The following is a 55005-nucleotide window of genomic DNA, read 5'->3' on the forward strand; positions in this document are numbered from 1 at the left end:
TCGCGACGAAGATCCAGAGCTTGATGTTGCGCGAGGTGAGGGCGATCCCGCCGAGCGCGAGGACGACGGTCGCCGCGAACAGCGAGCGCCCGAGCCGGCGGAACTCCTCCGCGCCCTGGCCGAGCACGGCCGGAGCCCACGAGCGGCTCACCGCCAGCGCCCCCAGCACCAGCAACTCGGTGCCGAACGCCAGGATCTTCCACTTCTCGTGCCAGTTGGCGGCGTCCCTGACCCCGAAGAAACCTCCGATGGCCGCCACCACGACCGCGGTCGCCACCGTGTCACTGATGATCACGATGCGGCGGTACCGCTGTTCCCAGTCGCTCGCGGGCCTGCGCAGTGCCCCGTTCACCGGACGCCCGCGGACCGGCGGGAACGGGCTGACTAATTCCCCCTGCTGTACAGCCCCGTCCGGGTCGCCAGCGGGTTCCACGTGCTCGCCCAACACGGTTACTCCCCCCTCGGGGGACCGCCGCCCCCCGTGCTGTTTCCCCTCCTCGGGAGGCCCCCCGCCCCCCGTACCGCGCTGCTCCTCCCCTTCGGGAGGCCCCCGCCTCCCGTGCGTGAATCACCGGCTGTTCAGCGCGGCGTGCGCGATCCGCTCAGTCGGTGGCGGACTTGACGCGCCGATCGGAACCCGAGGACCGAGTCGCCCGGAATCCCCGCGACCTCTCGGGCGCTCCCCGCGCCCAAGGTCCCCCTGTCGGGCACCACAAAACGATCACCCCCCGTTCGATTCCGGTGCGGCGGCGGTCGGTCGCACGCCACACCAGCCCCCATAGATCATCATTTGTTGCCCAGTGTCCTGGCATGTGAAGCACGGTCAATCTAGACCATTGAGGCCGCCCATAGAGAGGGATGTGTGGAATTTGTGGTCAAGGTTTGAAGTTGCCTGCACGATCAGCCATTCTCGGCGGGATTCCGCCCCTCCGCTCCGGGCGCGGCACCCGGACACGACGAAGCCCGCCCAGGTCACGTACCAGGGCGGGCTTCTGAGGGGTCGTCACATCTTGGGCGCCTGTGCGATGAAGGTGTCCAACACACCGTCGGCCACCTTGATCGGGCCCTGCGGCCGGGTGGTGCCGGGGATGGTGGTGATCGCGGAGGCCCGCTTCGCCAGGTCGGCCGCCTTCGCGAAGTCCGACTCCCCGCTGCCGGAGCCGAGTTGGGCGCGCAGCCCGTCCAGGGTGGCGTTCAGGGAGCCGCCCCACAGGTCGAGGGCGTCGAGCCAGGGCTTCGTCTGCGCGAGGAAGGCCGGATCCCGCACACCGGCGCGGATCTGCTCGGGCGCCCCGGCAAGGACCTCCGCATAGGCCGAAAGCTTGCGCAGTGCGGCCTGCCGCTCGGCGTCCGAGCCGCCGTCCCACGCCGCCCGGAACTCCCCGATCCGCGCGGCGAGTTCGGGCGCCTGCGGCTGCCAGTTCGTGTCGCCGAAGGTCGGCGCGAGGTGCTCGGTGTCGAAGAAGGCGAGCAGGGCCCGCGCGGTGTCCCGGTCGCCGCCGGCCAGGTAGTCGGCGGACGCGCGCCAGGTGCGGTCGGGATCGTAGTCCTCGTCGTTCCAGGCGAAGGAGGCGCCGCCGAAGAGCGCGACCTTGCTCGGCGCCGCCTGGTTCATCGGGTTGAGCACGATGCCGCTCAACTCCTTGTGCAGACCGGCTTCCCGCTTGTCGTACGGGGCCATCAGGAGGCGTCCGGTGGTCTGCCCGTAGTCGTTCACCGGATAGTTGTCCCAGAGGAACACCTTGCGGCCCCACACCGTGGACGCGGCCTTGGCGTCCTCGACGCTGATGGCGGGCGGCACGACGTCGGTGCCGGTCCACTGCACGACGACCTTCGGGTCCAGCTTCTCGCGCAGCACCGACTTGTACGCGGAGTCCGCCGTGTCGGAGTACTCGGTGGGCACGAACTGGAGCGGCTTGGCGCCTTCATGGGTGTCGATGAAGTCCTGCTGCACGGCGTTGAGCAGGTCGGTCTGCGCCTGCCCCGCGGCGGCCCGCCCCGGCGCACCGTACTTCGCCTGGTCGGCGTCGCAGTTCCACTTGGTGTAACTGATGTCGTCGAGCGCCACATAGAAGCTGCGCGCACCCTGCTCGTACAGCGAACCCAGCTTGTCCTTCAGCGCCTTGACATCGTCGGGGTCGCTGTAACAGACCGAAAGCCCCGGCGAGACGGCATACGTGAAGTCGACGTGATGGGAAGCGGCCTTCTCGATCAGCTCACGCAGATCGGCCAGCTTGTCCGCGGGGTACGGGGTGCGCCACTTCTCCCGCAGGTACGTGTCGTCCTTCGGCGTGTAGATGTACGTGTTGGCCTTGACGTCGCCGTAGAAGGCGAGTTGGTCGACGCGGTCGCTGTGCGACCAGGGCGCGCCGTAGAAACCCTCGATGCTGCCGCGCAGCGGCATGCTCGGGTGGTCGGTGATCGACACGGCGGCGATGGTGTGCGCGCCGGTCACCAGCTGACGCAGCGTCTGGGCGGCGTAGTAGACGCCGTCGCCGTCGTTTCCGGCCAGGACAACGATGTCACCGCCGGCGGAGCCACGGGAGGCGAGGGAGTAGCCCTCCGGGTTCAGGGTGCCTGGCACGGTGCCGCCCGCGCCCTTGAGGGCGTCCGCGACCGCGCCGTCCTTGATGGAACCGGCCACGACGGTCAACACACCTGGCGCCGCGGCCGTCCTGGCGGCGTCGGTGGCCTTGACGGTGGCGACCGACCGGGCCCCGGCCGCGGCCAGCGCCCGCTTGATGACCTCGACGCTCGACGCGTCGACGCCGTCGCCGAGCACGAGCCGCACCCGGCTGGGCACCCTCAGGTCGGCGCCGGCCGATCTCATGTCCTGCGGAGTGGGCGTGACGACGGGCAACTTCGCCGCCGAGTCCGCCCCGGCGGCGCCCGGCGCACCGTCGACCGCCTGGGCGGGCACGGCGACCGCCCCCAGCGTCAGCAGGAGCGCGGCACCGGCGAGCGCGGGGCGGGAGACACGGGGGAGACAGGACGGATGACGTTCAGGCATACGGAACACTGCACCTCCACGGAAGCGGACCCTCACCTTCGGGCGAGGGCACGTGGTCTAAACCACCACCCATCCACGGCGGTGTCAAGATCCCGTGCCCGAGGAGGAGTTGAGCCGTCAGGGCTCCTCGGGCCCGTCCTCGTCCAGTTCGAACCACACCGTCTTGCCCTCGGGCTCCGGGCGGAGGTTCCAGCGGTGGGCCAGGAGGTCGAGGAGGACGAGACCGCGGCCGGAGGAGGAGAGTTCGCCGGGGGCGCGACGGGCGGGGACCTCGTCGCTGCGGTCGGAGACCTCCACGCGCAGCCGGCGGCGGCCCTCGGTGCCACTGATGTCGGCGCGCAGGACGGCGGCCTGCTCGGTGTGGATGAGTACGTTGCCGAGGAGTTCGGAGACGAGCAGGAGGGCGGTATCCACCTGCTCGGGGCGGGCCCAGTCGTGCAGCAGGCCCTGGAACTCGATGCGGGCGTCGGCGATGCCCTGGGCCTGGTCCTGTTCGAGGGTGAACCGCAGGTTGCGCCCGGAGCCGTCCGCGTGGTCGTCGCGGGGGTCGCGGCGCAGGAGCAGCAGGGCGATGTCGTCCTCGGTGAAGGAGGTGACGGGCCGGTCGCCGGGCTGCGTGGTCTGCGGGGCGACGACCGCGTTCAGGAGCCGGTCGGCCATGCCGCCGATGTCGTCGGGGCCGCCCGGGGTCAGCGCGCCGCGCACCCGGAGCCAGCCGGAGTACATGTCGTGGCCGCCGGACTCGATCAGTCCGTCCGTGCAGAGCATGAGGATCTCGTTCTCACGCAGCGTGACGACGCTGACCGGGTAGTCGTCCTCTCCGAGTTCGAGTCCCAGCGGCAGACCGCCGCGCACGTGCTTGAGCAGGCAGGTGCCGTCCGGCAGCCGCAGCACCGGGTGCGGGTGCCCGGCCCGGGCGATGCGGAGCATTCCGGTCGCCGGGTCGGCCTCCAGGTAGATGCAGGTGGCGAAGCGGCCCTCACCCAGTGAGGCCAGGAAGTGGGAGGCGCGGACGAGGACGGCGTCGGGGCCGTGCCCCTCGGCGGCGTAGGCGTGAATGGCGGTGCGCAGTTGCGACATCAGCCCGGCGGCCTGCACGTCGTGCCCCTGCACGTCGCCGATCACCAGGCCGAGGCGCCCGTTGGGCAGGGTGATGCTGTCGAACCAGTCGCCGCCGACCATGAGCCCGCCGCCGGTCGGTACGTAACGCGCGGTGACGGTGAGCCCTTCGGGGCCCGGGCCGATGCGGCCCATGCTGCTGCGCAGGCTCTGCGACAGGGCGTGGTCCGCCTCGCCGTCGTAGGTCTGCTCGATGCACTGGCCGAGCAGCCGGGCGAGGGTCACCAGGAAGGTGCCGATGCCGCCGGTCATCTCCACCGGGGCGTCGAACGCCGCCATCCACACGCCGGTGAGCTGTCCGTACGTGGTGATCGGCAGGAACGCCCACGCCTCGTAGCGCGCGGGTTCCGCGTACCCGCTCGCGGAGGGGAACCGGTCCCGGTACTCCTGCGGCGAGGTCAGCACCACGGGCCGCCCGGTGCGCGCCACCTGCGCGGCGGGGTGGGCGCTGCGCAGCGGCAGCCGGAAGGCCTCGGCCTCGCCGTCGCTCAGGCCGAACTGCCCGACGCAGTGCAGCACTTCGCGATCGGCGCGGAAGACGGCCTGGCCGCGCAGCGGGAAGGTGGCGTCGCCCAGCTGGGAGATCAGGGTGAGGGCCTCCCCCAGTGACGTGATTCCGGCCAGCGCGTGTCCGGTGACGAGCACATCGGTGTCCCGGTGGCTGGTCCGTTCCGGTGCCCGCTCCGAGTCGGCGCCGGGGCCTCCGGAGGCCGGGCCCGCCAGCCGGTTGAGCACGTCGACCTGGCGCACCTCGGCGTCGTACACCTCGGGTTCCCTGTGCTCCCTGTGTCCCTCTTGCCCCTCGGGGTCCTCGGGGTCCTCCTCGGGGATTCCGCGCTTGCGCCCGCCACCCACCTGCGGCACTCCCCTCGGCTCGACGCACTCCGGCTCTCCCCCATGGTCCGACGATCGTCGTCGCCCCGCCTGCTCTCGGGCGCCATGCGGGCGACCACCCGGCCGACCGGGGCCTGTCGTCGGGATCAAGCCCGACCCGAACGACAGGCCCTGGAGGCGGCTACGTCACCAGGAGGACTTGGTGACCCCCGGCAGGTGTCCGGCGTGCGCCTCCTCCCGCAGCCGGACACGGGACAGGCCGAACTTGCGCAGATGCCCGCGCGGCCTGCCGTCCACGCTGTCGCGGTTGCGGACCCGCGTCGCGCTGGCGTCGCGCGGCTGGCGGCGCAGTTCGGCCAGGGCGTCGGCGCGCTCCGGCTCCGGGGTGCCGGGGCGGCGGACGATCTCCTTCAGCTCCGCGCGCCGGGCGGCGTACCGCTCGACGACGGCCTTCCGCTTCTCGTTCTTCGCGATCTTGCTCTTCTTCGCCATCAGACCTTGCCCCCTCGCGCACGGATCCGCGCGACCGCGGCCTCGATGCCGATGACGTCGACCGTCTTGACTCCCCTGGCGCTCAGCGTCAGCCGAACGTTGCGGCCCTCGCTCGGCAGCCAGTAGCGCTTGCGCTGGATGTTCGGGTCGAAGCGGCGGGAGGTGCGCCGGTGCGAGTGCGAGATGTTGTTGCCGAAGCGCGGTGCGGCGCCGGTCAGTTGGCAGTGGGCGGACATAGGGGACCTCTCTGTCGTCAGCTGTCGTCGTCTTTCGTGCCGGCCAGTGGCCGTCATGAACATGGCCCCGTTATTGAACATGGAAACCATTGCCATATAGTAGCGGCATGGCACGCAACGAACTGCGCCCGATCCTCAAACTCCGCTCGACGGCAGGGACGGGCTACACCTACGTCACCCGCAAGAACCGCAGGAACAACCCGGACCGCCTGGTCCTGCGCAAGTACGACCCCGTGATCGGCCGGCACGTCGACTTCCGCGAAGAACGCTGAGCCCCTGCCGCACCACCGCCCGAACCACCCGAACCACCCGAAACACCTGGAGTCCGCCATGAAGCCCGGCATCCACCCGGCCTACCGGCCCGTTGTCTTCCGTGACAAGGCCGCCGGATTCGCCTTCCTGACCCGTTCCACGCTCACCACGGACCGCACGGTCGAGTGGGAGGACGGCAACACCTATCCCGTGTACGACGTCGAGGTCTCCTCGGCGAGCCACCCCTTCTACACCGGCACCGCCCGCGTCATGGACACCGCGGGCCGCGTCGAGCGCTTCGAGCGCCGCTTCGGCCGTCGAGGGGCGCGGTGATGGGGGGCCGCGACCGACTGCCCGTCGTGATCGTCGGCGGGCTGCACAGCGAGGCGCGCCGGGAGGTGGTGCGCGGGCTGCTCGACGCGGTGCCGTCCAGCGTGGCCCTGCACCACGACCTCGCCACCGCCAAGTCCGGCACCGTGACCCGCACGATCCGGGACGCGTCCGGTGAACTGGGGCGCGGCGAGGCGCCGTTGGTCAACGACTGCGCCTGCTGCGCCCTGCGCGAGGACCTCGTGCCGGAGCTCGAACGCCTCGCCTCCGACGGGCTGACCCGCCTTGCCGTCGTGGAGCTGTGGGACTCCGTGGAACCGCAGGCCATGGCGGACGTAGTGGCGGCGCACGGCGATCCGGCCCTGCAACTGACCGGGGTGATCACGGCCGTCGACCCCGCGCTCGTCCTCCCGTACCTGGGCAATGGGGACGACCTCGCCGAGGCCGGGCTCGCGGCGGCCGCCAGTGATCAGCGGACGGTCGCGGACACCTGGGCCCGGCAGCTGGAGTACGCCTCCGTCATCGCCGTCACCGAGAGTCCGGAGGCCGACGAGGAGGACCGGGCGCTGCTCGCCCAGCTGCACCCGACGGGGCGGCAGGTGCCGGCCCGGTCGACCGAGCTGGCACGCCTCGCCCTGGCCGGATTCGACGTCGAGGCGGCCCGCACCGCCCAGCACCCGGCCAGCGCCCGGCTGCCGCAGGAGGCGGAGGAGGCAGGGGTCGGCACCCTCGTGTGGCGCCGGCACCGGCCGTTCCATCCGCAGCGGCTGTTCGACGCCCTGGAGGATCTGTGCTGCGCCGCGGCCCGCAGCCGGGGGCGTTTCTGGCTCGCGGACCGGCCCGACACCCTGCTGTCCTGGGACGCAGCGGGCGGCGCCCTGGGCGTCGACGACTGCGGTCCCTGGCTGCACTCACTGCCCGACGCGGCCTGGGAGTTGGTGCCGCCCGAGCGGCGCGCCGCGGCGGCCATGGACTGGCACCCGGAGCACGGCGACCGCTGCCAGCACCTCGTGTTCACCTCCCCCGCGCTCGACCGCGAGGGCCTTGCCGCCCTGCTCGACTCCTGCCTGCTCACCGACGACGAGTACCGCGCCGGTCCGGCCGGGTGGAGCCGGCTGCCCGCCGCCTTCGACCCGCTCCTCGACCCCGCGCGCTGACCCACCGAAAGGAACCGACATGCCCCGTTCCCGCGCCCCGCGCAAGCCCGCCAAGCCGCGCCCGAACCCGCTCGACGCGGCCGGCATCACCTACGTCGACTACAAGGACACCGATCTGCTCCGCCAGTTCATCTCCGACCGCGGCAAGATCCGCAGCCGTCGTGTCACCCGCCTGACGGTCCGCCAGCAACGCCAGGTGACAGCAGCCATCAAGAACGCCCGGGAGATGGCGCTGCTGCCGTACGGGAACAGGTGAGGGTGGGCGGCTGCGGGCGTGTCCGGCACACGTCCGCAGCCGCCCGTGCGCTCAGTCCTTGTAGTCCGGCGCGATCCGCTCGACGAGACGCAGCAGCGCGCCCCAGGCCAGGTCGTACGCGATGTCGTCCTCGACGTCCGAGGAGGCCTCGCCCTCGCCGGTGAGCTGCTGGGCCGTGTACTCGCAGACCTGTTCGGAGGGGATGATCAGGCCGCCGCCGGCCTGGGCGGTGACCTGGATCTCGCAGGCCTTCTCCAGGTAGTACATGCGCAGGAACGCCTGCTTGGCGCTCTCGCCGACGGTCAGCAGGCCGTGGTTGCGCAGGATCAGCGCCGGGTGCGTGCCGAGGTCGTCGACGAGGCGCTCCTGCTCGTCGAAGTTGAGGGCGACACCTTCGTAGTCGTGGTAGCCGACGCGGTTGTGGAACTCCATCGACATCTGGTTGACGGGGAGCAGCCCGCCCTGCTGCGCGGCGACGGCGCAGCCGGCCTTGGTGTGGGTGTGCAGCACGCAGTGGGCATCGGGGCGGGCCTTGTGGATCGCGCTGTGGATCATGAAGCCGGCCGGGTTGACGGGGTGCGGGCTCGGCTCCACCGCGTTGCCGTCGAGGTCGATCTTGACGAGGTTCGAGGCGGTGATCTCCTCGAAGAGCAGGCCGTAGGGGTTGATCAGGAAGTGGTTGTCCGGACCCGGGAGGCGCTGCGAGATGTGCGTGAAGATCAGGTCGGTCATGCGGAAGTGCGCGACCAGGCGGTAGACGGCGGCCAGTTCGCGGCGCAGGCGCAGCTCTTCCTGGGCGGCGTCCTCGGCCGTGACGGGGGCGCTGAGGGTGTCGGTCACGCGAGGGCTCCTTGGGTCTGGGTCGTGGGGTCCACCACGGGGGTGTTCGGGCGCCCGGTGGTCCACCAGGCGATGACGTTGCGCGCGGGCTCGGTGACGTAGGCACGCAGCGAGGCGTCGGAGAGGAAGGCGCTGTGCGGGGAGAGCAGCAGGCGGGGGTGGCTGCGCAGGCGGTCGTCCGCGGCCGGGGGCTCGACCGGGAAGACGTCGAGGGCCGCGCCCGCGAGCCGGCCGTCGTCGAGGGCGGCGAGCAGGGCGTCCGGGTTCACGAGGTCGCCGCGCGAGACGTTGACGAGGACGCTTCCGGGCCGCATCCGGGACAGGAGGCCGGCGTCGACCATGCCCCGCGTCTGCGGCGTGGACGGGACGTGCAGGGACAGGACGTCGGCCTGCTCCACGAGCGCGTCCAGGTCGAGGCGTTCGACGCCATCGGGCCAGTTCGTGGCGCGCGGGTCGTACGCGGCGATCCGGCCGAAGAGGGGCCCGGCGATCCGGGCGAGGGTGCGGGCGATGCGGCCCATGCCGACCAGGCCGAGCGTCAACTCGCTCGTCCGGCGCGGCACTTCACGCAGGTCGGTGCTCCAGCCGCCGGAGCGGACCACGGCGTCGGCCTGCGGGAGGCGGCGGGCCAGCGCGAGCGACTGCGCGAGGGCGTGCACGGCGACGTCCTCGGTCGCGGCGCCCGGCAGGTTCGCCACCCACAGGCCGCGCCGCTCCGCCTCCGCGATGTCGATCATGTCGTAGCCCGCGGACATGGTGGCGAGCAGCCGCACCTCGGGCAGGCGGTCGAGCAGGGCCGCGTCCACGCGCGCGTACCCGACGATCAGCGCGTCGGCGTCGTGCGCGACGGCGGCGATCGCCTCCGGGTCCCGGCTTCCGGCGATCCGCACCTCCCAGCCGGCATCGGCGAGGAGACGGACACCCGGCGCGGGGTCCAGTTCCTCGGTGTCGGTGATCACGACGACGGGTCGCGGCACACCATCCTCCAGGGCCATTGAAAATGATTCGATTGACTTACGGGAGTCGAACTTACGTTTCGACTGCCATGCTTGTCCAGACCGAACGAGACGGTCGCCCTTCCGGTGCCCGACAATGAGCGGGCGCCCGGCCGGGCGCCCACCGGACCACCAAGGGGAACAGCACGTGGATCTCGACGAGACCGACCTGGGCATCGTGCGCGAGCTGCAGAGCGACGGCCGCCTCACATACGAGACGCTCGCGCAGCGCGTGGGCCTGTCCCGGCCCGCGGCGCGGATGCGCGTGCAGCGGCTCCAGGAGTCGGGCGCCGTACGGGTCGTGGCGATCGTGCACCCGGCCGTGCGCGACCTGTCGGCCTCCGCGCATCTGGCGATCGACACCGAAGGGCCGGCGGGCCCGGCGGCCCGCGCGATCGCCGCGCTGCCCGAGGCGCCCTTCGTGACGCTGACGAGCGGGCGGCGCGCGATCATGACGGAGCTGCGCACCGCGGGCTTCGGCGCGCTCGACCGGACCATCGAGCAGATCCGGGCGCTGCCGGGGGTGCGCGCGGTGGACGCGCTCGTCGCGACCCGACATGTGAAGGACCCCTATCTCCTCACCCGGGAGCCGACCGTGACCGCGCTCGACGCGGTGGACGAGCGGATCCTCGCCGAGCTGGAGAACGACGGCCGCCTCGCCTTCGCCGAGCTCGCCGCCCGCGTCGGTCTGTCGGCGGGCGCCACCCGCGCGCGCACGCTGCGCCTGCTGGAGGGCGGGGTCGCCAAGGTGGTGGCGCTCGTCCGCCCCGACGTGCTCGGCATGGGCTATCTGTGCGGGTTCAGCCTGCGGGTGGACGGCGCGGCGGCGGACGTCGCCGAGCGGGTGGCCGCCTTCGACCGCGTGACGTTCCTGTCGACGTGCCTGGGCGGCGCGGAGCTGGTCGGCACCATCACCGCCGAATCGTTCGCGGCGGTGCGCACCACGCTCGAGGACATGCGCGGGCTGCCCGCCGTACGCGAGGTGGAGAGCTGGCTGCACCTGGAACTCGTCAAGGAGAGGTACGACTTGGGGCCGCGCACGGACTGACCGGCCGCACCACACGGGGGTGCACAGTCGATACGGAACCAGACCGGCGATTCGACTTTACAAACATTCTTCGCCCAACCCTCTGGTCAACCAGTCGTTCGCTATCTATGGTTCAGCGAGCCGAATCGTCTGTCGGCGCACCCCCGTACGTTCCCGGTCGAAAGCAGGCCTGCCATGCCCCGCTCCCCCGAGCACACGCTTCTCGTCACCGGCGCCGCCGTAGCGGCCGCCGGGACCACCGTCCGGGCCGAGGCCCTCGCCGTGCGCGGCGAGCGCATCGTGCACGTCGGCACCGTCGAGGAGGCCCGCGCCGCGCTCGGCGGCCGGGTCGACGAGGAGCTGCGCCTCGACGGCGGCCTCGTCCACCCCGGCTTCGTGGACGCCCACTGCCACCCGGTGATGTACGGGCAGGCGCTCGCCTGGGTCGACCTGCGGCCCGAGCGCGTTCCGGACATCGACACGATAGTGGAGGTGCTGCGGGAGGCCGCCCGCGAGCTGCCGGGTGGTGTCCCGGTGCGCGGCTTCGGCTACGAGCACCGGCGGCTCGCCGAGGGTCGCCACCCCAGCTGCCACGACCTGGACCGCGTCGCCGACGACCGCGAGGTCTACGTCATGAACGCCTCCGGGCACGGCGGCGTCGTCAACTCCCACACCCTGCGCACCTGCGGCATCGACGCGACCACTCCCTCGCCCGAGGGCGGCACCATCGGCCACTTCGCCGACGGAGAGCCCGACGGGCAGCTGTGGGACGGTGCCTGCGATCTGCTGACCGGGCCGGCCGGCGTGAAGATCGGCAACCACGGCCCGAACTTCCACCTGTCCGAGCCCGACGAGATCATGGCTGACCATCTGCTGCGCGCCCAGGAGGTGTTCCTCGCCGCCGGTGTCACCACGATCGGCGACGCGCAGGTCTCGCGCCGCGAGATGGAGACGTACCTGCGGGCGCGGGCCGACGGTTCGCTGCGCATGCGCGTCTCCGCCTATCTGACCTCCGCGCTGCTCGACACCGCGCTCGAACTGGGCGCGGTGCGCGGCTTCGGCGACGACCAGTTCCGCGTCCAGGGCGTGAAGTTCTACGCCGACGGCACGCTCGGCGGCTGGACCGCGTACTTCCCCGAGGGGTACGCCGCCGACTGCTGCCACCACGGGCAGCTGTACCACTCCGTCGAGGAGTACGCCGAGATCGTGCGGCGCGCCCACGCTGCGGGGCTCCAGACCGCGACGCACGCCCAGTCGCCGTACGCCATCGGCATGGTGCTCGACGCCATCGAGAAGGCGCAGGCCGACCGGGAACGGCCCGACATGAGGCACCGCATCGAGCACTCCGGGCTGCCGACGGACGAGCAGATCGACCGGATGGGCGCGCTCGGCGTCGTCCCCGTCATGCAGCCGCAGCACCATCTGCGCACCGGGGACGGCACGTTGACCGCGATCGGCGACATGGGCCACCGGTACAACCCGGCGGGGCGCTGCCCCGAGGCCGGGGTGCCGGTCGTGTTCTCCTCGGACGCGCCGGTGGCTCCGCCGGCGCCGTTGGAGGCGGTGTCCGCGGCGGCGACGCGGCGGACCGTGCTCGGCACGGTTCTGGGGGACGAGTCGTTGCGGTTGCCGGTCGAGGCGGGGCTGCATGCGCATACCGCTGCGGCGGCGAGCGCGCTGCACCGTGAGGATGCGGTCGGCGTGCTGGCGCCCGGCATGCTCGCCGATTTCTGCGTTCTCGATGCCGATCCGTTGACCGTGTCCGCCGAGGAGTTGGCCGGGATTCGCGTCCGGGAGACGTGGATCGGCGGCGCCCGAGCGTGGGCGCGCAGCGCGTAGCGGGTGGCGTCCTTTTGGCCGAGTCGTGGTGTGGCCGTGCCGGATGGCGCGCCACGCCGTGGCTGGGCTTGCGCAGTTCCCCGCGCCCCTGAATGACACGCCGCACCGTGGTTGCGGTTGCGCAGTTCCCCGCGCCCCTGAAAGCCCCCCGCCTGAACAGCCCCCCACTCCCCGTCCCCGACCGCACTCATCCCGCCGGAGGTCCCCTTGTCGGACCGCACCACGTCAGCCCGTTCGCCACAGAGCCCGTTCAGGACCGCGTTCGCCGCGCTCTCCGGGACTTCCATCGAGTGGTACGACTTTTACGCCTTCGCCACCGCCGCGGCGATCGTGTTCAACGACGTCTTCTTCCCCGCCGACATGCCGACGGCCCTGAAGACGATCTCGTCCTTCGCGACGTTCGCCGTCGGCTTCCTGCTGCGTCCGCTCGGCGGCATCGTCTTCGGGCACATCGGTGACCGCGTCGGCCGCAAGAAGACGCTCGTCATCACGCTGCTGATGATGGGTATCGCCTCGTTCGCGATCGGTCTGCTGCCGACGTACGACCAGGTCGGCGTCCTGTCCCCGATCCTGCTGATCACGCTGCGCCTCATCCAGGGCATCGCGATCGGCGGCGAGTGGGGCGGCGCCGTGCTCATCGCCGTCGAGAACGCGCCCAAGGGCAAGGCCACGTTCTTCGGCTCGTTCGCCCAACTCGGCTCGTCCGTGGGCGCGTTGCTGTCGACCGGCATGTTCAGCCTCATGAACCTGTTCGGCGAGTCCGCGTTCAACAGTTGGGGCTGGCGCGTGCCGTTCCTCGCCTCCGCGGTCCTCGTCGTCATCGGTCTGGTGGTGCGCGCCAAGCTGGAGGACTCGCCGGTGATGGAGGACATCCACGCCGCCGCGGCCGAGAAGGAGACACCGAGCCGGCTGCCCGTCGCCGAGGTGCTGCACAAGGACTGGAGGACGGTCCTGACCGGGGTCTTCGCGCTGGCCACCGCGACCGGCGGCTACTACGTGGTGACCAGCTATCTGCTCTCGTACGGCACCGAGTCGCTGCACCTGTCGGAGTCGATGCTGCTCAACGGCCTCTCGCTGGCGGCGTTCCTGGAGTTGGTGGTCACCCCGCTGCTCGCGCTGCTCGGTGACAAGGTGGGCGCGCACAAGGTCGTCGTGGCGGGTCTCGCCGGTGTCGTGCTGCTGTCCATCCCGCAGTTCATGGTGCTCGGCGGCGGCAGCGTCGTGCTGATCTATCTGATGATGCTGGCGATGCGCCTGGTGATGTCGGCGCTGTACGGGCCGATGGCGGCGATCCTGGCCGACGGCTTCGCCCCGCATGTGCGCTACACCGGCATCTCGCTCTCCTACCAGGTCTGCAACATGATCTTCGCGGGCTTCGCGCCGGTCACCGCGGTGTGGCTGTCGTCCCTGGCCGGCGGCGCGTACTGGCCGCCGGCCGCCGCTCTGATGGTGATCTCGGTGATCGGCATCTGGTGCACGCTGCGGCTGCGCGTCCACTTCGAGCGCCGGGTCGCGGCCGAGTCCACGGCCGCGACCCAGGAGACGGTGCCCGCCTAGTAGCGCTGGGCCTTGGCCACACTCGCCTTGAGATGCGGCTCGGGGGGCTTGGTGCTGATCGCCAGCGGTTGCGCCCTGTCCCCCGCCTTCAGGTCCTCGGCTCCGACGACCTTGGACTCGACGACCTCGCCGTCGGAGTCGCTGAAGTCGACCTGCACCGCGTACGAGGCGGTCTTGTCGGTGGTGTTGGTGATGTGGACGACGACGGCGCGCACGCCCTTCGTGTCCGCGAGGCGCTTGCCGGTCAGTTCGACGTCGCGCACCGCGTTGCCCTGCCCGTCGGCCTTGTCCAGCTGCTTGGTGAACTCCTGGCGCTTGCGCTCCAGGTTCGCCGAGACGGACGCCTCGAACTTCTCGGCCCGCTCCGAGGCCGACTCGGCGGCCTCCGAGGCGGAGGCCTTGATCGACTCCTTCTTCGACTCCAGCGCCGAGGGCGGCGTACCGGAGAACCTCGACGCGTCCGGGGAGCTGGCCGAGGCGCTGGCACTCGCTCCCGTGTCCTTCTCGCTGTCCGAGCCGCACGCCGCGAGCGCCAGCACACCCGCCAGCGCGCAGGCGAGCGGCGCGACCGTCCTCCGCGCGCCCATCAGAACCTCAGCACCGCGGCGATGCGCCCGGCGTCCGCGAGGGTGTCGTCGGGGACGAACACCACCTCGGCTCCGGTCTCCAGGGCGGATTCGACGACCTCGTCGACGATGTCGTGCACGGCGTCGAGATCGTCATCGGCGGCCGGTTCCAGATGCCCTTCGCCGGCCCGCACGGTGATCCGGTAGTTCTCCTCGACGACAAGCCGGCGGATCCGCCCGTCCTGGGCCTCCTGCCACACCTCGTCCACGCCCGCCGCGTACTTCTTCTCTCCGCGCGCCTGCTCCAGCTGGTCCAGCGCCTCGGCCACGGCGAGCCGCGCCGCCTCGTCCCGGGCCGGGGCCACCGCCTGCGCCACCTCCTCGGGGGTGCCCTGCGCGAGGCCGCCGACCGGCACCTCGATCGCCCCCTGCGCGGCGCTGCCGACCTCCGTCAACAGCGTCAGCGCGGCAGATTCCCCGGTGACGTAGAGCGGCCTCGGTTCCTCGCCGAGCACATCGCTCAGCTCCGTGTCCGCGTCCCGGAAGAACTGGCGGGCCTGCTCGTCGCGGAAGGTGCTCGGCACGTCGCCGATGCGCTCCTTGCGTTCGGCGTCCGGGTCCTCGAGGCTGCGGGTCAACGGGAAGCCGTGCTCCGTGTTCTCGGTGACGCGCTCGCCACGGCCGTCCCACAGGGTGATCCGGTCGGCGGCCAGGGCCAGCACCCAGTAGGGGCGCCGCGCGGCGTCGGCTGCGACCAGGTTGCGGGTCAGGAAAGTGTCGGCGACCACGACCCGCTCGGGGACGCCGCGGTCGACGGCCCAGGCCTGGTGTTCGCCCGGCGCGGCGAAGACGACGAGGCCGTCGCGCGCATGGGCGAGGTCGATCTCCTGGACCGCCTCCCGCAACTGCGCGAGGACGTCCTCCTGCCGTTCCTTGGTCACCGCGGGGTCGGCCGCCAACTGGCGTTCCGCCTCGCTGACGAGGTTGCCGAGGCGGACCGGGTCCTGGCTGTTCTCCGGTCGACGCCGGTGAGTGGGCATCGCCAGGGACACGGCGGGATAGGTGCGCGGCTCGCGCAGCTCGCGAAGGATCACCGGGGTCAATGAGGAGTGCATGGCTGCTTGTCCTTCTTCTGAGACGGCTCGCACCATGCTGCCCACAACTCACACAATCTGCCATTTGGGATGGACAGCCCGTGACACCTCAAGGCGCCGAAAAGGTGCAGCCATCAACGTATTGGTAGAAAACTGTTCTCCGAGCGTCCCAGCTCCCCCGCACCGCAACCGAAGGGGACGTGATGGAGCAGCAAGGCTCTACGGACTCCCAGACCTCCCCACCGCCCGCGAAGCTGGCCCTGTTCACCCTCACCACCATGGTCATCGGCTCCATGGTCGGCGCCGGGGTGTTCTCCCTCCCCGCGCGCTTCGCCGAGCAGACCGGGGTGGCCGGAGCACTCATCTCCTGGGCGATCGCCGGTACGGGCATGCTCATGCTCGCCTTCGTGTTCCAGTCCCTCGCCGTGCGCAGACCCGACCTGGACGCGGGCGTCTACGCCTACGCGAAGGCCGGCTTCGGCGAGTACGTGGGATTCTTCTCCGCCTTCGGCTACTGGGCCAGCTCCTGCGTCGGCAACGTGACGTACTGGGTGCTGATCATGTCGACGGTCGGCACGATCTGGTCGAGTCTCGGCGAGGGCGACACCGCGCTCGCCGTGATCCTCTCCTCGGTCGGCCTGTGGGCGTTCTTCCTGATGATCCGCCGCGGCGTGAAGGAGGCCGCGGCGATCAACAAGATCGTGACCGTGGCGAAGGTCGTGCCGATCGTCATCTTCGTGATCCTGGCGCTGGTCTTCTTCGACCCGGGCGTGTTCGCCGAGAACTGGGGCGGCGCCGACTACGCGGGCTCCCTGTTCAGCCAGGTCAAGGGCACGATGCTGGCCACGGTCTTCGTCTTCCTCGGCGTCGAGGGCGCCAGCGTCTACTCGCGGCACGCCAAGCGCCGCGAGGACGTCGGCAGGGCCACGATCCTCGGCTTCCTCAGCGTCTTCGCCATCTTCGCCTCCGTCGTGATCGTCTCCTACGGGATCATGCCGATGAGCGAGATCGCCGAGCTGCGCCAGCCGTCGATGGCGGGCGTTCTGGAGGACGCGGTCGGCACCTGGGGCAAGGTCTTCATCAGCGTCGGCCTGATCGTGTCGGTGCTCGGCGCCTACCTGGCGTGGACGCTGATGGCCGCGGAGGTGCTGTTCGTCGCCGCGAAGGACGACGACATGCCGCGCTTCCTGCGCAGCGCCAACGCCGCGGACGTGCCGGTGCCCGCCCTGCTCATGACCACGATCCTGACCCAGGTCGTGCTCGTGATCACCGCGTTCTCCGACGACGCCTTCAACTTCGCGCTCGACCTGACCAGCGCGCTCTCCCTGATCCCGTATCTGCTCGCGGCCGGGTTCGCCGCGAAGATCGGCATGCGTCCCGATCCGCTCACCACCGGCGGCCGCACCTCCAGCCGCGAACTGACCATCGCGTGGGTGGCCGTGATCTACACGGCGTTCCTGCTGTACGCGGCGGGGCTGAAGTTCGTGCTCGTCTCGCTGATCTTCTACGCCCCCGCCACCATCCTGTTCGTGATGGCGCGGCGCGAGCAGGGCCGCCGCCTGTTCTCCCCGCGTGAGTTCGTCATCCTCGCGGTCTCCGTCATTGGCGCGGTGCTCGGCATCGTCGCCCTGGCCGCCGGCTGGATCAGCCTGTGACCGCCCCGTCCCATCCTCTCCCCGGGAGGCACCCCGTGACCGAGCCCGACCGCCCCGCTCCCGCCCCGTACGGCGTCCACTCCGAGGTGGGCCGGCTGCGCAAGGTCCTGGTCTGCGCGCCGGGGCTCGCGCACCGCAGGCTGACCCCGACCAACGCGGACGATCTGCTCTTCGACGACGTGATGTGGGTGGAGAACGCCCAGCGCGACCACGCCGACTTCGTCAACAAGCTGCGCGGGCGCGGCGTCGAGGTCGTCGAGCTGCACGAGCTGCTCGCGGAGACGATGGCGGTCCCCGGGGCCAGGTCCTGGCTCCTGGACCGGAAGATCGTCGCCAACCAGGTGGGACTCGGCCTGATCGACGACACCCGCGCGTTCCTGGAGGGCCTCGATCACCGGCAGCTCGCCGAATACCTCATCGGCGGTCTCGCCACCACCGACCTGCCCGACGACTACCGCTCCCCGTACGTCTCCCTGGCCCGCGAAACCGCGGGCGTGCGCGAGTACCTGATGCCGCCGCTGCCCAACACGCTCTACACCCGCGACACCACGTGCTGGCTCTACGGCGGTCTCACCCTCAATCCGCTGTACTGGCCCGCGCGGCACGACGAGACGCTGCTGATGAAGGCGGTCTACGAGTTCCACCCGGACTTCGCGGGCTCGACCGTGTGGTGGGGCGATCCCGAACAGGACTGGGGGCAGGCGAGCTTCGAGGGCGGCGACATCATGCCCGTCGGCAAGGGCGTCGTCCTGATGGGCATGAGCGAGCGCACCTCGCGGCAGGCCATCACGCAGGTCGCGGCCTCCCTGTTCGAGAACGGGGCCGCCGAACGCGTCATCGTCGCCGGGATGCCGAAGCTGCGCTCCGCAATGCACCTGGACACCGTCTTCACCTTCGCCGACCGCGACATCGTGACGCTGTATCCGAAGATCATGGACGCGGTGCACACGTTCTCGCTGCGCCCGAGCGACAAGGCGCCGGGCCTGGACATCACCGACGAGGGCTCGGCCGCGTTCACCGACGTCGTCGCGAAGGCCCTCGGCATCGGCGACCTCCAGGTCATCGAGACGGGCGGCGACGTGTACGCCTCCGAGCGCCAGCAGTGGGACAGCGGGAACAACGCGGTCGCCCTGGAGCCCGGCGTCGTCTTCACCTACGACCGCAACACCCAGACGAACACGCTGCTGCGCAAGGCGGGCGTCGAGGTCATCACCATCGTCGGCGCCGAACTCGGCCGCGGGCGCGGCGGCGGCCATTGCATGACCTGCCCCATCAGCAGGGACCCGCTCGACTATTGAGGCGGCCCCCGGACCGGTACCGTCGACGGCATGGAGAAGGTCGCGCTCCATCCGCTGCTCCGCGCGGTGGCCCTCGTCGTGGCCGCGCTCGCCACGCTGACCGTGTGCGTCACGGCCACCGTCCGCGGCACGCTGCTCGACCCCGGCTTCCACGCCGCCGTCCTCGACGAACAGCACGCCTACGACCGGCTCTACAACGAGGTCCTGGTCGACCCGAAGGCGTCCCCGGTCACCCGCGACCTGCTGGCCGGGCTCGCCGTGCCGGAGGCCCAGATCACCTCCAACCTCAAACTGGTCCTGCCGCCGGACACGCTGCGCGACCTGACCCGGCAGCAGATCGACGCGACGGTCGGCTATCTCAACGGCGACCGTGACGAACTGGGCCTCGTCGTCGATCTGCGCCCGGTCATCGCGGGCCTCGGCGACCTCGCGCACACCTACTTCGGCGATCTCGTCGCGGGCGTCCAGAACCGCTCCGAGCCGGACTTCGACCGGTTCCGGGAGACCCTCGCGGACGAGGCCCGCGAACTCGCCGCCGGGCGCGCGCCCGAGAACCTGCCGCGGCTGCCGCTGACACCGGACCAGGCGGACCGCGTCGCCGACGCGCTGCTCGCCCTCGTACCGGCGAAGGCGCGCGCGGAGCTGCGCCCGGAGATCGAGACGGCGCTCGCGGACGGCGACGTCGGCACCGCGCTCGCAGCCGTCGCCCCTGCCACCGTCACGGACCGCGTCCAGAGCGCGGCGACCCAGCTCCGGGGGCTCGCCGACGGCGGCACCTGGGACCTGACCGACACCCTCAAGGCATCCGGCAACGACCTGTCGGGGCTGCACGAGGCGCGCCCGTACACGGCGGTCGGACTCGGGGTGCTCGAAGTCGTCGCGGCGGTGCTGCTGTTGCTGTCCCTGGCCGCGCTGTGGCTGCTCGGTCCGCCGCAGCCGGGGCACCGGCTCGTCCTGCTCGGCATCCCGCTCGCGGCGGGCGGGGTGCTCACCGCGCTGGCCGCCTGGGTGACACGCCTGGTCACCGACGGGCGGCTCGTCGCGCCTCCCGACTCGTGGCCGCCGAGCCTGACCCGCCTCGTCGACGACGTGCAGCGCGCCGCCGTGGGCCACCTCACCGGCACCGCACTGTGGGCCGCGCTCGTCCCCGTACTCGCGGGCGCTCTGCTCGCCGGTGTCGGCCTGCTCATGAGGAGCGGGCTCGCGGGACGGGCGCCGCGGGTGGCGCGCGAGCGGCTCGGGTCGCCGCGACGCGCGGTCGGCCTGGGGTTCGGGTCCGCGTGCGTGGCGGTCACGGGAATGGTGCTGATGCCGCTGGCCGCTTCCCCGGCGGCGGCCCGCGAGTGCCAGGGCAGCACCGAGCTGTGCGACCGCCGCTACGACGAGGTCGCGTATCTGACCATGCACAACGCGATGTCGACGACCGCCGACCACTTCATCGGGCCGCTCCAGGACCCGCACATCAGCACGCAGTTGGACCACGGGGCGCGCGCCCTGCAACTGGACACCTACCGCTGGGAGACACCCGAGGAGATTGCCGGGCGTCTCGACGGCTCCGAGTTCACCGCCGAGCAGCAGGCGCTGGTGCGGTCCGCGGTCAACCGGGTCAACCCGCCGCGCAAGGGCCTGTGGCTGTGCCACTCGGTGTGCAGGGCGGGGGCGATCCCGCTGGTGCCGACGCTGCGCGAGCTCGGCGACTGGATGAAGGACCACCCCAATGAAGTGATCACCCTGATCGTCCAGGACGCGATCTCCGCCGAGGACACCCGCAAGGCCTTCAGGCAGGCCGGGCTGGACAAGCTGGTCCACCGGCCGGACGCCGACCCGGGCAAGCCGTGGCCGACGCTCGGCGAGATGATCGACAGCGGCCGGCGCCTGGTGGTCTTCGCCGAGCAGGCGGACGACGTGGGCTCCTGGTACCGCAACTTCTACCGGTACGGCATGGAGACACCCTTCACCTTCCGCTCCCCCGACCAGATGAGCTGCGTCCCGCACCGCGGCGGCGACGACAAACGGCTGTTCCTCCTCAACCACTTCATCACCAACAACGGCGGCAGCCGCATCGACGCGGGCGAGGTCAACGCCCGCCGCTACGTCCTCGACCGGGCCCACCGCTGCGAACGCGAACGCGGCAGGCCGGTCAACTTCATCGCCGTGGACTACGCGACGATCGGGGACGCGCAGGGGGCGGTGGACGCGCTCAACGAGGGTCGCTGACCCGCTCAGACTCCGACTCGGGCACCGGTTCCGGATCTTCGACGAGCGACGTCTTCGAGGTCTCGGGCATCAGCGCGTACGTGATCAGCGAGATCAGGGCGCAGCCGGATACGTAGAGGAAGAACCAGTTCTCGTGGCCGCCGTCGGCGAAGGCCAGCGCGACGTAGGAGGCGGTGCCGCCGAAGAGGGCCTGGGCGAGGTTGTAGGGGACGGCGACGCCCACGGTGCGCACCTCGGTGGTGAACAGTTCCGCCTTCACCACCGCGTTCACGGACGAGTAGCCGGCGACGATCGTCAGCGCCAGGACCGAGAGCGCGAGGGCGGCGCCCCAGGTCGGCCACGCCTTCATGCCGCTGAGGATCGGATAGGTGCCGAGCGTCGTCCCGACGCCGAAGAAGATCAGCACCGGACGGCGGCCGACCCGGTCCGAGATGTAGCCGCCCAGCGGCAGCAGCACCAGGAAGACGCAGAGCGCCGCGAAACTCACCCAGGACGCCTGCTCCTTGGGTAGACCGACGCTGTTGACCAGGTAGCTGTTGAGGTAGGTGGTGTACGTGTAGTAGGCGACGGAGCCGCCGAGCGTGAGGGCGAACACCAGCACGGCCGCGCGGCGCTGGCGCCACACCTCGCGCATCGTGCCGCGCCGCTCCTGTACGTCCGCGGCCTCCGCCTTCACGTACGCCTCGGTCTCGTGCATGCCGCGGCGCAGATAGAAGACGGCGACGGCGCCGAGCGCGCCGATCACGAAGGGGATCCGCCAGCCCCACTCGGTCAGTTGGTCCTCGCTGAGCAGGGTCTGGAGCACGATCAGGATCACCAGGCCTGCCAGCTGGCCCAGCGTCACGGACACGTACTGGAAGCTGCCGCCGAGGCCGCGCCGGTGTCCTGCCGAGACCTCGGTCAGGTAGGAGGCGCTGGCCGCGTACTCGCCGCCGACACTGAGTCCTTGCAGCAGGCGGGCCACGACAAGGACGACGGCGCCGGTGTAGCCGGCCGTCGCGTGGTCGGGGGCGAGCGCGATCATCAGGGCACTGGCCGACATCAGTCCGACGGTGACGGTGAGCCCGGTCTTGCGGCCCTTGCGGTCCGCGAGCCTGCCCAGCAGCCAGCCGCCGACCGGCCGGGCGAGGAAACCGACGGCGAAGACCGCCGCGGAGTTCAGCAGGGAGGCGGTGGGATCGTCCGCCGGGAAGAACCGGCCGGAGAAGTAGACGGCGAAGGTGGCGTAGACGAACCAGTCGAACCACTCGATCATGTTGCCGATCGAGCCGACCAGGATGTTCCGGACGTAGGTGCGCTTGTGCGCGGCCGTGCTGGATACCGCTCTTGGGTTGACCGGGCGACTCATCGTCGAGCCTCTCTGGGGAAGTGGGGAGCGGGGACGGGCGGGGACAGGGGTGGAGGTCAGCGCGGCGTGGGGGCGGTGAGGACGTCCCAGAGGCCGGGCTCGCCGGCCTCGACGGCGAGGCGGCCGAGGGCGGCGGCCTCGGTGTGCTGCGGGGTGGGGGTGTCGCGCCAGGCCCAGAGGCGGCGCGTGTACCGGTGCAGCGGGTACTCGGCGGTGATGCCGAGCGCGCCGTGCAACTGGTGGGCGGTGCGGGCCACTTCGGTGGCGGTGGTCGCGGCGGTGATCCGTACGGTGGCGGCCGCCGCGGTCAGCCGGGCGGCGTCCTCGTCGACGCTCCCCTTCGCGCGGTACGTGTCGCGGGCGTGGTGCAGCGCGGCCTCGGCCTGGAGGAGGTGTACGCGCATGGTCGCGAGGTGGCCTGCGACGGCCGGGATCTTCAGGAGCGGCGCGCCGAACTGCTCGCGCTCGGTCACATGCGCGGCGGTCAGTTCGTAGGCGCCCTCGGCCGCGCCGAGCAGGGCGGCCGAGCGGAGCAGGGCGAGGCGGGCGCGGAGGTGTACGGGGGACGGCGCGCCGGGCGGCAGCGCGTTGACGGGCGCGGAGGCAAGGTCGACGGCCGCGTACGGGGTGTCGCACAGGGCGGGGCGGGAGGGGTGGCGGGTGACGCCGGGACCCGTGAGATCGACGGTCCACGGTCCCGCTTGGGCGGCTCCGGCCGCGGGGATCAGCAGCAGGGTGTGCGCGTCGGACGCCCAGGGGACGGCGGGCAGTCGCGCGGTGACGGTGCCGTCGGCGCCCGGTCCGGTGCTGCCTTCGGGCAGGAGGGCGAGGGTGGTCGTCCCGGTGGGGAGGGCGGTGCCGGAAGCCAGGCACCAGTCGGCGGTGGCGGACTCGGCGAGCGGGGTGGTGACGGCATGCCGGGCGAGCGCGTGGGCCAGGGCGAGCAGATCATCGAAGGAGCCGCCCGAGCCGCCCGCCGACTCGGGGATGTCCAGGCGTGTCATGCCGAGTTCGGCGAGGCGCTCCCACAATGCGGGGCCGTTCGCCTCTCCTCCGTCGGCCTCCGCGTCCGCCGTGAGTCCCCGTACGACCTCGCGGAGTTCGTCGGCGTACTCGCTGGTGATGGTGGGCTCGCGGCGCCGGGGCCTGGTGGGCGTGGTCATGCGCGGGTCTCCTCTCGGGCGATCAGGGACAGCAGGACGTCGGACGCGCCGCCGCGCAGGCCGAACGCCGGGGCGGCGAGCAGTGCCTGGCCGAAGTCGCTGTCGGCGGTGGGCGGCAGGCCTGCGGAGGCCTCGCGGAACGCCTCGACGACGTCGTTCTCGAAGGCGTTGCCCAAGTACTTCAGGGCGGCGGCCGCGCGGACCGGGGTCTCCCCGCGGTCCATGGCGGAGGCGACGTCCCAGCACAGCCGGCGCAGGACGGTGAGCCGGGCGGTGAGGGAGCCGATGGACGCGGAGAGAGAGTCAGGGATGCCGTGTCCGGTCCCGGCGGCCTCGGCGAGCAGGGCGACGAGGACGGGGTAGCTGGACAGGACGCGTTCGGCGCCGCCGCGTTCGAAGGAGAGCTGGCCGACAACTTGGCGCCAGCCCTCCCCCTCGGTGCCGATGAGGCGGCCTTCGGGGACGAACACGTCCTCGAACCGCACCTCGTTGAAGTGGTGTTCGCCCGCCAGGTCGGGGATGGCGCCCGTACTGACCCCGTCGGCGTCCATGTCGACGACGAACTCGCTCAGCCCCTGGTGCTTGCGGTCCACGTCCTCGCGCGGGGTCGTGCGGGCCAGCACATAGGCGTGGGTGGCGTGGTGGGCGTGGCTGGTCCAGATCTTGTGGCCGCCGATCCGCCAGCCGCCTTTCACGCGGCGTGCGGTGGTGCGGACCGAGGCCAGGTCGGAGCCGGCCTCCGGCTCGCTCATGCCGAGGCAGAAGACCGCGTCGGTGGCGGCGATCCGCGGCAGGATCTCCTCCTTGAGGGCGGGGCTGCCGTGCCGCAGGATCGCGGGCCCGATCTGCCGGTCCCCGATCCAGTGCGCGGCGACGGGCGCGCCCGCGCGGAGCAGTTCCTCGGTGACGGCGAGCCGGTCGACGTTGCGCAGGGCGTGGCCGCCGTACTCCACCGGCCAGGTCATGGCGGTCATGCCGCGGGCGGCCAGTTCGCGGCTGAAGTCGCGGTCGAAGGAGCGGAGCCAGGCGTCGCTGCGAGGGGTGTAGCGGGCGGTCGTCCGCCACTCGGCGGTCAGGGAGCGGGCGGCGGACCGGAGGTCGGTGTGTGGGTCGGTCGGGGACATGCGGTGGTGTCTCCTGAAGTCGAGGGGTCGGTGCGGTCACCCGGCGATCGGTCTCGGGGCTCCGCCCCGGACCCCGCGCCTCAATCGCCGGCGGGGCTTGAAGGGTCAGGAACCCGTGTACGTGCCGTCGCGCTTCTCACGGAACGCGTCGTAGGCCTCGCGGGAGTCGTCCATCGACGTCACCACGGCCATGTGGGAGGAGATCAGGTCGAGCGCGGTGCGCAGGTCGTGGTTCGCGCCCTGCCGGACGGCGCGCTTGATCATCGCCAGCGCGGCGGGCGGCTTGGCGACGAGGCGGGCGGCGAACGCGTACACCTCGTCGAGGAGGTCGGCGTCGTCGAAGACGTCTTCTACGATGCCGAGCCGCTCGGCCTCGGCCGCGTCGACGAAGTCGCCCGTCCACAGCAGCCGAAGCGCGGCCGCCTGGCCGACGACGCGGGGCAGCAGCCAGCAGCCGCCGTCGCCGGGGACCAGGCCGACCTTGATGTAGCCCTCGCAGAAGCGGGCGGAGCGTCCCGCGAAGCGCAGGTCGCACAGCAGGGCCATGTCCATGCCCGCGCCGACGGCGGGCCCCGCGACGGCGGCGAGGACCGGCTTGTCGAGGTCGTCGAGGGCCCGTGCGACCTGGTGCACCCGCTCGGTGAGCAGCCGCTTCTCCTGGATCGGGGTGCGCTGTTCGCCCTTGAAGTCGGCGAGGTCGACGCCGGAGCAGAAGGCGTCGCCGGCGCCGGTGACGACGATGACGCGGACGTCCGGGTCGGCGTCGGCGCGGCGCAGGGCCTCGGCCCAGGCGTCGGCCATGGGGAGGGTGAAGGCGTTCTTACGGTGCGGGCGGTTGAGCGTGATGGTGGCGATGTGGTCGCGGGTGGAATAGAGGAGGTCTTCGGCCGCGGACATGGCGGTTCCTTCCGTTCCGTCGGTGTGTGTTCTCAGGCGGCGGTCGCGGGGCTCGGCTCGCGCGCCACGCCGGTGTCGAAGAGGGCGGTGGCATCCGCGCCCGGCAGGCCCAGTTCGGCGAGGACCTCGCGGGTGTGTTCGCCGAGGTGCGGGGCGGGGCGCAGCGGGCCCTCGTCCTCGGGCGGGGAGGCGCCCGCGTCGGGTTCGGTCATCCTCACCGGCGGCCGGCCGAGCAACAGCGGGCCCTCCGTGGGGTGTTCGGTGCGCTCGAAGAAGCCGGTGGCGCTCAGGTGCGGGTCGGTGAAGAGGTCGTCGAGGGTGTTCACGCGGGTCGCCGGGATGTCGCGGGCGTCGAACTCGGCCTGCCACTCGGCCGTGGTGCGCAGCAACAGCTCGGCGTTGACCATCGAGTAGAGGGTGTCGATGTGCTCGGTGCGCTCCGTGATGGTGCGAAAGCGCGGGTCGTCGGCGAGCGCCGGGCGGCCGATCGCGGCGAAGAAGGCCCGCCACTGGGCATCGGTGTAGATCATGACGGCGAGGTGGCCGTCCTTGGTGCGGCACGGGCGCCGGTGCGGGGAGCTGGTGCGGGCGTAGCCGGTGGGGCCCGTGGGCGGGTCGAAGACGCGGCCGCCCTGCTGTTCGAGCAGGGTGAACGAGGCCATGGTCTCCAGCATCGGGACCTCGACGGCGCGGCCTCGGCCCGTGGCCTGGCGGCCGTGCAGCGCGGCGAGGACGGCCGCGGCCCCGTAGATGCCGACGGTCTTGTCGGCCGCCGCCTGCCGCACGTACTCGGCGCCGCCTTCACCGCCCTGGAGTGCGGCGACTCCCCCGGCGGCCTGGATGACGTCGTCGTAGGCGGGCCGGTCGGAGTCGGGGCCACCGGCGGCGAAGCCGCGGAACGCGCAGTGGACGAGGCGCGGGTTGCGCTCCAGGGCGGACTCGGCCGTGAGCCCGAGCCGGCGGGCGGCCGCGGGACGCAGGTTGTGCACGAGGACGTCGGCCGAGTCGACCAGGGCGGCGAGGACGGGCGCCGCGCCGGGGGCCTTGAGATCGAGGGCGACGCTGCGCTTTCCGCGGTTGGTGTTGAGGAAGGCGGGACCCATGCCGTTGCCCCGGGTGTCACCGATGTAGCGGACGACGTCGCCCGCGGGCGGCTCGACCTTGATGACGTCAGCGCCCCACTGGGCGAGCAGCAGGGTGCAGTACGGGCCCATCAGTGTCGAGGTGATGTCGACGACGCGGACGCCGTCGAGCGGCCGGTCCGCGGGGAACCCACCGCCGCCCACTGCCACCGCGTCCTGCAAATTGTCTACCGATTCTGCCGGTACCTTCGGCGTCATCGCCGAATCCTCCTCCGAAATCGGCCCCTGATGGCGCCCCTTGGGCCCGTCAGCGGGTTTCATTTCGGGTGTTTGCCGGTGAAACGGACAACCACCCGAGCAAGATTGGATGCAATCTGACTCACGGTTCGGCATGATGTCAATGCCCCTGCGCTTTCAGGGGAGTTAGAGTCGACAACCTCGACGGGAAGGCAGGCGCCAGTGACGGCTCAGACGGGGGCGGACCGGCTGGACGCGGTGTCCGGCGCGGTGGCCCAGGTGGTGGAGGAGCTGCGGGCGATGCTGTTCGCACGCGATCTGACGCCCGGCAGCCCGGTGCGGCAGGAGGCACTGGCGGCGCGTCTCGGGGTCAGCCGGGCCCCGGTCCGCGAGGCGCTGCGGGTGCTGGCCAGCGAAGGCGTCCTCGACCACGTCCGCAACGTCGGGTACCGGGTGAAGGTGCTGACGGCGGCCGAGTTCGAGCAGACCTATCTGATGCGGCGGGTCCTCGAGGCGGAGGTGCTGCGCAGGCTGCCGCCCTTCTCGGCCTCCGCCTTGGAGGGACTGCGCACCGCGAACGAGCAGATCGCGGAGGCGTCGGCCCGTGGCGACCTCACCGCCATGGCGCGTCTCAACTCCGACTTCCACTTCCGCATGTTCACCGCGTCGGGCCTGGACCTGGTCGTCGCCGAACTGCGCCGCGTCTGGCAGCTCAGCGACGGCTACCGGGCCTACCTGCTGCACGACCCGCTGTCGCAGAAGCGGATCGTCGACGAGCACGCCGAGATGGTCGAGGCGCTGCGCGTCCGGGACCACGAACGCCTCGTCTCGCTCATGGACCACCACCGGGACGGCACCCGCCCCCAGCTGGAGGCGGTCTTCACACCGCCCTCCCCGTAGCGGACACCCGGCGTGATAGTTTCGCCGAGCCAGTCGTACCTTTGTGTGTTTTTATGCGCACACGGGTCAGGGAATCCGGTGCGAACCCGGAACTGACGCGCAGCGGTGAGGGTGACGGGCGGAGCCACTGCCACTGGGCCGGCACATCGGCCTGGGAAGGCGCTTCGCGCGGACGACCCCGAGTCCGAAGACCTGCTGGCGGCCTCCAGCGCCGCGTGGCGTGGGGGCGGACCGTAGGCCGGCTCCGCGTATGAGCCCTGGACGCGAAGGAACCTCCGTGCTGTTCGCACGTCAACTCCGCCGATGCGCCCCGCTGTTGGCGCTCACCCTGCTGCTGACCGGGTGCGGTACGACCGCCGCCACCGAGGACGACGCCGCCGGTGGTCGTGGTGTCACGCTCGACAACTGCGGCGAGAAGGTGCGGGTCGAGCACACCCCGCGTCGCGCCGTCGCCCTCGACCAGGGCTCCGCCGAGATCATGCTCTCGCTCGGCCTGGAGGACCGGATGGCCGGCACCGGCACCTGGACCGACCCGGTGCTGAAGAACCTGGCGAAGGCCAACGCGAAGGTGCCGCGCCTGGCCGACCGCTACCCGTCGTTCGAGAAGGTCCTCGGCACCGAACCGGACTTCGCCGCGGCCTCGTTCACGTACACCCTCGGCAAGGGCGGTGTGGCGCCGCGCGCGGAGTTCGAGGAGCTCGGCGTGCCCACGTACCTCTCCCCCAGCGACTGCGCGGGCAAGGACAACGGCGGCGACGGGGACGGGGTGCGGACCAAGGCCCTGGGGCTCGACGTCGTGTACGGCGAGATCCGCGATCTGGCGCGCGTCTTCGACGTGGAGGAGCGCGGCGAGAAGCTGATCGGGCAGCTCAAGTCGCGGGTCAGCAGAGCCACTTCGGGTGTCGATGCGCACGGCGTCGACGTCCTGTACTGGTTCGCCAACTCCGACTCGCCCTACATGGCGGGCTGTTGCGGGGCGCCCGGCGTCGTCACGAAGGAGCTCGGGGCGCGCAATGTCTTCGACGACACGCGCGCGGAGTGGCCGCAGGTCAACTGGGAGACGGTCGCGGACCGCGATCCCGATGTCCTGGTCATCGGCGATCTGACGCGCCGCTCACAGTCCGCGGAGTCGGCCGCGCAGAAGATCAAGTTCCTGGAGTCGAATCCAGTCACCAAGCACATGACCGCCGTGAAGAAGAAGCGGTACGTGCGCCTCAGCGGGCAGGCCATGAACCCGACGATCCGGACGGTCGACGGCGTGGAGCGGGTGGCCGCGGGGCTGCGCCAGTTCGGGCTCGCCCGGTGACGGCCCGTTCGGTCACTGCTCGCACGGTTGCGGCTCCTCCGGCGACGGCCGCGCATCCTGCGCCCTCGCCCCGGTTCACCCTGCGCGCCGCGCTCGCCTGGGCGGCGGCCGTGGCCGCACTGTGCGCCTCCGTGGCCTTCGCGATCACGATCGGTCCCGCGCAGATCCGGGTCGGCGACGTGTGGGCTGCGGTCGGCGACCGGATCGGCCTGGCGACCTCGGACCTCTCGCCGATCCGGGACGGCATCGTATGGAATCTGCGGCTGCCCCGGACGCTGCTCGCGGCGGTGTGCGGGGCCGGGCTCGCGGTGTGCGGCACGGTGCTCCAGGCGCTGCTGCGCAACCCCCTGGCCGATCCGTTCGTGCTCGGTGTCTCGTCGGGCGCGTCGACCGGGGCCGTGCTCGTCGTCGTGCTCGGCCTCGGCGGGGGCGCCGTCTCGGTGTCCGGCGGCGCGTTCGCGGGCGCCGTCTGTTCGTTCGCCCTGGTGCTGGTGCTGAGTCACACGCTGGGCGGCAGCACGGACCGGGTGGTGCTGTGCGGCGTCGCGGCGATGCAGCTGTTCTCGGCGCTGACCTCGTTCGTCGTGCTGACCTCCGCCGACGCGGAGACGACGCGCGGCGTGCTGTTCTGGCTGCTCGGCTCGCTCAGCGGCGTCGGCTGGACCGAGGTGTGGCTGTGTCTGGCCGTGCTCGCCGTGGCACTCGTGGTGTGTCTGGCGTACGGGCGCACCCTCGACGCGTTCGCGTTCGGCGCGGAGGCGGCGGCCGCGCTCGGCGTCCGGGTGGGCCGTACCCGGATCGTGCTGCTGTGCGTGACGGCGCTGCTCACGGCGGCGCTGGTGAGCGCGGCGGGGGCGATCGGCTTCGTCGGCCTGGTGCTTCCGCACGCGGCGCGCGCCCTGGTGGGTCCGGGGCACACCCGGCTGCTGCCGGTGACGGCGCTCGCGGGTGCGGTGTTCCTGGTGTGGGTGGACACGGTGGCGCGGACGGTGCTCGAACCGCAGGAGGTTCCGGTGGGTGTGGTGACATCGCTGATCGGTGTGCCGGCGTTCGTGCTGGTGCTCTACCGGCAGCGGGGTGTGCGATGAGCCCTTCCCAGCAGGGGCTGCGCGCGGAGCGTGTGTCGTGGTCGCCGGGCGGCGCGCTGGTGCTCGACGGGGTGTCCGTGACACCGGAGCCCGGCACCGTCACCGGCGTCCTCGGCCCCAACGGCTCGGGCAAGTCGACGCTGCTGCGCCTGCTCGCCGGGGTGCTGGCCCCGTCCGCGGGCCTCGTCACGCTCGACGGCGACCCGCTCGCCTCGGTGGGCCGCAGGCAGGCCGCGCGGCGCATCGCCATGGTGCAGCAACAGGCCGACGCCCAGGTCGAGTTGACCGTCGCGGACGTCGTGCGCCTGGGCCGGGTTCCGCACCGCCGCGCCTGGCAGCCCGCGTCGGCGGCGGACGAGGCGGCCGTGCGCGAGGCCCTGGAGCGCAGCGGACTGGCCGACCGGGCGCACCGCCTGTGGCACACCCTGTCCGGCGGCGAACGCCAGCGCGTCCAGATCGCGCGAGCCCTCGCGCAGGAGCCGCGCGAGCTGCTGCTCGACGAGCCGACGAACCACCTCGACATCCAGCACCAGCTCGAACTCCTCGACCTGATCGGCACGCTGGGCATCACGTCCGTCGTCGCCCTGCACGACCTGAACCTCGCCGCCACGTACTGCGCGCGGGTCGTCGTGCTGCGCGAGGGCCGGGTGGTGGCGGCGGGAGAGCCGGGCGAGGTCCTGACCGAGGAGCTGATCGCCGACGTGTACGGGGTGCGCGCCGAGGTCACCCGCCCCGGCGCCCGCCCGCACATCCGCTATCTCGGGACGACGACGTCGCGCTGATCTACTCGAAGCGCTCGGCGTCCCCGGCCCCGCGCCGCACGATCTCGGCCTCGCCGCCGGAGAAGTCGATGACCGTGGTGGGCACCGTGCCGCAGTCGCCGGAGTCCACGACGGCGTCGACCTGGTGGTCGAGCAGCTCCTTGATCTCCCAGCCCTGTGTCAGCGGCTCCTCCTCGCCGGGCAGCAGCAGCGTGCTGGACAGCAGCGGCTCGCCGAGCTCGGCGAGCAGCGCCTGCGTCACCACGTGGTCGGGGATGCGCACACCCACGGTCTTCTTCTTCGGGTGCTGGAGCTGCCGCGGCACCTCGCGGGTCGCGGGCAGGATGAAGGTGTAACTGCCGGGCGTGGCCGCCTTGATGGCACGGAACACGTCGTTGTCGATCTGGACGAACTTGCCCAGCTGGGCGAAGTCCTGGCAGACCAGCGTGAAGTGGTGCCGGTCGTCGAGCTGCCGGATCGAACGGATCCGGTCGACCCCCGCCCGGTTGCCGAGGCGGCAGCCGAGCGCGTAGCAGGAGTCCGTGGGGTAGGCGACGAGCGCGCTGTCGCGGATGCCGTCGGCGATCGCGGAGATCAGGCGCGCTTGCGGGTTTGCTGGGTGCACGTCGTAGTACCTGGCCATTCGGCGAGCGTACGGGATCGGACGCGCCACGCCGGGGTACACGGAGGGCGAATCGGGCGCACACGCGCGACAATCCCGACACCGGCCCACCCTGCCCTGGCCACGGCGCGTCCTCGGACCCATACTGGTCGCGCCCCGATCACTCACAGAACGACTCCATGGCGAAGAAGAACTCAACCCCGACACCCGTCCCCGACACCGTGTGGCTCGGACGCGGACGCCACCTCGGGCCCGAACCCGAGCGCGACGTCCGGCGCAACCTGATCGCCCTCAAGGCGGCGGGTGTGCTCGACGACTTCCTCGACCTCGATCCCGAGGACGCGGCGCGCTCCACGGTGCTGCATCCGCGCGAGCCGGAGGCCGGTCCCGGCCCCGGCGCCCGCCGGGTATTCGAGGCGCGCTGGCGCGTCGCCGACAACGTCACGGTGCGCGGCCAGCTCACGACGTACGACCCGGATGCCCGCGCCAAGGGCTCCGAGGGCGTCACCTGGATCCTCGCCGCGGAGGCGGAGCGGCCCTGGGAGCTGTCCTGGCCCTCGCCCGCGCCGATGTTCTGGCCGGACAGCGAGCGGGTGCCGTGGGACCACGACACGGTGGCGGGGCTGCGCCTGCGGGTGCCGAACCATCTCCCCAAGGACGACGACGCGCTGCGCCGCCTCCTCAAGGACTGCTCGCGCTCCAGCTGGTACCTGCATGTCGTCGTCCACGAGGCGATGACACCGGACGCCCAGGGGCAGCGCTCCCTCACCCGGTTCCTGCCGCCGAGCCTGCAGCACCGCGTGATCGAGCACCGGGCGACGCCCGAGCAGGCGCAGATCGTGGACTTCGGGCTGCGCAAGGACTTCAAGGCGGGGATGCCGCGCGGCGGCGCCGTCGTGCTGCCGACCACGCCGCCGCACCCGGACTATGTGGCGGACCGTTTCACCGTGCGCAGCGTCTTCCTCGACGGCAGCGAGCCGACGGAACTGCTCGACCGGATCCGGGAGTTCACCGCGTTCCCGCGGCCGCTGACCGACGAGGCGGAGCAGGCCCTCACCCGGCTGCGCGACGGCTGGCATCTGCTCACGTCCGACGAGGAGCTGACGCACGCGCAGGACATGGTCACGAAGTACGCCGAGGCACTGGACGCCATGACCCGCTCCCGGGACAGCTACCGGGAGGCGGCCGAAGCGGCGCGGGCCGCGCTGGCGGAGGCGCCGCGCGCGGAGAGCCCTTCGCACGCCCCGGCGGACGCGGACGCCAAGGACGCCTCGCCGTTCGGCACGCTCGGCAAGGCGTTCGGACGGTTCCGGGGTCCGAACAAGTAGGTTTCACGGACTCACTGGTTCAGGACCGGTGGCTCCGGGCGCCCGCCGTACCAGCGGGCGCCCGGAGGCCTTCACTCCTCCTCCGCGTCCTCCTGTGCTCCCGGGTCGGACATCCGCAGCGCGATCTCCTGCAGCAGCTCGCTGGAGTTGACGTCCATGCGGCCCTCGTCGTGGATCTTGGCGAGCTGCGTGAAGAGGAACGCGAACGCCTCCACGAGCGACACGCTCGCCGGCATCAGCGCGGCGATGGTCAGTTCGGCCGCCTCCTCCGCAGTCGCCCCCGATGGGATCTCGATGGTCGGGAACACCTCCGACACGAGCCGCCCCAGCTGCGTCAGGTCGGTGTCGAGTGCCTCGCCGTCGCTGAGCCTGCGCACCATTTCGTGCGTCTCGGTGAGCACGCCGATGGCCCGCAGAATGATCTCCCTCTGTTCCATGTGCGGAGCTTATGCCGGGGCCCGCGTCGCGCGTGCAACGTGGTCGCAACGTCCCACCCCTTTGACTGTCCGGCATGACCGACGTACCCCGCGTGGAGCTGACGGACGCGGCCGCCGAGCTGGTGCGGCGGCTGCGCGAGGCCCACGGCCCGCTGATGTTCCACCAGTCCGGCGGCTGCTGCGACGGCAGCGCCCCGATGTGCTACCTGGCGGGCGAGTTCCGCACGGGCGCCTCCGACGTGCTGCTCGCCGATCTCGCGGTGGAGGGGGTGGCGGAGCCTGTGTCGTTCTGGATGTCCAAGAGCCAGTACGAGGTGTGGAGCCATACGCGCCTGATCGTCGACGTCGTCGAGGGCCGTGGCAGCGGCTTCTCGCTTGAAGCACCCGAGGGCGTACGTTTCCTCATCCGTTCCCGACTTGTCGGCACGTAGCCATCGACGCGCGACCCCGCGTCTGCTGAACTCCCCGCATGCAGACGAGAGTTGGCAAGAGAGGCAGAAGAGTCCTTGCGGCCCTCGGGGTCGCGTCGATGCTGGCCGGTGCCGCACTGTCGGGTGCGGTGCCGGCCGGCGCCACTTCGGGCGAGCGGGTCGCCCCCGGCGTCACGTACACGGAGTTCGACGTCCCCGCCGCCAAGGGCACCGCGCACGCCCATGTCCTCACCGTCGATCTGACCGACCCGCGCGTGCGGGTCGACCTCCTGCACCCCGGCGTGGTCGGGGCCCGCGCCACCGTCTCCTCGATGTCCGACACGGCCGGCGCCGTCGGCGGGGTCAACGGGGACTTCTTCAACATCACGGAGAGCCAGCATCCGGGCGTCGCGGTCACCGGCGCCTCCGTCGGGCCCGCCATCGCGAGCGGGCACACCCTCAAGGCGGCCGTGCCGAACGGGCAGCGCTTCGGCCCGGCCCTGCCGCCGGGCACCTCCACCCGGGACGTCCTCGGCGTCGGTGTCGACCGGCGGGCCCGCCTGGACACCCTGGACCTCGACGGCTCGGTGCGCACCCCGGACGACCGGCTGCCGCTGGGCGGGCTCAACCAGTACGCCCTGCCGGTCGGCTCGGTGGGGGCGTTCACGTCCGACTGGGGCAGCGTGTCGCGGGTGCGGGCGACCTGCGGCACCGACACCCAGCGGGCGGCTCCGTGCAGCACGGACACGTACGAGGTGACGGTGCGGCGCGGGCGTGTCGTGTCCTCGGCCGACACACCCGGCAGCGGGTCCATCGCGGCCGGCTCCACGGTCCTGGTCGGCAGGGAGGCCGGGGCGCAGTGGCTGCGCAAGCTGTCGCCGGGCGACCCGGTCTCGGTCCGCCACCGGCTCGTCGCCGCGCGCTCGGACGTCCCGTACCGCTTCGCGGTGGGCGGCTATCCGGTGCTGCGCGACGGCGCGCCGCTGCCGGGTCTGGACGGGGCGACGTCGGCGGTGCGCACGGCGGCGGGCATCGGGGACGGTGGCCGGAAGCTGATCCTGATGGCGCTGGACGGCGCCCCCGCCTACCGCACCGGCATGTCGATGACCGAAGTGGCCGCCACGATGCGGTCATTGGGCTCGGCCGACGCGTTCAGCCTCGACGGCGGCGGTTCGTCGACCCTTGTGGCGCGCGCACCGGGCGCGCCTTCGGTGTCGGTCCGCAACCACCCCAGCGATCCGCCGGAGCGGGTGGTCGCGAACGGGATAGGGGTGTTCTCGGCCGCGAATTGACGTGCACCCTCTCCCTGAAGGGAGAGGATTCTGGCCTTCCGGTCCGGTGCCCCGCTGCTATGCGGCGCGGGCTCCGGCATGGATTCCTTGGCTTCCTGCTTCTTCACGCCTCGCCATGGCGCTGGGCCATGATCTTGCAAGCTCTCCACAGGTATCCCCCGCTCGTCCAGCGGCGTCCTTCACGTTCACTGCGGCGTTCACGTCCCGGTCCAGGTGTGCGCCGCAGGCGGGGCAGTCCCACTTTCTGACGTGGAGTGGTTTGGGTCCGTCGACGTGTCCGCAGGCGGAGCAGCGGCGGGTGGTCGGTTCGAACCGGCCGATCTTCACGAATGCCCGGCCGTATCGCTCGCACTTGTACTGGAGCATGTTGATGAAGGTGGACCAGCCCGCGTCGTGCACGCTCTTGGCCAGCCGGGTGCGCGCCATTGCGGACACCGCCAGGTCCTCCACGGCGACCGCTTGGTTCTCACGGACGATCCGGGTGGACAGCTGGTGCTGGAACTCACGCCGCGCGTCGGCAACCTTCACATGAGCGGCTGCAACCTTGAGGCGCGCCTTGGCCCGGTTATTCGATCCCTTCTGCTTACGGGACAGTTCACGCTGTGCCTTCTTGAGCTTCTTCTCCGCCCGCCGCAGAAACCTGGGTGAGGTGATCTTCGTGCCGTCCGAGAGGACGGCGAAGTACTTGAGGCCGAGGTCGATTCCGACCATCGGCAGGCCGTCGCTGTCCGGGGCGGCTGCCAGGTCGGTGTCCGGGTCGGTGACGATGACGAAGCTGGCGAAGTACCTCCCGCTCGCGTCCTTGACCACCGTGACAGAGGAAGGCACGGAGGGTAGCGTGCGCGACCAGCGCACCGGCACCTCGCCCACACCCGGCAGGGACAGGCGCCCCTTGTCGGTGATCTTCCACCGGGCGTTCCGGGTGAATCGGATGGACTGCCGCTGGTCCTTACGGGACTTGAAGACCGGCGGCCCGACCTTACGGCCCTTGCGCTCGCCTTTCAGACTCGCGAAGTACGCGCCATAGGCCGCGCCGAGGTCCCGCAGGGACTGCTGGAGCACCACCGCGGAGACCCGGCCCAGCCAGGCCCGATCCGGCGTCCGCTTCGCCTGTGTGATCAACGTTGCCGACAGCTCGGCCATCGACGGGGCTTTGCGGCCCTCGGCCCGGGCCGCCTCACGCGCGGCGATCGCGTCGTTGTACACCACCCGGGCACACCCGAACGCCCGCGCCAGCGCGGTGCGCTGGCCCGGCGTGGGGGTGAGTCGGAAGGAGTACCGAAGCTGCATAAAAGCCACCGTAGATATCTGGGTCATGGCTGAGATGCAGCAGGTGAGAACTGGCAGGCACTGTGCGTCCGTGATGCATGTCCACCTGGCATTGTGGCCGCTCCGTCACAAGGCGTTCTCAGATGCCCATCTCGTACGGGTGGAGGAGATCATGCGGTCGGTATGCGCGGACTTCGAATGCGAGCTGATCGAGTTCAACGGCGAGGACAATCACGTCCGCCTCTCGGTGAACTTCCCGCCCAAGGTGGCCGCCACCAAGCTGGTCAACTCGCTCAAGGCGGTCTCCTCGCACCGTTTGCGCCCAGAAGTTCCCTGATCTGGTGCACCACTACTGGCGGGCCAACAGACCCTGGTCAGGCTCCTACTTCGCTGGGACCTTGGGCGGCGCCCCGCTCAGCGTGGTGAAGCAGGACATCGAGCAGCAGAACCGCCCGGTGTGAGCGCCCTCCCGTGTTCGCCAGGAACGAGCTGTCACAGCGCTCAGCACCATGTGAGGTGCCCCGCGCGATGTCCAGCTTCGCCGCATGAACCTCTGCGACGCTCCGCGTCGCCACCACCCGATCGCTTCACCACCACTGCGAATGAATCCCGGTAGCGCCACTGGAACGCCGGTCGCCCGGACGCACCACTCAGGCTCGTCCGGGCGACCGATGGCTCACGGCACATGACACCGCCGTGTCCGTGTCCGTCAGTCGTAATAGTGGACGCGCAGCATCTCGGAGTCGTTGTCCGAGGCGATGTAGAACTCGGCCCGGTTGTTGCCCCCGTCGACGTAGTCGTCGAGGTTGCTGAACGTCCAGCAGCCCGCACCGGTCACCGACTTGACCAGCTTCGGGTTGTAGACCTGCGCGTCCTCCTCATAGAGGTGGTAGGTCTCCTTGTGACTGTTGGAGGTGGTGATGCACGCCTTGAAGGAACCACCGCCGGAGTTCACCGTCTTGGTGCGGTAGTGGCTCTGGTAGTAGACGCCCTTGCTCCCGAGGTCGGACCACCCCGAGGCCGCCGGTGCCGCGCTGACGGTCTGCGCGAGGCACATGGAGAGCGCGGCGGTCAGTACCGCGACTCCGGTGGCCCTGCGCGGATCGAGCTTGAACATACTTCTCCCCGTGATACGAACACATTTACGTGCCGGATCACCGTCTCAAAGCGGTCCGCGCGCTGTCCAGGATCGTCAATTCCGCGCCGTGCTGTGCGGGTTGCCTCAGGGGCTGAGGCTGCTGACCAGCCCCGCCGTGGACGTGATGCCGTCGTGGATGGTCGGGGCCGCGTCGGTGCCCGCGAGCAGGAAGCCCAGCAGGACGCACACGAGCGCGTGCGAGAACTTCATTGCCCCGTTGCGCAGGAACAGCACCGCGACGATGAGCAGCAACAGCACGACGGAAATGGACAGAGACATCGCCGAACCTCCTCCGCCACGTCAACACCGTGGCTATCGGCCGCAAGTGTGACGCAGCGGAGGGCGCCGACCGGGGCATGACCTGTCCCCCGAACGGGTGTTAACCCGGGGTCACCGGCCCGGACTCTTGTCGTGGGCCTCCAGGAACGCCCGAAGGCCGGCGAGGTCGTCGGTGTTGAGGTGGTCGACGTCGGCGGCGATCAATTCGGTCCAGACGGCGTCCCGTTCGGGGCCGGCGACATCGGGTGTCGCCCAGAAGCGGACGCGCTGGCCGCGCGCGTGGGCGGCGCCGACGATCCCGCGCAGCTTGTCGCGCTCGGCGGCGGGGATGGGGCCGCTGCCCAGCCAGGTGAAGTTGTTGGCCCAGTTGTCGCTGATGAGCGGGACGAACGAGGCGGGCGCCGTGGTGCCGAGGTCGGTGAGGCGGCCGTCGTAGAAGGCGCTGCGCCTGGCCTGCGCCTCCATCGGCGGGCGGGCTGCCCGGTCCCCTGAGACGACGACGGTGACGGCCCCGGTGTGCACGCGCCCGCGGTCGTACGTGGTGAAGAGGCGGCCGTGGCGGCGCAATTGGCGGTCGAGTTCCTGGTACGTCGCCGCGCCGTCGGTCTTGATGTCGACGAGGAGCTGCAACGGCGTGCGCCAACCCCGGTACACGGATCCGTGGTTGGCCTTCACGCGGGCCGCGAGCGGGTCAAGGTAGAGGGAGGCCAGGGTGCGGGTGGGGTCGAGGTCGACGGGGTCGTGGGCGACGAGGAGGTCGCCGTTGACGAGGTAGATGTCGGCCTCGACGCTGTTGAACCGCTGGTCGAGCGCGTCGAGCAGGGGTCTCGGGTGCTCGTAGTCGTTGTGGGCGTGGGCGCGCCGCAGCGGCGCGGGGCCGCGTTTGGGCCCGGCGGCCTGGGCCGTGCCGGTTGTGGTGACACCTACGGCGAGCGCGGCAGCGAGGGTGCCGAGGGCTCTGCGGCGGGTGGTCGGGGCCATGCGTGCCTCCCGTGGTGGGCCGGTGGGACACGGCGAGTATGCGGGGCCCGGGTGGGCAACCGGCAGAGGTGGGAAGGGAGTTGGCGCGACTGGCACCCCCGGTTCACCGTGGGGCCACCACAACGCACTGGTCACGGGCGTGCATGATGGCGGGTACGGGCGAGGGATCGACGGAAAGCGAAGACGGAAAGCGAAGGGAGTCGGCCGTGCGCCAGGCGGAGTGTGTGGTGGAGGTGCTGCGCGAGGTACTCGGTCCTGACCTGGTGGCCGCGTACCTGTACGGCTCGGCGGTCTCCGGCGGCCTGCGCCCGCACAGCGATGTGGACGTGTTCGCGGTGACCGGCGCCGCCACGACCCACGGTCAGCGCGCACACCTCGTCGGCCGGCTGCTCGACCTGTCCGGGGCAGGTGCGGCGCACGGCCAGGAGCGCCCGGTGGAGCTGACGCTCGTACGGCTCGCGGAGGTGCGGCCCTGGCGGTTCCCGCCGGTGCGGGAGTTCCAGTACGGCGAGTGGCTGCGGGACGCGTACGAGCGCGGGCTGACACCGGAGCCGGAGGTGGACGAGGACCTGGCTGTGCTGGTCACGATGGTGCGGCAGCGCGGCGTCGCCCTGCTCGGACCGCCCGCCGCTGAGCTGCTCGATGCGGTGCCCGCGGCCGATGTGCGGCGCGCGATGACGGCCGGGATTCCGGCGCTGCTCGACGAGTTGGAGACGGACACCCGCAATGTGATCCTGACCCTGGCCCGCGTCTGGGCCACCCTCGCGACGGGCGAGATCCTCTCCAAGGACGCGGCGGCGGACTGGGCGCTCGCCCGGCTCCCGGAGCAGGAGCGTGCGGTGCTCGCGCATGCCCGCGCCGTGTATCTGGGAGAGGCGGAGGAGGCGTGGGAGCGGCTGGGCTCCCGGCTGCGGCACGAGGCGGAGGCGCTGGTGGCGGAGATCGAACGGGTCGCGTGAGTGCCAGCCCCGAACGCGTCCTGGTTGGTCCAGGGCCGGAACTTCCTTGCGACGGGAAGTAGTTGGTCACCGTCCTTGAACCCCGGCTAACTTTACGTCCGTCGTAAGTTTGCTCCGCGACCCCACAGAGGAGAACTGTCTTGCGGATCACCGCGTCCACCGTCTCGCTCACCGTCGCCGACGTCACCGCGTCCCAGCGGTTCTTCACCACCCACCTCGGCTACGCCGTGCAGGCCGCGGCCGACGGCTTCGCCTCACTGACGCGCGACGACGCGGCCCTGGACATCGTCCTGCTGGCCCGCGGCACCGAGGTGCTCCCCGCCGACCAGCGCGACCAGCACGCCTCGGGCCTGATCGTCGCGTTCACCGGCACCGGCATCGAGAAGGAGGAGCAGCGGCTGCGCGCCGAGGGCGTCGAGATCACGATGCCGCTGCGCGAGGAGCCCTGGGGCGAGCGGCTGTTCCAGGTCACGGACCCGAACGGGGTGGTCGTGCAGTTCGTGGAGTGGGCCACCCCTGCAGAAGGAGCGGCCGTGGAGGCCTGATCCCGTCCCCTACGCCCCCGCCAGCTCCGCCCACTCCACGGTCCGCCCGCACCACCGTTCGAGCAGCACCCGGTCGTGGCCCACGGCAAGGAGCCCCGCCCCGGTCTCCCGCCGGTAGTCCTCGACCACGCCCACCAGCGCGGCCGTGGTCGACGCGTCGAGCATCGCGGTCATCTCGTCGCAGATCAGCCAGCGGGGGCGCAGGGTGAGGGCGCGGGCGAGGCAGGCGCGCTGGAGCTGCCCGTCGCTGACCTCGTGGGGGCGGCGGGCCAGCAGGTCGGTGGACAGGCCCACCGTGGACGCCAACTCCCCCACGCGGCCCGCGTGCTCGGCGCCGTTCGCCCGCAGGGGTTCCGCGATCAGGTCCGTGAGGCGCAGGCGCGGGTCGGCGGACAGGCGGGGCTGCTGGAAGACGACGCCGAACGCGGTGCGCTGGGCGCGTGGGGCACGGTGGCGCCAGCCGCGGGCCTCCTCGCCGTCGATGACCACGCGGCCCTCGTCCGGGGCGTGCAGCAGCGCCGCGACACGTGCGAGGGTCGACTTGCCGCAGCCGCTGGGGCCGAGGAGGCCGACGCTCTCGCCGGGGTGGACGGTCAACGTCGCGTCCCGGACGACCGGGGCGCGGCGGTCGTAGCCCGCGGTGATGGAGCGCAGTTCAAGCACGGGTGGCCTCCTGGTGGGCCGGTACGGGGTGGTGGCAGGCCACGCCGTCCGTGAGCGCGGGCAGCGCCGCGCACCGGTCGTCGGCGCCCGGGCAGCGCGGCGCGAACGCACAGCCCTCCCCCAGCGCGCTCAGTTCCGGCGGCATCCCGGGGATCGGGGTGAACTCGCGGTCGGGCAGGGCGTTCAGGAGCCCGCGGGCGTAGGGGTGGCGCGGGCCCGGCGCGCCGAAGAAGGCCTCCGCGTCGGCGAGTTCGACGATGCGGCTCGCGTACATGACCGCCACCCGGTCCGCGATGCGTTCCGCCGCCGCGAGGTCGTGCGTGATCAGCAGGAGCGCCCGGTCGCCGCCGATGTGGCGGCGCAGTTCGTCCACCGTGCGCTCGACGAGATCGCGGTCGAGGCCGGTGGTCGGCTCGTCCGCGAGAAGCAGCGGCGCGTCCCCCACGAGGGCGAGCGCGGTCGCGGCGCGCTGCGCGAGTCCGCCGGAGAGTTCGTGGGGGTGGCGGTCGAGGTGGTCGAGCGGGAAGACGGCCCGCCCGGCCGCCGCCGCGACGGCCTCCTCCAGGCGCGGGCCCCTGCGCGGCGCGCCCGTCAACTGCCTCAGAGTCTCGGCCAGTTGGGAGCGGACCGTGCGGACCGGCGTGAGGTGTGCGGCCGGGCTCTGCGGCACCAGGCCGATCCGGCGGCCGCGCACCGTGCGGGCGAGGGTCGCCTCGTCGGCCGCCATCAGGTCCAGGTCGCCGAGGCGCGCCGACCCGGCCGTCTCGGCGTTCTGCGGGAGCAGGCCGAGGAGCGCGGAGGCCAGCACCGACTTGCCGCAGCCGCTCTCGCCGACGAGGGCCAGGCACTCCCCCGCCCCGAGGTCGAAGCTGGCGTCGCTGACGGCCCGTACGTACGCGCCGTCGCGCATCCGGAACCGTACGGACAGGCCGTCCACCGAAAGCACCGTGGTCACAGGGTCAGCTCCGATCGGCGGCGGGGGTTGAGGCGTTCGCGCCAGGCGCCCGCGAGCCCGGCGATGGCCAGCGTCGGCACGATGATGAACAGGCCGGGGAAGAGGGTCGGCCACCAGTCGCCCGCGAGGAGCGAGCCGCGCGCCGTCTGCACGAGCGTGCCGAGGCTCGCCTGGTGGGTGGGCAGGCCCAACCCCAGGAAGGAGAGAGCGGATTCGTGCCAGATGGCGTGCGGGACCATCAACACCGCCGCGAGCGCCGCCTGCGGCAGAACGCCGGGCAGCAGGTGGCGCGCCGTCACCCGCCACCGTGAGGCTCCGCCGGAGATCGCCGCGTCCACGTAGGGGCGCGAGCGCAGTGACAGGACCTCGGCGCGCACGATCCGGGCGGTCGAGAGCCAGTGCGTCAGGCCCACCGAGATCACGACCGGCCATACGCCCGGCCGGGACATCGCCACGATGAAGATGCCGAGCAGCAGGTGCGGCACGGACGAGAAGGTGTCCACCACGCGCATCACGCCGCGGTCCACCCAGCCGCCGAGCGCGCCCGCGAGCGCCCCGACGGCGGTGCCGATGACGGTCGCCACGACGGCGGCGACCACACCGACGAGCAGCGAGACCCGCAGCCCGTACACACAGCGCAGCAGCAGATCACGGCCGACGTCGTCGGTGCCGAACGGGTGCGCCCAGGACGGCGGCTGGAGTTTCGCGGCGAGGTCGACGGCCTGCTGGTCGAGGTCGGTGAGCGGCGGCACGAGCAGCACGGCGAGCACCACGACGCCCACGGTCACGGCGGAGGAACGCACCCGCCACGCGCGCGTGGAGCGGCGCCGCACCCCGTGTGTGCGCCAGGGAAGGGTCAGGTCAGCCATCGAAGCCCACCCTCGGATCGGCGATGCCGTACAAGAGGTCGGCCGCCCAGTTCCCGGCGAGCACGGCCAGCGTCGCGAGGACCGTGACGGCCGCGAGCAGCGGGAAGTCGACGGACGTGGCCGCCTGCACGGTCGCGGCGGCAATGCCCGGCCAGCTGAACACGGTCTCCACGAGCAGCGCCCCGGTGATGAGTTCGGGCACGCGGGAGCCGATGAGTGTGAGGACGGGCAGCGTGCCGGAGCGCAGCGCGTGCCCGAACAGGACGGTGCGGGGCGCGATGCCGCGCGCCCTGGCCCCGCGCACGGGGTCCTCCTCGAGCGCGTCGCCGACGCCCTGACGGACGTACAAGACGAACCACGGAAGCTGCGAGACGGCCAGCACGCCCGCGGGCAAGGCGAGATGGGACAGCACCTGCCCGGCGGTGATCGTCGATGAGCCGGTATCGGTGAGGCCTCCGGCCGGCAGCACGCCGAGCTTCAGCGCGAACAGCCATACGGCGAGCAGGCCGAGCCAGAACGGGGGCGCGGCCTCCAGCGTGTACGCGAGCGAGGTGATCGCGCGGTCGAGCCAGCCGCCCTGGCGGCGCGCGGCCAGCACGCCGAGGAGCGTGCCGAGGACGACCGCGACGAGGAACGCGGTGGCGGCGAGGAGCACGGACCAGCCGAGCCGTTCGCCGATGACCTGTGCGACCGGCTGCCTCATGACGGCCGAGTCGCCGAGGTCGCCGCTGAGCGCGGCCGTCAGCCAGTCCCACCAGCGGGCGAACAGGGGCTGGTCGACGCCGAGGTTGACCCGCAGCTGGTCGAGGTTCTCCTGTGACGCGGTGAGCCCGGCCGTGCCCGCGTAGGCCTTGACCGGGTCGAAGGGGGACGCCGCGGCGATCGCGAAGACGCCGAGGGTGACGGCGGCCAGGACGGGCACGGCGAACACGATCCGCCGGCCCGTCAGGCGCGCCATCGGCCCCCAGGGGAGCCGCCTGCTCATGCCTTCCAGTCCTCCACGTTCCACCAGGGCCCGGAGGCGAGCCCGTGGTCGTGCGGCTCGACCTGCGTGGTCAGTTCGCCGAACTTCTTGTCGACCACGTACAGGTGGTCGATGTGGGTGAGGAAGGTGTAGCCCGGGTCCTTCGCCAGTTCCCGCTGAACCGTGTCGTAGGCGGCCTGCCGCTTCGCCTTGTCGTCGGTGCGGCGGGCGTCCTCCAGGGCGGCGTCGACCTTCTTGTTGTCGTAGTGCGCCATGTTGTTGAAGCCGTCGCCCGCGAGCGAGGACTTGAGCATCATGTACTGGTCGAAGTCGGGGTCGGCGGGCGCGCCGCCGCCCGCGAGGACGGCGTCCTTGGGCATGCGGGGCATGATGACCTCCCAGGTGCCGCTCTCGACCTTGACGTCGATGCCGAGCTTCTTGGCGTCGGAGGCGTAGGCGAGGGCGTGGTCCTGGCGGAGCTTGTCGCCGGTGAGGTACCAGAGCGGGAAGGCGGCGCGGACGCCGTCCTTCTTACGGATGCCGTCGGCACCCTTCTTCCAGCCGGCCTCGTCGAGCAGCTTCTTCGCCTTGCCGAGGTCGTGCGCGCGCTCGGTGCCCTTGGTGAACCAGGGGCTGTCGGTGGGCACGGGCCCGTAGGCCTCCTTGCCGGCGCCCTCCAGGATCTGTTCGACCATGGCCTTGCGGTCCACACCGATGTCGAGGGCGCGGCGGATGTCGTTGTCGCCGGTCACCTTGTTGCCGGTGGGCAGGGTGACGACGCGGTAGTCGAAGGAGTTCGCCGCGTAGGTCTTCTTGGCGGTGTCGGCCTTGAAGGTCTTGGCGAGGTTGGGCGGGAGGATCGCGCCGTCGAGGTCGCCGGAGCGCAGCCGGGTGGCGCGCACGTCGTCGTCCTTGATGATCGCCATGGTGAAGTTCTTGATCTTCGGTGCGCCGCCCCAGTAGTCGGGGTTGGCCTTGAAGACGAGCTTCTCGCCCTTGGACCACTTCACCAGCTCGTACGGTCCGGTGCCGATGGGCTTGGTGGTGAACCGGCCGTTGTTCACGTTCTGCGCGCCCGCGACGTGCTCGGGGGCGATGGGCAGGACGGTGCGCTCGGCGAACGGCGCGTAGGGGTACTTGAGGTGGAAGACGACGGTGTCGTCGCCCTTCGCCTCGACGTCCTCGACGGCGTCCAGTTCGGCCTTGGAGGCGTTGTTGGTCTTCTTGTCGAGGATGGACTCGTACGTGAAGACGACGTCCTTCGAGGTGAACGGCTTGCCGTCGCTGAACTTCACGCCGTCGCGCAGCTTGTACGTGTACGTGCGGCCGTCGTCGGTGACCTTCGGCAGCTCGGCCGCGAGCGCGGGCTTGAGCTTCATGTCGGCGTCGTGCGTGAGCAGCCCGTCGAAGATCTTCGAGTTGCCGTCCTTGCCGTAGCCGAGAAGCGGGCTGAGGCTGTCGGGCTCGTAGGCGATCCCGACGACGGCGCTGTCACCGCCGCCGCTCTTGGCGTCGTCGTTCGGCGCCGCGCAGGCGGCAGCGGTCACCGCCAGTGCGGTGACCGCTGCCCCTGCTATTGCGCTCCGTGCCGGCCTGGCCACGCCACCCACCCCTATTCAAGATCTACTGTTATTGCGAACAGCTCGCAATAATGTCATCTCGTCAAGGAGAGGTAAAACCCGGCTATGAAGTTGTCGTACGCGCCGGACCCGCTCAGGGAGCGCGCAGGTCGACCAGTTCGGCCAGCTCCTCCCGGTGCCGCCCCGCCGTACCGAGCGCGATGGAGTCCGCCTTGGCGCGCTTGAGGTACAGGTGGATCGGGTGCTCCCACGTCATGCCGATGCCGCCGTGCAGCTGCAGCGCCTCCTCGGCGGCGTGCACCGCGACGGGCGCCGCGTACGCCTGGGCGACGGCGACCGCGATGTCCGCGTCCTCGCTACCGGTCGCGAGCGCGTCGGCCGCGTTGCGGGCGGCGGCACGCGTATTGACCGTCTCCAGCCACAGCTGGGCGAGGCGGTGCTTGAGCGACTGGAACGAGCCGACGGGCCGGTTGAACTGATTGCGCTCCTTCGTGTAGCGCACGGTTTCCGTCAACAGCCAGTCGGCGAGGCCCAGTTGCTCGGACACCAGCAGCCCGGCACCGGCCCGCAGCGCACGCCGCACGGGCGTCGCCGCACTGTCGCCCAGCTTCCGCCCGGCGGCCCCCGCGAAGGACACGACCGCCAGCGGGCGCGTGCGGTCCAGCGAGACCTGCGGCTCGACCGTGACACCTTCGGCGCCCGAGTCGACCGCGAACAGGCCGCTCGCGGTGGGCACCAGGAACACATCGGCGGCGACCGCGTCCGCGACGCCGGTGACACGCCCTGCCAGGGCCCCGCTCTCTTCCCGTACGTCCCTGAAGTCCTGCCCGGCCGTGGCCGACAGCGGCACGGTGAGCACGCCGACGGACCGTCCGGAGGCGAGCGCGGTGAGTACATCGGCCGCCTCGTCGCCCTCGCACGCGAGCAGCGCCTCCGTGGCGATGACGGCGCTCGTCAGGTACGGGACGGGGGCGACGGCGCGCCCCAACTCCTCCAGGACGACGGCCGCTTCGCGGTGCGAGGCGCCCTGGCCGCCCTTGTCCTCCGGGACGAGGAGGCCGGCCAGGCCCATCGTCTCGGCGAGGTTCTTCCACAGCTCGCGGTCGTGCGGCGCGTCCGTGTCGACACGGGCGAGGACCTCGGTGGCGTCGCAGTGGTCGGTCAGCAGGTCGCGGACGGCGGAGCGGAGGGCTTCCTCCTCCTCGGAGTAGAGGAGGTCGGGCTCGGTGTTCACTGAAGCGCTCATCGGGCGAGGTCCTTCCATGCGACGTCCTTGTCGGTGCGCGGCTCGGACGGCAGGCCCAGGACGCGCTCGGCGACGATGTTCAGCAGGATCTCGCTCGTCCCGCCCTCGATGCTGTTCCCCTTGGCGCGCAGATACCGGTAGCCGGCCTCGCGGCCCGCGAAGTCGACGATCTCGGGCCTGCGCAGGGTCCAGTCGTCGTACAACAGGCCCTCTTCGCCGAGGAGTTCGACCTCAAGACCGCTGATCTCCTGGTTGAGGCGGGCGAAGCCGAGCTTCATGCCCGCGCCCTCGGGACCCGGGTGTCCGGCGACGAGCTGCTGCCGCAGGCGTTCGGACGTGAGCCGCGCGACCTCGGACTCGACCCACAGCTTGACGAGGCGCTGGTGCAGGTCGTGGGTGCGCAGCTCGGGGCGCTCGCGCCAGGTCTTGGCGACGATGCCGACGAGCCCGCCCTCGCGCGGCACGCGCATGCCGCCGATGGAGACCCGCTCGTTGTTGAGGGTGGTCTGGGCGACCCGCCAGCCGTCGCCGACCTCGCCGAGCCGGTGGGCGTCGGGGATGCGGACGTCGGAGAGGAACACCTCGTTGAACTCGGCCTCGCCGGTGATCTGGCGCAGCGGCCTGACCTCGACGCCGGGGTCGGTCATGTCGCACACGAAGTACGTCATGCCCTTGTGCTTGGGCACGTCCGGGTCGGTGCGGGTGACGAGGATCGCGAAGCGGGCGTTGTGCGCGTTGGACGTCCACACCTTCTGGCCGTTGACGACCCAGGTGTCGCCGTCGCGGACGGCGCGGGTGCCGAGCGCGGCGAGGTCGGAGCCGGCGCCGGGCTCACTGAACAGCTGGCACCAGACCTCCTCACCGACCCACAGCGGCTTCAGGAAGCGCTGCTTCTGCTCGTCGGTGCCGTAGCGCAGGATGGTGGGCGCGGCCATGCCGAGCCCGATGCCGTTGCGCCGCGGGTTGTTGTCGGGCGCGCCAGCGGCCGTCAACTCGGCCTCCACAACGGCCTGCAGGGCGCGCGGCGCGTCCAGCCCGCCGAGGCCCTCGGGGTAGTGCACCCAGGCGAGCCCGGCGTCGAAGCGGGCGCTGAGGAAGTCCTCGCGCGACGTGCTCGCGGGCGGGTGCGCGGCGAGGAACTCCTGGGGCTTCTCGCGCAGTTGCGCTGCGTCGACGGTCATGCGGATGCTCCTTCCGTCGTACGGGAGTTCAGGCCCGGCACCACGACGACGCGGCCCGTCGTGACGCCGTCGGCGACGCGCTGCACGGCGGACGCGGCGTCCGCCAGGTCGACGCGCTCACTGACGAGGGGCTTGATGGCGCCGCTCGCGGCCAGCTCGGTGAGCTTCTGGTGGCAGTGCGGGATGAGCTTCGGGTTCTTGGTGGCGTACAGGCCCCAGTGCAGACCGAGGATCGAGTAGTTCTTCACCAGCGCGTGGTTGAGCGCGGCGGTCGGGATGACGCCGGAGGCGAAGCCGACGACGACGATGCGGCCCTCGAACGCGACGACCTTCGTGGACTGCTTGTACGCGTCGCCGCCCACCGGGTCGTAGATCACGTCGGCGCCGCGGCCGCCGGTGGCCTCCTTCACGGCGGCGATGACGTCCTCGGAGCGGCGGTCGATCACCACGTCACAGCCGAGGTCGGCCGCGACCTTCGCCTTCTCGGGTCCGCCGACGACGCCGATCACGCGGGCGCCGGCGGCCTTGCCGAGCTGTACGGCGGCGCTGCCGACCCCGCCCGCGGCGGCGTGCACGAGCAGCGTCTCGCCGGCCTGGAGGTGGGCGCGCTGGTGCAGGCCGAACCAGCCGGTCTGGTAGCCGATGTGCAGGGCGGCGACCTCGGCGTCGTCCAGCGAATCGGGCGCGGGCAGCAGGGACTTCGCGTCGGCGACCGTGTACTCCGCGAGCCCGCCGCGCGGCAGCACCGGGTTGGCGATGACACGGCAGCCGTCCTCGGTCTCGCCGCAGATCTCCACGCCCGGCGTGAACGGCAGCGGCGGCGTGACCTGGTACTGCCCCTTGCAGAGCAGGGCGTCCGGGAAGTTGATGTTGGCGGCGCGCACCTTGAGCAGAACCTGCCCCTCGCCGGGCACGGGACGCGTCACCTCTTCGAGGCGCATCACCTCGCTCGGCTCGCCGTTCTCGTGCACTTGCCATGCCTGCATGCGAAAGCCTCCACGGGACTGCTTCGTCAAACCGGGTTCGGCCGCATACTAAGCGGTCGCTTGCCGATCTGTGAATGCCCTGGAGGGGTACGGATGCCGGTCGGGCGGCGCGGCGCTCAGCCGGACTTCTTGCGCGCGGGCCGCGCCCGTACGTGCATCCGCTCGCCCTGCGGCCCGAACAGCACCAGGAACTCGGCGGGGCCCTCGCCCGTGGACCCGAACCAGTGCGGCACGCGCGTGTCGAACTCGACGGCCTCCCCCGGCTCAAGCACCACATCGTGCTCGCCGAGCAGGAGCCGCAGCTTTCCGGAGAGCATGTACAGCCACTCGTAGCCCTCGTGCGTCTTCTGCTCGGGTTCGAGGCGGCGCTTCGGCTCGATCACCTTGTACGCCTGGAGCCCGCCCGTCTTGCGGGTCAGCGGGATCATGGTCCGCCCGCCCCGCATGATCGGCTTCGCCTGTACCCGCGGGTCCTCCACCGGTGGGGCGCCGACCAGCTCGTCCAGCGGCACCTTGTGGGCGCGGGCGATGGGCAGCAGCAGCTCCAGGCTTGGTTTGCGCAGGCCCGATTCCAGGCGGGAGAGCGTGCTCACGGAGATGCCGGTGGTCTCGGAGAGCCCGGACAGCGTGGCACCGCGGTCCTTGCGCAGCGCGCGCAGCCGGGGCCCAACGCCGGCCAGGACGGCGTCCATGCTCGCCTCGGACTGCTCTTCCTCGTGGTGCTTGTGGCCTTGCCGATTCATGCATCCATTGCAGTTTCGGCAAGCTTGTTTGTCAATACGGCGAGTCTGGGTGCACCTTCGGGAGCAAGGCAATTTCGAGTGCGAGGTGGACACCATGCAGACTCCGGTGCAGGTCGACGTCCAGGCCAAGAAGAACGCGTACGACGTCGTGGTCGTCGGCGGCGGGACGGCGGGCCTGTCGGCCGCGCTGATCCTGGGACGCTCGCTCCGCTCGGTCCTGGTGGTCGACGCGGGCGAACCCCGCAACGCGCCGGCCGCGTACATGCACGGCTTCCCGTCGCGGGACGGCATGCCGCCGGCCGCGTTCCTGGCGGAGGTGCGGCGCGAGGTCACCGCGTACGGCGTCGAGCTGGTGCGGGACCGGGTGACGGCGGCGGAGCCGGACGGCTCCGGCGAGTTCGAGGTCACGCTGGCGGACGGCGGCCGGGTGCACGCCCGCCGCCTGATCATCGCCACCGGCCTGGTGGACGAACTCCCCGACATCCCCGGCCTCGCCGAACGCTGGGGCAACGACGTGATCCACTGCCCCTTCTGCCACGGCTACGAGGTCCGCGACGAGCCCATCGGCGTCCTGTACCGCAAGGCGACGGGCATCCACCAGGCTCTGCTCTTCAGCAGCCTGTCCTCCGACGTGACGCTGTTCCTGAACGGCGCCGACGAGGACGACCTCCCCGACGAGCACTGGCAGACGCTTGCGGCGGCCGGGGTGAGCGTGGTGAGCGGCAAGGTCGAGGCCGTCGAGGTCACGGACGACCGGCTGAGCGGGGTGCGCCTCGAAGGCGGCCGGGTGTTCCCGCGCTCCGTGGTCGTCGTCCCGACGGTGATGGTGCCGCGCGACTCCCTGCTGAGCGCCCTCGGCGCCCGTACGAAGGAGACCCCGATGGGCCCCTTCGTCGAGGTGGACCCGACCGGCCTGACGAGCGTCCCGGGCGTCTGGGCGGTGGGCAACGCGACCGGCCCCGCGGAACAGGTCGTCAACGCGGCGAGCGCGGGCTACCGGGCGGGCGTCGCCCTCCACGCCCAACTGCTCGGCGCGGACCTCGACCGCGAGGTGGAGCGCCGCCGGTCCGGCGTGTTCTCCCCCGAGGGCGAGCAGGCGGTGGCGCGGGCGCGGCGGGAGGCCGTGGACGCGTGAACCACAGCGAGAGCCGCACGAGACCCGCCCGGCACGTCATCCGACCGCCCCGCCCTCGCCCTCCCACCGCAGCAGATCCCCCGGCTGGCACTCCAGGACCTCGCACAGCGCGGCGAGTGTCGTGAAGCGGACCGCCTTGGCGCGGCCGTTCTTCAGGACGGCGAGGTTGGCGGGGGTGATGCCCACGCGCTCGGCCAGCTCGCCCACCGACATCTTCCGCTTGGCCAGCATCACGTCGACGTCGACGACGATCGGCATCAGATCACCTCGTCCAGCTCGGCCTTCAGCTCCGTCGCCTGCGCGAGCAGCATGCGCATCACGAGCACGACGAGCGCGACACCGAGGATCGCCAGGCCGATGCCGCCCATGATGAGCGTGACGCCCGGGTCCTCGCGCTGGCCGGGCGCGTTGACAGCCGTGACCGTGAACCACAGGAGGGCGACCGCGACGATCGCGCCGATCACCCCGTTCACGTAGCGGAAGGCCGCGTGCGAGAAGACGGTGCCGCGGCGGACCATCCCCACGAGTCGGCCCACGCAGACCAGCGCGAACTGCGCCGCCAGCATGCCCAGGACGGTGATCACGCGGAAGGCCGTCAGGGGGCGGGACCCGTCCTCCGGGTCACTCCCGCTGATCAGCATCCACACCATCGACACCTGCACGAACACCGTGCCGACGAACACCACCGCCAGCACGGCGCGCAGCGCCCTCACGGCCCAACTCCCCATGACTCCACCCCACTCTCGCATCGAATGACGATGGGAATCTATCGAAAATCGATAGACGCGGCAAGTTACGGCCTCGTCCTGGGCATGGAAGGTTGAGCGTTCAGGAGGTATCCATGTGCGCCATGACGCACTCCTCGCCCGCCCCGCGCGGCCTCCCCGCCCCTCCCCCGCTCGGCGCGTCCGCGCTGCCACCGGACACCTACGACGGCCGGCTCGTGCTGGTGACCGGGGGTGGGACGGGACTCGGGCGGGCCGTTGCCGCGGAGTTCGCGCGACTCGGGGCCGACGTGATGATCGTCAGCCGGAAGGCGGAGCATCTGGCGCCCGCGCGCGAGGAGTTGCAGGCGGTCGAGGGCGCCGGGCTGATCACTGCGGCGACCTGCGACATCCGCGACGCGGCCCGGATCACGGAGGTCTTCGACGCGGCGTTCGCGGCGCACGGCCGGACGCCGGACGTCCTGGTGAACAACGCGGCAGCCAACTTCCCCGTACCGGCAGAGGAGTTGTCGCCGAATGGCTGGCGCACGGTCGTCGACATCACGCTCAACGGCACGTACTTCATGACCCGCGAGTTCGGGCGCCGCCACCTGGCAGCGGGCACACCCGGCTCGGTGATCGCCGTCGGCGCGTCGTACGCGTGGACGGGCGGCCCCGGCTACGCGCACAGTTCGGCGGCGAAGGCGGGGGTCAAGAACCTGGTGGAGACACTGGCTGTGGAGTGGGGCCCGTACGGGATCCAGGTCAACGGCCTGGTGCCGGGCCTCATGCCGCACGAGGACATGACGCCCGACATCCGCGAGAACCTCGACCGCGCCGAGGACCCGGCCGCCCGCCAGCCCGCGCTCCGGGTGGGCGCGCCACGGGAGTTGGGGTGGGCGGCGACGTTCCTCGCCTCGCCCTACGCCCGGTTCGTCAGCGGCCACACACTGGTGGTGGACGGCGCGAACTGGCAGCGGCGCGCTCTGGTCAACGCGCCGGCGACGCCGGTGCGGGAGCAGCTGGGGCGCGGCCCGTTCACCCCGTGACCGCGAGGCGGGACATCAGCCGAGCCGCTGCCCGTACACGTGGTCCACGGCCATCGCCATCAGCACCCGGCGGTCCGACACCATCACGGACCGGTACTCGTCCCAGTCCGGGTGTTCACCGGCCGCCTGGCGGTAGTACTCGACCAGCGCCTCGACCTCGGGCCCCTTGGGGTCGGTGCCCGGTCCGACGAGTGTCACGGCGCCCTCGGCGGTGGCCCAGGCCCGGCCGTCGGGGGCCGTCACCTCCAGCGCGGCGCGGGGGTCGCGGCGCAGGTTCGCGGTCTTGGCGCGGCCCTCGGTCATCGACACGTACAGGGTCTCGGTCGCGGGGTCGTAGAACGGCTGCACCGGCGAGAGCTGCGGCCTGCCGTCGGCCTTGAGCGTGGCGAGGACGCCGAGCCTGCTCTCGGCGAGGAGGGCACGGGGGTCGAAGGGTGCGGAGGAGGTCATGGTCACCTTTCGGGCGGGGGCGGACGCTTCGGCGTCGACGCGCTCCGCCGACACCTTTGCGAACATCTCACGCGCCCCGGTATTCCGGCGGCCTGCGCAGCACCTTCGCCGTGAACCCTTCGGTCGCGTCCTCGGACGTGAGGGTCAGCGCCGCGCTCATGGCGACCCGGTCGAGCGCCGCGTCGAGTCCCGCGTCGGCGTACGCGTCGATGTCGCGCTTGACGGACTGCACGGCGAGCGGTGCATTGGCGGCGATCTCGGCGGCCACGTCACGCGCGGCGCGCTCCAACTCACTTTCTGGGACGACCTGTTGGAGGAGATTGAGCCGGTGCGCGGTGTCCGCGTCGATCCGCCGCCCGGTCAGCGCGAGGAACTTCGCCCACCCGGCCCCCGCCTCGCGCGCGATCCGCAGATCCCCGCCCGCGTCGACAGCGACCCCCAACTGCGCCTCCGGCAGCGCGAACACGGCGTCGTCGGCCGCGATCCGCACATCCGCCATGAGCGCCAGCTCGAAGCCGAAGCCCAGGCAGTACCCCTGCACGGCGGCGACCACCGGCTGCGGGAGCCCCGCGAACGCGGCGAACCGCTCGTGCACCCACCGGATGCCCTCGTAATACGCCCGGTGCCGCGCGGAAGCACTCTCCCCCTCGATGCCCCCGCCGGGCGCCGTCACATCGATCCCCGCACAGAAGGCCCGCCCCTCGGCGCGCAACAGCACCACCCGTATCCGGTCATCGAACCGGATACGGTCGGCCATGACACCGAGCTGCCGACTCGACTCCCAGCTCCAGGCGTTGAGCTTGGCCGGACGGCACAGGGTGAGCACGCCGACGCCGTCCTTTCCGACGTCGAGGCGCATCCGCCGCTCGTCCCCTTCGGGGATACGGGTGTCGGTCGTGTCGATCATGCGGTCACCTACCGGGATGGGGTCGGCACAACGGGCGGCGCGCAGCGTAGCTCCGCGAGGCCGCATGCTGAAGACCCGGTGGGCCGCCACTCCCTAATGGACGAGGCCGGCCGAGACATCCCACAGACGCTCGGCCGCGACGGGATCGAGCGCCCACTCCTTCACACCGTGCGGGTGGTCCGCCAGTGCGGCGTCGTCCGGCACGGTGTACGCCTCCCGCCCGTCGTCGAGGTAATGGCCGCCGGTGCGGGCGAACTCCGGGGCGACGGCCGCGATGACACTGGCGGCGGCGCCCTGCCCGACCGTCTTGTACGTGAAGACACCGGCGGCCTCGGCGGCGTCGAGCGACTCCTTCTGCTCCGGCGTGAAGTTCCGTTGCAGGCCGGTGGCGACGCCGCCCGGGTTCACCGCGTTGGCCACGATGCCGTCGGAGGCCCAGCGGCGGCTCGCCTCGACGGCGAAGAGCGAGTTCGCCGTCTTGGACTGGGCGTAGGCGAGCTGCGGATCGTAGGCACGACGCTCAAATTGCAGGTCGTCGAAGTCGACACCGGCACGCACGTGCGCCGTGGAACTGACCGAGACGATCCGGGCACCGTCCCGCTCGGCCGCTCCGCGCGCCAGGGCGCCGCGAAGGCCGGCGGCCAGCGCGAAGTGACCGAGGTGGTTCGTCGCGAACTGCAACTCCCAGCCTTCACGGGTGCGTTCGAGGCCGCCGGTGACCACGCCCGCGTTGTTGATCAGCAGATGGAGCGGCCCACGCCAGTCATCGACGAAGCGGGCGACGGACTCCGCGTCCGCAAGGTCGAGGCGGCCCACGCGAGGCCGGGTGCCACCGGTCGCCTTCATGATCCGGTCGGCGGCGGCCTCGCCCGCGACCACGTCACGGACGGCGAGCGTCACGTCCGCCCCCACGGCGGCCAGCGCACGCGCCGTCTCGGCGCCGAGCCCGGAGGAGGCTCCGGTCACGATGGCGCGGACGCCCACGAGGTGGACCCCGCGCAGCACCTCATCGGCGGTGCTGGAGGCGGTGAAGGGTGTGGTGATGAGGGCACGGTCAGCCATGCGGCGACTATACGCACTCGACAATATTTGTATAGTCCGTTCACTAGGTCCTACGCTCGCTACATGAGCAGCCCCGACGCCGCCACCCCTGACGCCGACCGCCGGTCCCAGGTCCTGGACTCCGCGATGGCCACGTTCGCGCGATTCGGATACCGGAAGACCTCGATGGAGGAGGTGGCGCGGGCCGCACACATCTCCCGGCCCGGCCTCTACTTCCTCTTCTCCTCGAAAGAGACCCTGTTCCGCACGGCAGCCACCCAGACCGTGGAACGGGACCTCGGCGCGATCGAACACCTCCTGGCCGACACCGGCCGCCCCCTCCCCGACCGTCTCGTGGACGCGTTCGACCGATGGGCCGGGCGGTACGTCGGCCCGCTGGCGGGCGACATCACTGCGGTCATCGAGGACAACCCGCACCTCCTCGGCGAGATCACCGACTCCGCGCCACGGCGCTTCGAGGAGCTGATCACGAAGGCGCTCTCGCGCGACTCGACACAGAAGTCGGCCGTCCCCGTCGCCCAGACCTTGATCAGCACGTCGATCGGGCTGAAGCAGCAGGCCCGGACTCGGG

The 55005-nt window shown here is 71.5% G+C and carries 56 protein-coding genes, 1 pseudogene and 1 riboswitch (2 of these 58 running past the window's edge); of the genes and pseudogenes, 23 read left to right on the forward strand and 34 right to left on the reverse strand.

Annotated features, from left to right (window positions below; genetic code table 11):
• The 5 genes from ACFV9W_RS02905 to rpmB form a co-directional block, all read right to left on the reverse strand.
• Positions 1–433, reverse strand: partial view of a sugar transferase gene (locus ACFV9W_RS02905; protein WP_385755505.1) — the beginning only. The gene continues 1076 nt to the left of window position 1, outside the view; the window shows 433 of its 1509 coding nt (coding positions 1–433); its start codon is at positions 431–433; its stop codon lies beyond the left edge, outside the window.
• Positions 434–1003: 570 nt separating this feature from the next.
• Positions 1004–3010: a beta-N-acetylglucosaminidase domain-containing protein gene (locus ACFV9W_RS02910; RefSeq protein ID WP_385754993.1), complete on the reverse strand. Its 2007-nt coding sequence runs from the start codon at positions 3008–3010 to the stop codon at positions 1004–1006.
• Between the two features lie 117 nt (positions 3011–3127).
• Positions 3128–4984 carry a SpoIIE family protein phosphatase gene (locus ACFV9W_RS02915; protein WP_385754995.1) on the reverse strand — a complete coding sequence of 619 codons (1857 nt, stop codon included), beginning with the start codon at positions 4982–4984 and terminating at the stop codon, positions 3128–3130.
• Between the two features lie 165 nt (positions 4985–5149).
• Positions 5150–5455, reverse strand: coding sequence for a 30S ribosomal protein S14 (gene rpsN, locus ACFV9W_RS02920; RefSeq protein ID WP_385754997.1), 306 nt, complete (start codon positions 5453–5455; stop codon positions 5150–5152).
• The gene (gene rpmB, locus ACFV9W_RS02925; protein ID WP_385754999.1) at positions 5455–5691 is read right to left on the reverse strand and encodes a 50S ribosomal protein L28; all 237 of its coding nucleotides are present in this window, start codon (positions 5689–5691) and stop codon (positions 5455–5457) included. The genes rpsN and rpmB overlap by 1 nt, the downstream gene beginning before the upstream one ends.
• 107 nt (positions 5692–5798) lie before the next feature.
• Here rpmB and rpmG point away from each other — a divergent pair, with 107 nt between their 5' ends.
• The 4 genes from rpmG to rpsR are packed head-to-tail and all read left to right on the forward strand — an operon-like array spanning position 5799 to position 7686.
• Positions 5799–5963, forward strand: a complete 165-nt coding sequence (gene rpmG / locus ACFV9W_RS02930) for a 50S ribosomal protein L33 (RefSeq protein WP_385755000.1) — start codon at positions 5799–5801, stop codon at positions 5961–5963.
• A gap of 58 nt (positions 5964–6021) precedes the next feature.
• Positions 6022–6276, forward strand: a complete 255-nt coding sequence (locus ACFV9W_RS02935; protein WP_385755001.1) for a type B 50S ribosomal protein L31 — start codon at positions 6022–6024, stop codon at positions 6274–6276.
• Entirely contained in the window at positions 6276–7430 is a 1155-nt protein-coding gene (locus ACFV9W_RS02940) for a CobW family GTP-binding protein (protein WP_385755003.1), read from the forward strand. The genes ACFV9W_RS02935 and ACFV9W_RS02940 overlap by 1 nt, the downstream gene beginning before the upstream one ends.
• 19 nt (positions 7431–7449) lie before the next feature.
• The gene (rpsR, locus tag ACFV9W_RS02945) at positions 7450–7686 is read left to right on the forward strand and encodes a 30S ribosomal protein S18 (protein WP_385755005.1); all 237 of its coding nucleotides are present in this window, start codon (positions 7450–7452) and stop codon (positions 7684–7686) included.
• A gap of 51 nt (positions 7687–7737) precedes the next feature.
• Here the strand turns inward: rpsR and ACFV9W_RS02950 are convergent, their stop codons facing one another.
• Both ACFV9W_RS02950 and ACFV9W_RS02955 read right to left on the reverse strand, forming a co-directional pair.
• A complete protein-coding gene (locus ACFV9W_RS02950; protein WP_385755006.1) occupies positions 7738–8526 on the reverse strand; it encodes a class II aldolase/adducin family protein in 789 nt (262 codons plus the stop codon).
• Positions 8523–9503: a C-terminal binding protein gene (locus ACFV9W_RS02955; protein WP_385755008.1), complete on the reverse strand. Its 981-nt coding sequence runs from the start codon at positions 9501–9503 to the stop codon at positions 8523–8525. The genes ACFV9W_RS02950 and ACFV9W_RS02955 overlap by 4 nt, the downstream gene beginning before the upstream one ends.
• A gap of 166 nt (positions 9504–9669) precedes the next feature.
• On the opposite strand from ACFV9W_RS02955, the gene ACFV9W_RS02960 reads away from it, so the two are divergent.
• The 3 genes from ACFV9W_RS02960 to ACFV9W_RS02970 all read left to right on the forward strand — a co-directional run bounded on the left by ACFV9W_RS02960 (position 9670) and on the right by ACFV9W_RS02970 (position 13944).
• Complete coding sequence (locus ACFV9W_RS02960) at positions 9670–10569, forward strand: Lrp/AsnC family transcriptional regulator (RefSeq protein WP_385755010.1); 900 nt, start codon at positions 9670–9672, stop codon at positions 10567–10569.
• Between the two features lie 174 nt (positions 10570–10743).
• Entirely contained in the window at positions 10744–12387 is a 1644-nt protein-coding gene (locus ACFV9W_RS02965; protein ID WP_385755011.1) for an amidohydrolase, read from the forward strand.
• Positions 12388–12594: 207 nt separating this feature from the next.
• Positions 12595–13944 (forward strand): MFS transporter, encoded by a 1350-nt coding sequence (locus ACFV9W_RS02970; protein WP_385755012.1) that lies wholly within the window; start codon positions 12595–12597, stop codon positions 13942–13944.
• Here ACFV9W_RS02970 and ACFV9W_RS02975 read toward each other — a convergent pair.
• Both ACFV9W_RS02975 and ACFV9W_RS02980 read right to left on the reverse strand, forming a co-directional pair.
• Positions 13941–14531 (reverse strand): hypothetical protein, encoded by a 591-nt coding sequence (locus ACFV9W_RS02975; protein WP_385755014.1) that lies wholly within the window; start codon positions 14529–14531, stop codon positions 13941–13943. The two genes, ACFV9W_RS02970 and ACFV9W_RS02975, sit on opposite strands and share 4 nt — an antisense overlap.
• A complete protein-coding gene (locus tag ACFV9W_RS02980; RefSeq protein ID WP_385755016.1) occupies positions 14531–15625 on the reverse strand; it encodes a chemotaxis protein in 1095 nt (364 codons plus the stop codon). Before ACFV9W_RS02980 ends, ACFV9W_RS02975 begins: the two co-directional genes overlap by 1 nt.
• Positions 15626–15807: 182 nt before the next feature.
• Here ACFV9W_RS02980 and ACFV9W_RS02985 point away from each other — a divergent pair, with 182 nt between their 5' ends.
• The 3 genes from ACFV9W_RS02985 to ACFV9W_RS02995 are packed head-to-tail and all read left to right on the forward strand — an operon-like array spanning position 15808 to position 20774.
• The gene (locus ACFV9W_RS02985) at positions 15808–17259 is read left to right on the forward strand and encodes a basic amino acid/polyamine antiporter (protein WP_385755018.1); all 1452 of its coding nucleotides are present in this window, start codon (positions 15808–15810) and stop codon (positions 17257–17259) included.
• 35 nt (positions 17260–17294) lie between these two features.
• Positions 17295–18557 (forward strand): arginine deiminase, encoded by a 1263-nt coding sequence (locus ACFV9W_RS02990; protein ID WP_385755020.1) that lies wholly within the window; start codon positions 17295–17297, stop codon positions 18555–18557.
• A 30-nt stretch (positions 18558–18587) separates the two neighbouring features.
• Positions 18588–20774 (forward strand): hypothetical protein, encoded by a 2187-nt coding sequence (locus ACFV9W_RS02995; RefSeq protein ID WP_385755022.1) that lies wholly within the window; start codon positions 18588–18590, stop codon positions 20772–20774.
• Here ACFV9W_RS02995 and ACFV9W_RS03000 read toward each other — a convergent pair.
• The 5 genes from ACFV9W_RS03000 to ACFV9W_RS03020 all read right to left on the reverse strand — a co-directional run bounded on the left by ACFV9W_RS03000 (position 20758) and on the right by ACFV9W_RS03020 (position 26646).
• Complete coding sequence (locus ACFV9W_RS03000; RefSeq protein ID WP_385755024.1) at positions 20758–22122, reverse strand: MFS transporter; 1365 nt, start codon at positions 22120–22122, stop codon at positions 20758–20760. The two genes, ACFV9W_RS02995 and ACFV9W_RS03000, sit on opposite strands and share 17 nt — an antisense overlap.
• A gap of 56 nt (positions 22123–22178) precedes the next feature.
• Positions 22179–23285, reverse strand: a complete 1107-nt coding sequence (locus tag ACFV9W_RS03005; protein WP_385755025.1) for an acyl-CoA dehydrogenase family protein — start codon at positions 23283–23285, stop codon at positions 22179–22181.
• The gene (locus ACFV9W_RS03010; RefSeq protein ID WP_385755027.1) at positions 23282–24409 is read right to left on the reverse strand and encodes an acyl-CoA dehydrogenase family protein; all 1128 of its coding nucleotides are present in this window, start codon (positions 24407–24409) and stop codon (positions 23282–23284) included. Before ACFV9W_RS03010 ends, ACFV9W_RS03005 begins: the two co-directional genes overlap by 4 nt.
• Before the next feature lie 105 nt (positions 24410–24514).
• Positions 24515–25306 (reverse strand): enoyl-CoA hydratase/isomerase family protein, encoded by a 792-nt coding sequence (locus ACFV9W_RS03015; RefSeq protein WP_385755029.1) that lies wholly within the window; start codon positions 25304–25306, stop codon positions 24515–24517.
• A 32-nt stretch (positions 25307–25338) separates the two neighbouring features.
• A complete protein-coding gene (locus tag ACFV9W_RS03020; RefSeq protein ID WP_385755031.1) occupies positions 25339–26646 on the reverse strand; it encodes a CaiB/BaiF CoA transferase family protein in 1308 nt (435 codons plus the stop codon).
• 201 nt (positions 26647–26847) lie between these two features.
• On the opposite strand from ACFV9W_RS03020, the gene ACFV9W_RS03025 reads away from it, so the two are divergent.
• The 4 genes from ACFV9W_RS03025 (at position 26848) to ACFV9W_RS03040 (ending at position 30701) form a co-directional block, all read left to right on the forward strand.
• Positions 26848–27525, forward strand: a complete 678-nt coding sequence (locus ACFV9W_RS03025) for a GntR family transcriptional regulator (protein ID WP_385755033.1) — start codon at positions 26848–26850, stop codon at positions 27523–27525.
• A gap of 13 nt (positions 27526–27538) precedes the next feature.
• Positions 27539–27740, forward strand: a riboswitch (cobalamin riboswitch).
• A gap of 35 nt (positions 27741–27775) precedes the next feature.
• Positions 27776–28831 (forward strand): ABC transporter substrate-binding protein, encoded by a 1056-nt coding sequence (locus ACFV9W_RS03030; RefSeq protein ID WP_385755035.1) that lies wholly within the window; start codon positions 27776–27778, stop codon positions 28829–28831.
• Positions 28828–29919, forward strand: a complete 1092-nt coding sequence (locus ACFV9W_RS03035; RefSeq protein WP_385755036.1) for a FecCD family ABC transporter permease — start codon at positions 28828–28830, stop codon at positions 29917–29919. Before ACFV9W_RS03030 ends, ACFV9W_RS03035 begins: the two co-directional genes overlap by 4 nt.
• Entirely contained in the window at positions 29916–30701 is a 786-nt protein-coding gene (locus tag ACFV9W_RS03040; protein WP_385755038.1) for an ABC transporter ATP-binding protein, read from the forward strand. The genes ACFV9W_RS03035 and ACFV9W_RS03040 overlap by 4 nt, the downstream gene beginning before the upstream one ends.
• Position 30702: 1 nt before the next feature.
• Here ACFV9W_RS03040 and ACFV9W_RS03045 read toward each other — a convergent pair whose 3' ends face one another.
• Positions 30703–31323 (reverse strand): L-threonylcarbamoyladenylate synthase, encoded by a 621-nt coding sequence (locus ACFV9W_RS03045; protein ID WP_385755040.1) that lies wholly within the window; start codon positions 31321–31323, stop codon positions 30703–30705.
• Positions 31324–31481: 158 nt separating this feature from the next.
• Between ACFV9W_RS03045 and ACFV9W_RS03050 the strand changes: the two genes are divergently transcribed.
• On the forward strand, positions 31482–32630 hold the full coding sequence (locus tag ACFV9W_RS03050; protein ID WP_385755042.1) for a hypothetical protein: 1149 nt from the start codon (positions 31482–31484) through the stop codon (positions 32628–32630).
• Between the two features lie 71 nt (positions 32631–32701).
• Here ACFV9W_RS03050 and ACFV9W_RS03055 read toward each other — a convergent pair whose 3' ends face one another.
• Positions 32702–33067 carry a hypothetical protein gene (locus ACFV9W_RS03055; protein WP_385755044.1) on the reverse strand — a complete coding sequence of 122 codons (366 nt, stop codon included), beginning with the start codon at positions 33065–33067 and terminating at the stop codon, positions 32702–32704.
• Positions 33068–33141: 74 nt separating this feature from the next.
• Here ACFV9W_RS03055 and ACFV9W_RS03060 point away from each other — a divergent pair, with 74 nt between their 5' ends.
• Positions 33142–33498, forward strand: a complete 357-nt coding sequence (locus ACFV9W_RS03060; RefSeq protein ID WP_385755045.1) for a DUF779 domain-containing protein — start codon at positions 33142–33144, stop codon at positions 33496–33498.
• Between the two features lie 38 nt (positions 33499–33536).
• Positions 33537–34769 carry a phosphodiester glycosidase family protein gene (locus tag ACFV9W_RS03065; protein WP_385755047.1) on the forward strand — a complete coding sequence of 411 codons (1233 nt, stop codon included), beginning with the start codon at positions 33537–33539 and terminating at the stop codon, positions 34767–34769.
• A gap of 57 nt (positions 34770–34826) precedes the next feature.
• Here ACFV9W_RS03065 and ACFV9W_RS03070 read toward each other — a convergent pair whose 3' ends face one another.
• Positions 34827–36059, reverse strand: coding sequence for an RNA-guided endonuclease InsQ/TnpB family protein (locus tag ACFV9W_RS03070; protein WP_385755049.1), 1233 nt, complete (start codon positions 36057–36059; stop codon positions 34827–34829).
• A gap of 25 nt (positions 36060–36084) precedes the next feature.
• On the opposite strand from ACFV9W_RS03070, the pseudogene tnpA reads away from it, so the two are divergent.
• Positions 36085–36499: pseudogene (tnpA, locus tag ACFV9W_RS03075) on the forward strand (IS200/IS605 family transposase).
• A 248-nt stretch (positions 36500–36747) separates the two neighbouring features.
• Here the strand turns inward: tnpA and ACFV9W_RS03080 are convergent.
• From ACFV9W_RS03080 to ACFV9W_RS03090, 3 genes are all read right to left on the reverse strand, one after another.
• Positions 36748–37155 (reverse strand): hypothetical protein, encoded by a 408-nt coding sequence (locus ACFV9W_RS03080; protein ID WP_385755051.1) that lies wholly within the window; start codon positions 37153–37155, stop codon positions 36748–36750.
• Between the two features lie 105 nt (positions 37156–37260).
• Positions 37261–37455: a hypothetical protein gene (locus tag ACFV9W_RS03085; protein WP_385755053.1), complete on the reverse strand. Its 195-nt coding sequence runs from the start codon at positions 37453–37455 to the stop codon at positions 37261–37263.
• 111 nt (positions 37456–37566) lie between these two features.
• A complete protein-coding gene (locus ACFV9W_RS03090; RefSeq protein WP_385755054.1) occupies positions 37567–38436 on the reverse strand; it encodes a phosphatidylinositol-specific phospholipase C/glycerophosphodiester phosphodiesterase family protein in 870 nt (289 codons plus the stop codon).
• 206 nt (positions 38437–38642) lie between these two features.
• Here ACFV9W_RS03090 and ACFV9W_RS03095 point away from each other — a divergent pair, with 206 nt between their 5' ends.
• Positions 38643–39395, forward strand: a complete 753-nt coding sequence (locus ACFV9W_RS03095) for an aminoglycoside adenylyltransferase family protein (protein ID WP_385755055.1) — start codon at positions 38643–38645, stop codon at positions 39393–39395.
• A gap of 140 nt (positions 39396–39535) precedes the next feature.
• Positions 39536–39940, forward strand: coding sequence for a VOC family protein (locus ACFV9W_RS03100; protein ID WP_385755056.1), 405 nt, complete (start codon positions 39536–39538; stop codon positions 39938–39940).
• 9 nt (positions 39941–39949) lie between these two features.
• On the opposite strand, the gene ACFV9W_RS03105 is transcribed toward ACFV9W_RS03100, so the two are convergent.
• The 9 genes from ACFV9W_RS03105 to ACFV9W_RS03145 form a co-directional block, all read right to left on the reverse strand.
• Entirely contained in the window at positions 39950–40603 is a 654-nt protein-coding gene (locus ACFV9W_RS03105; RefSeq protein WP_385755058.1) for an ABC transporter ATP-binding protein, read from the reverse strand.
• The gene (locus tag ACFV9W_RS03110; RefSeq protein ID WP_385755507.1) at positions 40596–41513 is read right to left on the reverse strand and encodes an ABC transporter ATP-binding protein; all 918 of its coding nucleotides are present in this window, start codon (positions 41511–41513) and stop codon (positions 40596–40598) included. The genes ACFV9W_RS03105 and ACFV9W_RS03110 overlap by 8 nt, the downstream gene beginning before the upstream one ends.
• Before the next feature lie 41 nt (positions 41514–41554).
• Positions 41555–42427 (reverse strand): ABC transporter permease, encoded by an 873-nt coding sequence (locus ACFV9W_RS03115; RefSeq protein ID WP_385755060.1) that lies wholly within the window; start codon positions 42425–42427, stop codon positions 41555–41557.
• The gene (locus ACFV9W_RS03120; protein WP_385755062.1) at positions 42420–43412 is read right to left on the reverse strand and encodes an ABC transporter permease; all 993 of its coding nucleotides are present in this window, start codon (positions 43410–43412) and stop codon (positions 42420–42422) included. Before ACFV9W_RS03120 ends, ACFV9W_RS03115 begins: the two co-directional genes overlap by 8 nt.
• Complete coding sequence (locus ACFV9W_RS03125; RefSeq protein WP_385755064.1) at positions 43409–45001, reverse strand: ABC transporter substrate-binding protein; 1593 nt, start codon at positions 44999–45001, stop codon at positions 43409–43411. Before ACFV9W_RS03125 ends, ACFV9W_RS03120 begins: the two co-directional genes overlap by 4 nt.
• Before the next feature lie 103 nt (positions 45002–45104).
• Positions 45105–46235 (reverse strand): acyl-CoA dehydrogenase family protein, encoded by a 1131-nt coding sequence (locus ACFV9W_RS03130; RefSeq protein ID WP_385755066.1) that lies wholly within the window; start codon positions 46233–46235, stop codon positions 45105–45107.
• Positions 46214–47398 (reverse strand): acyl-CoA dehydrogenase family protein, encoded by a 1185-nt coding sequence (locus ACFV9W_RS03135; RefSeq protein WP_385755068.1) that lies wholly within the window; start codon positions 47396–47398, stop codon positions 46214–46216. Before ACFV9W_RS03135 ends, ACFV9W_RS03130 begins: the two co-directional genes overlap by 22 nt.
• Entirely contained in the window at positions 47395–48384 is a 990-nt protein-coding gene (locus tag ACFV9W_RS03140) for an NADPH:quinone oxidoreductase family protein (protein WP_385755070.1), read from the reverse strand. Before ACFV9W_RS03140 ends, ACFV9W_RS03135 begins: the two co-directional genes overlap by 4 nt.
• A gap of 116 nt (positions 48385–48500) precedes the next feature.
• Positions 48501–49127, reverse strand: coding sequence for a helix-turn-helix domain-containing protein (locus ACFV9W_RS03145; RefSeq protein ID WP_385755072.1), 627 nt, complete (start codon positions 49125–49127; stop codon positions 48501–48503).
• A gap of 94 nt (positions 49128–49221) precedes the next feature.
• Here ACFV9W_RS03145 and ACFV9W_RS03150 point away from each other — a divergent pair, with 94 nt between their 5' ends.
• Positions 49222–50262: an NAD(P)/FAD-dependent oxidoreductase gene (locus ACFV9W_RS03150; protein WP_385755074.1), complete on the forward strand. Its 1041-nt coding sequence runs from the start codon at positions 49222–49224 to the stop codon at positions 50260–50262.
• A gap of 36 nt (positions 50263–50298) precedes the next feature.
• On the opposite strand, the gene ACFV9W_RS03155 is transcribed toward ACFV9W_RS03150, so the two are convergent.
• Both ACFV9W_RS03155 and ACFV9W_RS03160 read right to left on the reverse strand, forming a co-directional pair.
• Positions 50299–50520: a helix-turn-helix domain-containing protein gene (locus ACFV9W_RS03155; protein ID WP_385755076.1), complete on the reverse strand. Its 222-nt coding sequence runs from the start codon at positions 50518–50520 to the stop codon at positions 50299–50301.
• Positions 50520–50990: a DUF2975 domain-containing protein gene (locus ACFV9W_RS03160; RefSeq protein WP_385755509.1), complete on the reverse strand. Its 471-nt coding sequence runs from the start codon at positions 50988–50990 to the stop codon at positions 50520–50522. The genes ACFV9W_RS03155 and ACFV9W_RS03160 overlap by 1 nt, the downstream gene beginning before the upstream one ends.
• A gap of 113 nt (positions 50991–51103) precedes the next feature.
• Here ACFV9W_RS03160 and ACFV9W_RS03165 point away from each other — a divergent pair, with 113 nt between their 5' ends.
• Complete coding sequence (locus ACFV9W_RS03165) at positions 51104–52015, forward strand: SDR family oxidoreductase (protein ID WP_385755078.1); 912 nt, start codon at positions 51104–51106, stop codon at positions 52013–52015.
• Between the two features lie 15 nt (positions 52016–52030).
• Here ACFV9W_RS03165 and ACFV9W_RS03170 read toward each other — a convergent pair whose 3' ends face one another.
• From ACFV9W_RS03170 to ACFV9W_RS03180, 3 genes are all read right to left on the reverse strand, one after another.
• The gene (locus tag ACFV9W_RS03170) at positions 52031–52465 is read right to left on the reverse strand and encodes a PPOX class F420-dependent oxidoreductase (RefSeq protein WP_385755080.1); all 435 of its coding nucleotides are present in this window, start codon (positions 52463–52465) and stop codon (positions 52031–52033) included.
• A gap of 67 nt (positions 52466–52532) precedes the next feature.
• Positions 52533–53372: an enoyl-CoA hydratase/isomerase family protein gene (locus tag ACFV9W_RS03175; RefSeq protein WP_385755082.1), complete on the reverse strand. Its 840-nt coding sequence runs from the start codon at positions 53370–53372 to the stop codon at positions 52533–52535.
• 93 nt (positions 53373–53465) lie between these two features.
• Entirely contained in the window at positions 53466–54434 is a 969-nt protein-coding gene (locus ACFV9W_RS03180; protein WP_385755084.1) for an SDR family NAD(P)-dependent oxidoreductase, read from the reverse strand.
• 63 nt (positions 54435–54497) lie between these two features.
• On the opposite strand from ACFV9W_RS03180, the gene ACFV9W_RS03185 reads away from it, so the two are divergent.
• Positions 54498–55005: the 5' portion of a TetR/AcrR family transcriptional regulator gene (locus ACFV9W_RS03185; RefSeq protein WP_385755085.1), read on the forward strand. It continues 50 nt past the right edge of the window; only the first 508 of its 558 coding nucleotides appear in the window; it begins with the start codon at positions 54498–54500; its stop codon lies beyond the right edge, outside the window.

This window comes from Streptomyces sp. NPDC059897 (genome assembly GCF_042730865.1).
In the GTDB taxonomy this organism is placed as follows: Bacteria; Actinomycetota; Actinomycetes; order Streptomycetales; family Streptomycetaceae; genus Streptomyces.

Coding starts and splice junctions, on each gene's coding strand:
- rpmG (WP_385755000.1), top strand. CDS start 5,799: ATGGCACGCAACGAACTGCGCCCGATCCTCAAACTCCGCTCGACGGCA.
- rpmB (WP_385754999.1), bottom strand. CDS start 5,691: ATGTCCGCCCACTGCCAACTGACCGGCGCCGCACCGCGCTTCGGCAAC.
- ACFV9W_RS03060 (WP_385755045.1), top strand. CDS start 33,142: ATGACCGACGTACCCCGCGTGGAGCTGACGGACGCGGCCGCCGAGCTG.
- ACFV9W_RS03055 (WP_385755044.1), bottom strand. CDS start 33,067: ATGGAACAGAGGGAGATCATTCTGCGGGCCATCGGCGTGCTCACCGAG.
- ACFV9W_RS03065 (WP_385755047.1), top strand. CDS start 33,537: ATGCAGACGAGAGTTGGCAAGAGAGGCAGAAGAGTCCTTGCGGCCCTC.
- ACFV9W_RS03155 (WP_385755076.1), bottom strand. CDS start 50,520: ATGCCGATCGTCGTCGACGTCGACGTGATGCTGGCCAAGCGGAAGATG.
- ACFV9W_RS03115 (WP_385755060.1), bottom strand. CDS start 42,427: ATGGCTGACCTGACCCTTCCCTGGCGCACACACGGGGTGCGGCGCCGC.
- ACFV9W_RS03040 (WP_385755038.1), top strand. CDS start 29,916: ATGAGCCCTTCCCAGCAGGGGCTGCGCGCGGAGCGTGTGTCGTGGTCG.
- ACFV9W_RS03000 (WP_385755024.1), bottom strand. CDS start 22,122: ATGAGTCGCCCGGTCAACCCAAGAGCGGTATCCAGCACGGCCGCGCAC.
- ACFV9W_RS03175 (WP_385755082.1), bottom strand. CDS start 53,372: ATGATCGACACGACCGACACCCGTATCCCCGAAGGGGACGAGCGGCGG.
- ACFV9W_RS03010 (WP_385755027.1), bottom strand. CDS start 24,409: ATGTCCCCGACCGACCCACACACCGACCTCCGGTCCGCCGCCCGCTCC.
- ACFV9W_RS03180 (WP_385755084.1), bottom strand. CDS start 54,434: ATGGCTGACCGTGCCCTCATCACCACACCCTTCACCGCCTCCAGCACC.
- ACFV9W_RS03130 (WP_385755066.1), bottom strand. CDS start 46,235: ATGGAAGGACCTCGCCCGATGAGCGCTTCAGTGAACACCGAGCCCGAC.
- ACFV9W_RS02975 (WP_385755014.1), bottom strand. CDS start 14,531: ATGGGCGCGCGGAGGACGGTCGCGCCGCTCGCCTGCGCGCTGGCGGGT.
- ACFV9W_RS03120 (WP_385755062.1), bottom strand. CDS start 43,412: ATGAGCAGGCGGCTCCCCTGGGGGCCGATGGCGCGCCTGACGGGCCGG.
- ACFV9W_RS03160 (WP_385755509.1), bottom strand. CDS start 50,990: ATGGGGAGTTGGGCCGTGAGGGCGCTGCGCGCCGTGCTGGCGGTGGTG.
- ACFV9W_RS02995 (WP_385755022.1), top strand. CDS start 18,588: ATGGAGAAGGTCGCGCTCCATCCGCTGCTCCGCGCGGTGGCCCTCGTC.
- ACFV9W_RS03005 (WP_385755025.1), bottom strand. CDS start 23,285: ATGACCACGCCCACCAGGCCCCGGCGCCGCGAGCCCACCATCACCAGC.
- ACFV9W_RS03050 (WP_385755042.1), top strand. CDS start 31,482: ATGGCGAAGAAGAACTCAACCCCGACACCCGTCCCCGACACCGTGTGG.
- ACFV9W_RS02940 (WP_385755003.1), top strand. CDS start 6,276: ATGGGGGGCCGCGACCGACTGCCCGTCGTGATCGTCGGCGGGCTGCAC.
- ACFV9W_RS03145 (WP_385755072.1), bottom strand. CDS start 49,127: ATGAATCGGCAAGGCCACAAGCACCACGAGGAAGAGCAGTCCGAGGCG.
- ACFV9W_RS02910 (WP_385754993.1), bottom strand. CDS start 3,010: ATGCCTGAACGTCATCCGTCCTGTCTCCCCCGTGTCTCCCGCCCCGCG.
- ACFV9W_RS03030 (WP_385755035.1), top strand. CDS start 27,776: ATGAGCCCTGGACGCGAAGGAACCTCCGTGCTGTTCGCACGTCAACTC.
- rpsR (WP_385755005.1), top strand. CDS start 7,450: ATGCCCCGTTCCCGCGCCCCGCGCAAGCCCGCCAAGCCGCGCCCGAAC.
- ACFV9W_RS03015 (WP_385755029.1), bottom strand. CDS start 25,306: ATGTCCGCGGCCGAAGACCTCCTCTATTCCACCCGCGACCACATCGCC.
- ACFV9W_RS03070 (WP_385755049.1), bottom strand. CDS start 36,059: ATGCAGCTTCGGTACTCCTTCCGACTCACCCCCACGCCGGGCCAGCGC.
- ACFV9W_RS02980 (WP_385755016.1), bottom strand. CDS start 15,625: ATGCACTCCTCATTGACCCCGGTGATCCTTCGCGAGCTGCGCGAGCCG.
- ACFV9W_RS02965 (WP_385755011.1), top strand. CDS start 10,744: ATGCCCCGCTCCCCCGAGCACACGCTTCTCGTCACCGGCGCCGCCGTA.
- ACFV9W_RS03090 (WP_385755054.1), bottom strand. CDS start 38,436: ATGGCCCCGACCACCCGCCGCAGAGCCCTCGGCACCCTCGCTGCCGCG.
- ACFV9W_RS02985 (WP_385755018.1), top strand. CDS start 15,808: ATGGAGCAGCAAGGCTCTACGGACTCCCAGACCTCCCCACCGCCCGCG.
- ACFV9W_RS03080 (WP_385755051.1), bottom strand. CDS start 37,155: ATGTTCAAGCTCGATCCGCGCAGGGCCACCGGAGTCGCGGTACTGACC.
- ACFV9W_RS03045 (WP_385755040.1), bottom strand. CDS start 31,323: ATGGCCAGGTACTACGACGTGCACCCAGCAAACCCGCAAGCGCGCCTG.
- rpsN (WP_385754997.1), bottom strand. CDS start 5,455: ATGGCGAAGAAGAGCAAGATCGCGAAGAACGAGAAGCGGAAGGCCGTC.
- ACFV9W_RS03020 (WP_385755031.1), bottom strand. CDS start 26,646: ATGACGCCGAAGGTACCGGCAGAATCGGTAGACAATTTGCAGGACGCG.
- ACFV9W_RS03150 (WP_385755074.1), top strand. CDS start 49,222: ATGCAGACTCCGGTGCAGGTCGACGTCCAGGCCAAGAAGAACGCGTAC.
- ACFV9W_RS03170 (WP_385755080.1), bottom strand. CDS start 52,465: ATGACCTCCTCCGCACCCTTCGACCCCCGTGCCCTCCTCGCCGAGAGC.
- ACFV9W_RS03110 (WP_385755507.1), bottom strand. CDS start 41,513: ATGCGCGACGGCGCGTACGTACGGGCCGTCAGCGACGCCAGCTTCGAC.
- ACFV9W_RS03140 (WP_385755070.1), bottom strand. CDS start 48,384: ATGCAGGCATGGCAAGTGCACGAGAACGGCGAGCCGAGCGAGGTGATG.
- ACFV9W_RS03135 (WP_385755068.1), bottom strand. CDS start 47,398: ATGACCGTCGACGCAGCGCAACTGCGCGAGAAGCCCCAGGAGTTCCTC.
- ACFV9W_RS02935 (WP_385755001.1), top strand. CDS start 6,022: ATGAAGCCCGGCATCCACCCGGCCTACCGGCCCGTTGTCTTCCGTGAC.
- ACFV9W_RS03165 (WP_385755078.1), top strand. CDS start 51,104: ATGTGCGCCATGACGCACTCCTCGCCCGCCCCGCGCGGCCTCCCCGCC.
- ACFV9W_RS03085 (WP_385755053.1), bottom strand. CDS start 37,455: ATGTCTCTGTCCATTTCCGTCGTGCTGTTGCTGCTCATCGTCGCGGTG.